A 56,866-nucleotide genomic window follows, 5' to 3' on the forward strand; every position below is an offset into this window, starting at 1 on the left:
CTGGTCTCCTGCTGCTCAACATAGCTGCAGGCTAGGGTTAGTGCGTGGGTCAGAATTAGATGGAAATCCTGGGGGTTAGTGGGTCACTTCTGTGTGGAAATCAACAAGCCTGGACGCCATCGTCGACCTGCTGATCCCCGAGCTGCAAAACCGGGGCATGTTCAAGACGCGCTATGCGGAAGGGACCTTGCGCGAAAAGCTGTTCCCGGCAGGGGGCCAGCTGCTGCCGGCCAGCCACCCGGGGGCTGCTTACCGGCGTTGATTTTTGCAGTGCAATGGGGCTTGGCACTTCAGCGCAGAAGCATGCGCCGAGGCGCAGCAAACACAACCATGGGTGCGCGAGAGACCACCATGGGGCAAAGATGGCACTCGGCATACGAGCTAAGAGCGTGCTGCCTTGGTATTGGCGTCGATGGCCGCAGCGATGTCTCTCGCTTTGGTTGTACTGATGATGCCCTGGTAGCCGCCCACCCGAGCCAGAAACATTGACGCCTCCTGCGCCACTCGGTCAATGGTGGTATCGACCTCGATGCTGCTCAACTGCGCCTCCGCCCCCAAACGCTGGAGATGCGAGCGCCTGATGGTCAAAGCTTCCCCCGCCACATCCATCTGGTGGTAGCCGTTAGGTCCCCTGTTGAAGGTGAGGTCGTACGCGGGTGAAAGCTTCCAGGTGCCGTCCTGGCGCATTCGATAGGAGAAATTCTTCCCGTGGTCGTCGCGGTTGTTAAAAATGACATTGAACACCGCACGCTCAAACGCCTTGTGGACCTCCCGCACATCCTTGGTGAAGATCCTTGTGGCCTGGATGAGCGCACTGTAGCCAATGCTTGCGGGTTGCCGAAAATCTGCCCCCACGAAGGCCGCGAGCGTATGAATGGGGACCTTATGACCCCCTTCCCTGTCAAATCGCTGGATGCCGAAGGCCGACAGGTCGCCGCCCAAGTCCATCCACAGGGTTTCAGGCACATCTATCCCACAGCGACGTGCTGACTTGCAGTACAGGTCCTCTATCGCGCAAACCTCGCTGGGCTCATGCATGGCGGGGAACTTGACCAGCCAGGGGCTGCCCTCTTGCATGGGTACGGTGCTTGCTCTTTGATGCTTCGTGTCGATGTACACCAGTGCCTTGGGTCGCGCTCCGTGGGGAGAGCCGCCCACCAGCGCAAGCTGCTTCAGAAGCGCTGTGTCCTTGTCCTCCAAGACAAGCTGCACTTCTCGCGCCAATTGCTCCAAGGGGATAGGTGCCGCCTCTGACGCATCCAGGCCGCTCGCCGGCTCGAAGGCCATTGCGCCCATGGCTGTGTTTCCGATGTAAGCCAGCCGGTCCAGAACCGACAGCTTAGAAGGCTCCAGCCCCCGCTGGCGGAAGAGCCTGTCCATCAGCAGCAAGCCCCAGCCATCTGGCAAGGAATCGTAGGCGGGCCCGGGCAGTCCCATTTGGTGCTGAAACAGCACTTTGGAGAAATCCCTCCCCCGCTGTAACGGCAGCAGATACGGAGATAGCTCAAGCCCGCGCTGAAAAGCCGCCTCGGTGTACTCGAAGATAACGGGACTGCGAAGGTCGGCGGCACCCAAGGTGGCCCAGTGGAAGCGCTCTCCCCAGCCTTCGTAGAACACATTAATCTTTTGCACCATAGGATCCTTTCGGATGTCGGACGCGAAGCGGCAGCGCGGCAGCTTTTTCAAGCTCGGCAATCGTCCGTGGTTGGTAGACGAACAGGTCCTCTAACTGTATGGCGAGGCCAAGCACTTGTACAACCGCGATGACCGTCTCAAAGGAAACGTTTTTTCCCGTCTCCAGGTTCAGCACGGTCGCTTTTGACACGCCTACCCGGCTGGCGAGCTCGGCTTGGGTGAAGCCCTGGGCAATGCGATGCTTGCGCAGGCGCCCTGCGAGTTCAGCAGCGATTTGTGCCGGAGCATAAAGCCCAAGATTCATTATTCTTCTCTTTAAGTACAATAATGACGTTTAAGACCTAATATTTTAAGTTTTATACCCAAACCAGTCAAACATCGACCCGGCCATGTTTCCAGTGGCCGAGGTTGGGCAGAACCGGGGGCGCTGCTGGGTCATCACAGGCTTTTGCAACCTGAACAAAGGCTGCTTCCACAGATAAAACAACCCCCATCGCCCGGCAAAGAGCGATGGGGGTTGCTACATCAGCGCACTAAGCCGCTTCAGGCTTCCGGCATCAGCGGCTCGCCCAGGTTCAGCATCAGGCGGTTGGCCCAGGCAAAGATGGCGTCCGAGTGCAGCAGGTCCAGCACCTCGCCGTCGTTCAGGCCCTCGGCCTTGAGCGCGTCGATGTCGGCGGCGTTGATGGCGGCGGGCTGCTCGGTGATCTTGATCGAGAACTGCACGATGGCCTTTTCACGCGCGGTGGTGCCGGCGGTGGCAGGCTGCTCGAACACCTGGGCAATGGTGTCGCTGCGCTTGGCCAGCTGCTCAAAGCGCTGCGCATGCACCGAGGCGCAGTAGACGCAGCCGTTGATGCGCGATACCACCGTGGAGCCCAGCTCGCGCTCGGCACGCGAGAGGCCGCCGGGCGCATACATGATGGCGTTGAAGGCCGTGGAGCGCTCGCGCAGGATCTGCGGCTGGTGCACCAGGAACAGGTAGTAGTCCGAGGTCTTGGCCTTGGGGTGGCTCTCCTCCAGCACGGCCATCTGGTCGGGCGTGGCCTGGTCGAGCTGGACCACATCGAGCCAGGCCTTCCATTCCAGCGATTCGTTGGTGAAGCCGTGGGCGCGGATGACCTGGGCGGGTTGGAATGCGGCGGGCGTGCTCATGCGGTGGCCTCCTCGGATGCTTTCATGGCTTGCAGGCCGGCGACAAGGCGGACCTGGTACGAGAGAAACGCGATCAGCTGCGACAGCGCCACGACGGCCGGGGTGCTGATGCCAGCGGCTGGCAAGGTTTCCAGCGCGGCCTTGTCGCCGTCGATCGGCTTCTCGATCAAGGTGCGGGTAAAGGCCAGCATGGCCGCCAGGCGCGGGTCTTGCGCATCCTGGGGCTGGCCGGTCTCTGCCACGGCGATCAGTGCGGCATCCACCGGCAGCTGCTGCAGGCGTTCGCGGTAATGGGCAACCAGCTCGGGGGCGGGGGTCAGGCGGCAGGCATAGAGCGCGACCAACAGGCGCTCGGCCAGGCTGATGCCCGGCAGCGCCGGGTCAAACAAGGCCTGGTAGCTGCCCTGGGTGGCGGCCACGACCTTTTCACGCTGGTGGCGGGCCGCGTAGGTGCGGCTGCCCGGTGCCAGACCGACCAGCCGGTCGATCAGGTCATCGCTGGGGGAAGTGGACATGCAAGACTCCTTGGTTATGTTTTTGCAGCGCCGGCATGGGCCGCCACCGCACGTTCTAGAAACTGCAGCACGCCCTGCCAGGACGCGGCATCGGCATGGGCGTTGTCGGCCGGGTTGCCGCCGCCGGTGCTGACCTTGCCCGAGACCGGGTGCGCATAGACCAGCTGCGTGGTCGGCACATAGGGGAACAGGATGGCGTGGCCGGCGCGCTCGAAGTCCAGCCACTGCACATCGTGCGGGTGCTGCACCTCGGCCAGCTTGTCGCGCACCATCTGCGAATACACGCTCGACGGCCAGGAGCCATCGTCGGTGGCCGACAGCAGCATCACCGGGCCCTGGATGCGCTCCACCGGGATGCGCGCACGCGCGACGGCCTCGGCATCGCGCAAGGCGGTGCGCATCGCGCGCTCATGGCGGTGGGGCGATGGGCCTTCGTCAAACGGGGCCCAGCTGGCAGTGCGGTTGTTTTCCCAGATGTGGGTCAGCGGCTGGCCGTCCAGCAGCCAGGTCGGGCCTTCGCGGCCTACCTGCGGGTCGCAGGCGTTCTGGCCGCTGTGCACAAACGCGCTGGGCACATAGCCCACCACCGCCGATACCTGCTGCGCAAAGGTTGCCCCGAGCAGCAGCACCAGTTCACCGCCGCGCGACTGGCCGCTGAGCGCGACAAAGTCATGCGCCGGTTGCACCGTGCGGCGCAGCCATTGCAGGCCTTTTTCAAAATACTCCAACGGGGTGTTGGAGATGTAGGGCGACAGCCCCGGCGCCTTGAAATACGCGAGCGCAAAGGCCGCATAGCCGCGCGATGCATAGAGCGCGGCGCGCGGCTCGTTGATGCCGCCGCCCGAGCCATTGACGATCATCACCGCCGGGTGCGGGCCGGGGCCGGCGGGCAGGTACAGGGTGCCGACCAGGCCGTCCTCGCGCACCTCGCGGCGGGTGACGCCGGGGGCTGCGAGCTGCTGGCTGAAGCGGGCCTGCGCCTGCGCAGTGCCGGAGCTGGCTTGCAAGCTCGTCACCAACGCCTCGGTCACCGGCTGGTTGAACAGCTCGCGGCTGGAGGATTGCACCGGGCTTTGCGACCAGACCAGGCCCATGCCATCGACACCGGCATAGCTGCCGGAGACGGGGGCATCGCGGTTTAGATCCACGGTCCCCTGCGCATCGGCGATGAAGCGCGCCTGCGCGCGCCACAGCACGCCGCTGCGCGGGGTCTCGGCACGGATCTCTACCGCCTCACCGGGCTGGGCGCCTTCGATACGGATGTGGCGTGCCACATCGATCAGCGCGTCCGCCTGGTCAACCGTGATGGACAGCTGGGCCATCAGGGTGCCACCTTGGTCACCATCGACGCGGTGGTGCGGTCGCTGCTGAACGGGGTGACCTTCAGGCCCTTCTTCGCGGCCCAGATATTGCGGTAGTGGAACAGCGGGATGATGCCCACATCATCGGACACCACCTTGGCCGACTGGCGCAGAATGCTCTCGCGCTTGGCCATGTCGAACTCTTCGGTGGATTCGGTCAGCGCCCTGTCCACCGCCGGGTTGCTGTAGTGGCCCCAGTTGGAGGCGCCCAGGCCCTTCTTCGCATCGACCGTGGCCAGCACGTTCACCAGCGCATAGCTGGCTTCACCGGTGCCATTGCCCCAGGCGAGCATGCTCATCGCATATTCGTTCTTGTTGGCGCGGCCCGAGTACACGGCCCATGGCACCACCTCCACCTGGGTCTTGACGCCAATGCGGGTCCAGAACTGGGCCACCACCTGGGCCGTCTCAGGGCCTTGCGGGTAGCGGTCGTTGGGCACATGCATGGTCAGCTTGAAGCCTTCGGGGAAACCGGCATCGGCCAGCAGCTTCTTGGCCTTGGCGGCATCAAAAGGAATGTTCTTGATGTCGGGGTTGTAGCCATAGGTGTTCTTGGGCATCCACTGGTTGGCCTCGGTGGCTGCGTCCTGCAGGATGCGGTCCACGATGGCGCCCCGGTTGATCGCCAGGTTCAGCGCCTCACGCACGCGCTGGTCCAGCAGCGGGTTCTTGGGCAACGGCTTGCCGGCGTTGTCGGTGATGAAGGCATTGGGCGCCGGGTTGAAGCTCGGTTGCAGCAGCATCACACGCAGGCCGTCGTAGGGGTAGACGGTGACGTTGGGCGCGTTCTTCAGCCGCGCCAGGTCGGAGACCGAGACCTTGTCGATCACGTCCACATCGCCTGCCAGCAGCGCGGCGGTGCGCGATGCGGCATTGTTGATGTAGCGGTAGTTGACCTTCTCCCAGATCGGCTTGTCACCCCAGTAGCCATCGTTGCGCTGCATCACCACGCGGTCGCCCGGCGTGTAGGACACCCATTTGTAGGGGCCCGAGCCGACCATGGCCTTGCCCGCGTTGTAGTCTTCGGTGGCCGATTTCTCGCCCACATGCTTGCTGACGATGTGCACCGAAGCCAGGTTCAGCGGCAGATCGGGGTTGGGGATATTGGTCTTGATGATCAGCGTGTGCGGGTCCTTGGCGGTCACCGATTCGACGGTGCGCAGGTAGCCGGCAAAGGTGGCCACGCTGCCGGGCACGGCGCGCGCGCGCTGGTAGGAGTAGATGACGTCTTCGGCGCTGAAGGCCTTGCCGTCCTGCCATTTCACATCGGTGCGCAGCTTGAACTCCCAGGTCTTGGGGTCCAGGTTCTTCCAGCTCGCAGCCAGGCCAGGCTGCAGCTTGTTGTAGTTGTTCTGGACCAGCAGGTCCCAGAAGTGCAGGTCCACCGAGCGGTCGCCGGCGTGGTTGTTGAGCTGGGGGTCCATCGACGAGACCGGGTCGGCAAAGCCGATGTTCAAGGTCTGCGCATGGGCAGCCAGGCCAGCGCCCATCAGGGCAGCGGTGAGGGAAGAGACGATGATGCGTTTCATGGCGAACTCCTGGTGAAACTGTGAAAACGGTGCAAAGAATGCGGATAAAAGGCGGCGCTCAGCTGAGCGTTCAGGCGTCGTTCAAATGGCAGGCGCTTTGGTGCTGGATGGCGATGCCCTTGAGCTGGGGCGCCTCCACCGTGCAGCGCGGCATCGCACGCGGACATCGCGGATGGAAGTGGCAGCCGCTGGGAGGGTTCAGCGGGCTGGGGATTTCGCCCTGGATGGCCGAGTAGGTCTTGTGGCGGGCATTCATGTTGGGCACCTCGGCCAGCAAGGCCTGGGTGTAGGGGTGGTTGGGCCGGGCAAACAGCTCTTCGACCGGCGCAGTCTCGATCACGCGGCCCAGGTACATCACCACCACCCGGTCGCAGATATGCTCGACGACGCCCAGGTCATGGCTGATGAACAGATAGGTCAGGTGCAGCTGCTCGCGCAGGTCCATGAACAGGTTCAGGATCTGCGCCTGGATCGACACATCGAGCGCGGCCACCGCCTCATCGCAGACCAGCATGTGCGGCTGCACCGCCAGTGCGCGGGCAATACCGATGCGCTGGCGCTGGCCGCCGCTGAACTGGTGCGGGTAGCGGCTGCGCAGCGCGGGGTCGAGCCCGGCGCGCTCCATCTGCGCGCAGACATAGTCGTCAAAACCGGCCTGGTCCACCAGGCCATGGATGCGGGCCGCCTCGCCAACGATCTCGTCCACGCGCAGGCGCGGGTTCAGGCTGGCGTACGGGTCCTGGAAGATCATCTGGATGCGCAGGCGCTCGGCATGGCGCTCGGCCGGCGTGAGCGCGGCCAGCGGTTTGCCGGAAAAGCGCACTTCGCCATCGGACGGTGGCAGCAACCCGGCCGCCATGCGGCCCAGGGTGGACTTGCCGCAACCGGATTCGCCCACCAGGCCCACCACCTCACCGGGGCGCACCAGCAGATCGACCTGGTCGACCGCACGGGTCACCGGGTGGGGCTTTTCCAGCCCCAGGCTTTGCAGCAGGCGGCCGCCCAAGCCGGGCTTTTGCTCGCCAAAGCGCTTGCTGACCTGGCGCAGCTCGACCACCGGGGTGTCTGCGGCGCTGCCCTCCGCTGTGGTATTCGTCATCTCGTTCATGGGCGGGCCTCCAGGCCTTGCGGCGCGGTGGCACCCAGGTTGCTGGGGGCGCTGGCGGCCAGCGCCGGGTGGAAGCAGCGCACCAGGCGGCCGGGCAGCGGCTCGGTCTGCTCGGGCTGGGCCTGGCAGGCAGCGGTGGCGCGGGCGCAGCGGGCGGCAAAGGCACAGCCCGGCGGCAGCTGCAGCATATTGGGCGTCATTCCGGGAATCTGCTGCAGGCGGCTGCCGCGCCGGTTGTTGGCCGGCAGGCTGCCGATGAGGCCGGCGGTATAGGGGTGCAGCGGGCTGTCCAGCACGGCATCGACGCCGCCTTGCTCGACGATGCGGCCGGCATACATCACCGCCACTTCGTCGGCCAGACCGGCCACCACCGACAGGTCGTGCGTGATCCAGATCAGCGAGGTGCCCTGCTGGCGCGCCAGCTTCTGCACCTCGGACAGGATCTGCGCCTGGATGGTCACATCCAGCGCCGTCGTGGGCTCGTCGGCAATGATCAGATCGGGCCGGTGCAGCATCGCCGTGGCAATGGCCACGCGCTGGCGCATGCCGCCCGACAGCTGGTGCGGGTAGGCCTGCAGGCGCTCGTCGGGGCTGGCAATGCCCATCATCGCCAGGGTCTCGCGGGCACGGTCCCGTGCCTGGGCCTTGCTGGCCGAGGTATGGGCGCGCACCGCTTCGATCATCTGCGTGTCCACGCGCAACACGGGGTTGAGCGTCATCATCGGGTCCTGGAAGATCATCGCGATGCGGTTGCCCTGCAGCTGGCGCAGCTCGCGCGGCTTGATCTTGGTGATGTCGCGGCCCTGGAACAGCACCTCACCGCCGGTCACGCGGCCCGGTGCATCGACCAGGCCCATGATGGAAAAACCGGTGACGGACTTGCCCGAGCCGGACTCGCCGACCAGGCCCAGGATGCGGCCACGCTCCAGGGTGAAGGACACATCATTGACCGCGCGCAGGGTGCCGGCGCGGGTCGCAAACTCGGTGCGCAGATGGCGCACCTGCAAGGTGGGCACGCTGCTCATCGGGTGTTCCTCGGGTTCAGGACATCGCGCAGGCGGTCGCCCACCAGGTTGATCGCCACGATGGTGACCAAGAGCGCAATGCCGGGGTAGAAGCTGATCCAGTACTGGCCCGAGAGCATGAACTGGTAGCCGTTGGAGATCAGCAGGCCCAGCGAAGGTTCGGTCACCGGCACGCCCAGGCCCAGAAAGCTCAAGGTGGCCTCCAAGGTGATGGCGCGGGCGATCTGCAGGGTGCCGATCACGATCAGCGGCGGCAGGCAGTTGGGCAGGATGTGGCGCACCATGATGCGCCAGTTGGGGATGTCCAGGCAGCGCGCCGCCTCGACATACTCGCGCCGGCGCTCGACCAGGGCCTGGCCGCGTGCGGTGCGGGCGTAGTAGGCCCATTCCAGGATCACCAGGGTCAGCACCACATTGCCCACGCCCTTGCCCAGGTAGGCAAGGATCATCATCGCAACCAGGATCGAGGGGAAGGACAGGATCAGATCGACCACGCGCATGATGATCGTGTCGGTCTTGCCACCGGCATAGGCGGCCAGCAGGCCCAGCAAGGTGCCGACAACGCCGGCCATCAACGCCGAGCCCACGCCCACCAGCAGGCTGATGCGCAGGCCGTAGAGAATCGCCGAGTACAGATCGCGGCCCTGGCCATCGGTGCCCAGCATGTAGTGGAAGCTGTCCATGCCATTGGCCGAGCCTGGCGGCAGGCGTGCATCGAGCACGTCGAGCTGCTGCAGGTCATAGGGGTTCTGCGGCGTGATCCAGGGAGCGACCAGCGCCGCCAGAATCAGCACCACGGCGACGATGAGGCCGAACAGCGCCAGGCGCGAGGCCATGAAATCCGCCACATGCGCGCGCCAGGGCGAAGGCTGGCGCAGCGCCGCTGCCGGGGCCGTGCCCACGGGGGTGTTCGCAGGGGTGTTGGTGCCGCTCATGCTGCGCCCTCCAGGCGCACGCGGGGGTCGAGCACCTTGTACAAGATATCCACGATCAGATTGAGCGTGACGAACAGGCAGACCACCACCACCAGGTAGGAGACGATGACGGGACGGTCCAGCGCATTGATGCTGTCCAGAATCAGCTTGCCGGCGCCCGGCCAGGAGAAGATGCTCTCGGTCACCACCGCAAAGGCGATGGTCGAGCCCAGCTCCAGGCCCAGCACGGTGACCAGCGGAATCATCGTATTGCGCAGCACGTGCAGGCCCACCACGCGCAGCGGCGACAGGCCCTTGGCGCGGGCGAACTTCACATAGTCCAGCGGCAGCACTTCACGCACACCGGCGCGCGTGAGGCGGATCACCAGCGAGATCTTGAACAGCGACAGGTTGATCGCCGGCAGCAGCATGTGGCGCAGGCCGTCAGCCGTCAGAAACGACCACTGCGCGCCGAGAAACTCCACCGTCTGGCCGCGCCCGCTCGACGGCAGCATGCCCAGCGAGACGCTGAAGGTCATGATCAGCATCAGGCCGACCCAGAACGTGGGCAGCGAAAAGCCCACGATGCTGCCGGCCATGATGGATTTGGAAAACCAGCTCTCGGGGTAGAGGCCGGCCAGCAGGCCCAGCGGCACGCCCAGCACCACAGCGATGACCAGCGCGGCAATCGCCAGCTCCAGGGTCGCCGGCAGGCGCTGCAAAATCAGCTCGATCGCCGGCACGTTGTAGACAAAGCTCACACCCAGGTTGCCCTGCAGCGCGCCGCCGACAAAGCCCAGGTACTGGCGCCACAGCGGCTGGTCAAAGCCCAGCTGGGCGATGATGCGCGCACGCTCGACCTGGTCCACGTCCTGGCCGATGAGGATATCGACCGGGTTGCCGATGGCATGCAGGCCGACGAAGACGATCACCGTCATCAAGAGCACCACCACCAGCGCCTGCGCAAGGCGGCGCAACAGCCAGCCGATCATGGTGCGTCCGCCTTGTCCAGCAACGCGGCGGTCTGGCCGGGGGGGTCGGCCGGCGTCCACTCATCGCCAAACACTTCGGGGTCGCTGAAGGCCTGCAGCTTCTCGAAATGCCACTGCACATCTTCGGCATACAGGCGGCTGCTGATGCCCTGGGCCAGGCGCTCGGCGCCCACGCTGATCGCAGGAATATCGCCGGACACCGTGCCATGCGTCAGCGCCGCCGGGTACGAGAACGCATGGATGCGCTCCAGCCCCGGGCAGGCGCCGGGAATCTTTGGCTGCAACTCGAAGGCCGGGCCCAGGTCGGGCGAGTCGGACAGCTCCTGGTCGTCCTCGCCCTCGGGGTGGCGGAAGCGGTCGCCCCAGTTGCGCACATGGGCGGCAAAGGGGGCAAATTCGCTGCGCGCATTCCAGTCGATGCGAAAGCCGGTGGAGAACACGACAAAGTCCAGATGGAACACGCCCTTGGAGGTGTGCACGCGGATCTCGTCGCCGGTCCACTCCATGCGCTCGATCGCGCAGCCCAGGTTGAAGCGGGCATTGGCATGGCGCGAGACGCGCAAGGTGCTGCCCCGGGGTGGCGGTACCTGCTGCACATTGATGTAGTGGCGGATCTTCCACTTCCAGTCGTCGGGCAGGTGCAGATGGCCATGGGTCAGGCCCGGGCTGCCGGCGCCCTTGCCCTTGTTGACGCGCGGAATATCGCTGCGGCGGATCAGCAGATCAACGCTGGCAGCGCCGCTCTCCAGCGCCGTGGCAGCACTGTCCATCGCCGAGGCACCGGCGCCCACCACGCCGATGCGCTTGCCGGCCAGCTGGGCGTAATCGGTGCTGTCCGACGAATGGGCCCAGCGGTCACGCGGCAGGCTGCGCGCCATCTCGGGCACATAGGCGCCGCCCAGGCCGTCGCGGCCGGTGGCCAGCACCACATGCCGCGCCAGCACCTTGCGTGCGCCGTCGGGGGTCTCCAGATCGAGCTGCACCACGCCATCGGCGCCGCGCGGGCGCACGGCCAGCACCTTGTGGCCGTTGTGCACCGGCAGCGCCAGCACCTGGCGGTACCAGCGCAGGTAGTCCATCCACTGCAGGCGCGGGATCTTGTCGAGCGCCTCCCAGGCCTCCAGGCCGAACTGCGACTCGAACCAGGCGCGGAAGGTCAGCGCCGGTTTGCCCAGCGCCGGGCCGGTGAGCTGCTTGGGCGAGCGCAGGGTTTCCATGCGCGCCGTCGTCGCCCAGGGGCCTTCAAAGCCGGCGGGCGACTGGTCAAAAATCTGGGCCGGCACGCCCATGAAGCGCAGCGCAGCGCACGCGGCCAGACCCGACATGCCGCCGCCGATGATGGCAACGGGCAGTACCGGTTCGCCCTCGAGCGCGGTTTCGGGCACCCAGTCCTTGGCGGGCAGGTCCAGCCAGGCCAGGTCCTGGCGCACCCGTGCTTCGAGTGCAGCCAGCCCGGCGGGCGGCAATTGGCGGTCGTCGTTCATGCGTGGTTCTCTCAAGGTTCTTGCGCGCCAGCAGCGGGCCGCTGGCCCTCTGGCAGCATTTCTTCCAGCAGCGCGGCGTGCTCTCGCGCGTCATGCAGTACAAAGCCGGGCAGCAGCGCCTGCGCCACCTCGGTCAAGGCCTGGCACAGCGCATCCATCGCCGGCGTGCAAGGCGTGGCCTGCTGGCTGACCACGCCAAACAAAAAGGGGATGTCGGTATCGAGCGGGCGCACCACCACGCCTTGCAGCGGCAGGCCCAGCGCCGTCACCGGCTCCAGCACCGAGACACCCAGGCCCGCGCGCACCGCAGCCATCGCGTTCACCGAGGCATTGGTTTCCATGAACTGGGTCTGCCCGGGTTGCGCGCCCGGGCGGGCGGCGGCAAAGGCCTCATCGAGGCGGCCGCGCAAGCGGTAGGGGTTGGCCATGGTGATGATGCGGCGCTCGGCCAGCGCGGCGAGGGGTATCACGTCCAGTGCGGCCAGCGGGTCGCCCTCGGGCAGCACCGCCACGCAGGCAGCGCGGCCAATCCAGTGCACCTGCAGGCCCCGGTGCTCCAGCGGCAGGCTGCTCACGCCCAGCTGGGCGGCACCGGTCAGCACACCCTGGGCCACCTGCTCGGGCGAGGCGCTGCGCAGCTGGATGTGCGAAATACTCTGCGCCATCGCGCCTTCCAGCCGCGCCAGCGCCGCAGGCACCAGGCCCGCGGCCAGCGCCGGCGTGGCCAGCAGGTTCAGCGGGCGTTGGCTGCCGCCTGCAATCTCGCGGGCGCGCTGGCGGATCTGCTGCAGGCTGTGCAGCGCATGGGCCACATCCTCGTACAGCAGAAAGCCTTGCTCATTCGGGGTGATGCGCGGTCCGTTGCGGCTGAACAGCGCATAGCCAATCTCCTGCTCCAGCTCCTGCACCAGGCGGCTGATCGCGGGCTGCGAACGGCCCAGCATGCGGCCGGCGGCCGTCACGCTGCCGGTCGAGATCACGGCCGCGAAGGCCTCAAGCTGGCGAAGTTCCATGGGTATTGAATGCGAAAACCGCATTCTGAGCTATTGAGTATGCAATCTACAAATACTAAATAGACATATCCAAATAGCAGAAGCGTATTTACCCGGGTACCGGGGCGGCGGCAGCCCGCCGGCAGCGCAATGCGGACGCAAAAAAAGGGAGCTTGCGCTCCCTTTGGCTGGCTTTCGGCCTGGGTGGACGCTGTGCCCGCTCAGAGCCCCAGCTTCCTGGCTACGTAGTCGGCGTCCTTGTCGCCCCGGCCCGAGAGGTTGACGAGGATGTTCACCTCCTTGTCCAGCTGGGGCGCGATGCGCATGGCCCATGCGACGGCATGGGCGCTTTCCAGCGCCGGGATGATGCCCTCGACCCGCGACAGGGTCATGAAGGCATCGAGGCAGGCCTGGTCGTCCACTGCCTGGTAGTCGACCCGGCCCAGGTCCTTGAGGTAGCTGTGCTGCGGGCCCACACCGGGGTAGTCCAGGCCCGAGGCGATGGAATGCACGGCCGCAGGGCTGCCATCGGCGTTCTCCAGCACATAGCATTTCATGCCATGGATGGCACCGGGCTTGCCCACCGACAAGGTCGCGGCATGCTTGCCCGGCTGGTCCACGCCCTCGCCCGCCGGCTCCACACCGACCAGCTTGACACCGGCATCGGCCAGGAAGGCGCTGAAGATGCCCATCGCATTGGAGCCGCCGCCCACGCAGGCCGCGACATAGTCGGGCAGCTTGCCATGGCGGGTCTGGAACTGCTCGCGCGCCTCGCGCCCGACGATGGACTGGAAGTCACGCACCATCTTCGGAAACGGGTGCGGGCCCACCACCGAGCCGATCGCATAGAGGTAGTTCGTCGGGTCCTTGAGGTATTCCTCAAACGCGCTGTCGACGGCCTCCTTCAACGTTGCCTGGCCAAAGGTCACCGGCACCAGCTTGCAGCCCAGGATGCGCATCTTGGTGACGTTGGGGTGCTCCTTCTCGATATCGACCTGGCCCATGTGGATCTCGCAGGGGATGCCCACCAGCGCGCAGGCCGTTGCCAAGGCCACGCCATGCTGGCCGGCGCCGGTCTCGGCGATCACCTTGGTCTTGCCCATGAACTTGGCCAGCAGCGCCTCGCCCAGGCAGTGGTTGATCTTGTGTGCGCCGGTGTGGTTGAGGTCTTCGCGCTTGAGGTGGATCTGCGCGCCGCCCAGCTGCTGCGACAGGCGCCGGGCATGGAAGATGGGGCTGGGGCGGCCCACATAGTCCTGGAACAGGTGCTGGAGCTCGTCCTGAAAATCCTGGCGCTGCACGATCTGCTCGTAGGCCTCGGCGATATCGTCCATCGCCTTTTTCAGATGCGGGGGCACCAGCTGGCCGCCGTAGTCACCAAAGAAACCGTTGGCATCGGGCATGTCGGCAAAGTTCATCATTGTTGTCATCTGTGGTGTCTCTGTGAACGCAAAGCTTCGTTGATACCACAGCGTCCCCGGCTACAGCTTGCAGGTTTTCCCGGTGCCACAATAGCTGCCATGAAAGCTGACGCCGTTCGTGACATCGCCCTGGCCCATGCCATCGAAACCTCGCCGCCCCATGAGGCCCTGCCCAGCGCTGCGCGCTGCGAGGCCATCACGCAGGAGGTGCTGCACACCTTGGGCAAGCCCGCCTTGGGTGGCAAGGCCGGCCAGGCCGCCTTTGCCCAGTTTTTGCAGCTGCGCGCCCAGCGCATCATCCAGGCCAGCCAGTTGCCCGCCGATGTGCGCCAGCTCTGGCAGCATGCCCCGGGCCTGGCGCGCTGGACGCCGCTGGCCATCGGCCTGCTGGCGCTGTGCCTGGGCTTTGCCAGCCACCGCATCACCGATCCGCACCGGGTCGATCTGCTGTCGCTGTCGCTGATGGGCATCGTGCTGTGGAACCTGCTGATGTATGCGGTGCTGCTGGTACGCAGCATGGTGGGCCTGGCGCGGCGCCAGCCCGCCCGGGTGGCGCTCTGGGAGCCGGCCCAGCTGCCCGCTGGCGGCCAAGACACACCCACCGCAGACGAACACCCCGGCTGGCTGGCACGCCTGCGCGGCAAGGCCATGCCTGCGCTGCGCGGCAGCGGCCTGCGCAAGATGGCGCTGCGCTTTGAACGCAACTGGTGGCAGGCCAGCGAAAGCGTGCGCAACGCCCAGTGGCTGCAGTGGCTGCACCTGGGCGCGGCGCTGGTGGCAGCCGGTGCACTGGCCTCGCTGTGGCTTACCGGCCTGACCAAGGAATACCAGGTCGGCTGGGAGAGCACCTTCCTGTCGGCCGCGCAGGTGCAGCACTGGCTCAACATCCTGTTTGCCCCCACCCAGTGGCTGCAGTGGACAACACCGTGGAGCCTGGCCGACATCCAGGCGCTGCAAGGCTGGGTGACCAGCAGCATGCCGGCGCAGTACCAATCGGCAGCGGCCCAGGCGCCGCAGCCCGGTGTGCTCAGCGCGCCGGTCACCTATGTGGGCGAGCGCTGGGTCTGGGCCTATACCGCCTTGCTGGGCGCCACCGTGGTGCTGCCGCGTTTGCTGCTGGCCCTGTGGCAGGGGCTGCGCGCACGCTGGCGCCGCCAGCACCTACAGCTGCCGCTGAACCAGGCCTACTTTGCCCGCCTGCAGCGCGACTTTGGCGGCCTGGCCACGCGCCTGGTGCTGCTGCCTTTCAGCATCGATGTGACGCCCGAGCGCCGCGCGGCGATCGGCCACCATGCGATCAGCCTCTATGGCGCAGGCGCTCATGTCGACTGGCTGCCCACCCTGGCCTATGGCGCGGCGCTGCCCGGCATCGATGTGCCCGCAGGCGCGCAGGCGGTGGTGCTGGTCAGCCTGTCGGCCACGCCCGAGGCCGAGGTACATGGCGAGCTGCTCACCCAGCTGCACAACCGCCACGGCGCCAACGGCCAGCTCTGGCTCTGGGGCAGCGATTTTGCCGCCCGCAATGCCGGCGCCCCCCGCCGCCTGCAGGAGCGCGAAGCGCTGTGGCAGGAGTTTGCCCGCCAGCATGGCATCCATGCCCAGCTGATCACCACCGGCACCTGACGAGACCCGCACGATGACCGAGACCACGAACGACCTCCAGCATTCCGCCGCACTGGCACCCGATGCCGCCGGTGCCGGCGACCAGTCGATTGCCTGGTGCCTGCTGTCGCACACCAATATCGGCAAGACCACCCTGGCCCGCACCCTGGTGGCCGAGGACATTGGCGAAGTGCAGGATGCCGCCCATGTCACTAGCCAATCGCAGCGCTATCTGCTGCAGCGCACCGAGCAAGGCGACGAACTATGGCTCTGGGACACGCCGGGCTTTGGCGATTCGGTACGGCTCTACAACCGCCTGAAGCAGCAGGGCAACCCGCTGGGCTGGTTTCTGTCGAACGTCTGGGACCGCTGGCGCGACAAGCCCTTCTACATGAGCCAGCGCGCGTTGCAGGCTGCACGCGACCATGCCGATGTGATGCTCTACCTGGTCAATGCCGCCGAAGACCCGGCCGACGCCGGTTACTGGGCCAGCGAGATGCGCATCCTGCAGTGGATGGACAAGCCCGTGCTGGTGCTGCTCAACCAGATTGGCAGCGACACCAGCGCCGCGCAGACCACCGCCGACCTGCAGCGCTGGCGCACCGCGACGGCCGAGTTTGCCGGCACCGTCCGCTCGGTGCAGGTGCTCGACGCCTTTACCCGCAGCTGGTGGCATGAAAAGCAGGTGATGCAGTCCATCGCACCGCTGCTGCCCGATGCCAAGCAGCCGGCCTACCAGCGCCTGCTGCAGACCCGCGCCGCGCGCCAGCAGCAGCGCGAAGCGGCCAGCTTGAAGGCCCTGGCCGAGCAATTGCTGCTGGCGGCCACCGCGCAGGAGACCGTGCAGGCCAGTGACAACAAGCTCTGGCAGCGCGCCTGGAACAAGGTCAGCGGCTCGGTCGCGCAGGCGATCCGGGGCAGCGGTGCTGAGGGCGCCGAACTCAGCCCCGAGCAGACCGCCGCGATGCAGCGCCTGACCCAGTCACTGCAGCAGGCCGACCTCGCCAGCACCCAGGCGCTGCTGGAGCTGCACCAGCTCGATGGCCAGGCGGCCAGCCAGCTCCAGCAGCAGCTCAAGGACCACCTGAAAACCAGCACACCGCTGGACCCGCAGACGGCCAGCCTCTGGGGTGCGCTGACAGCCGGCGCAGCCACGGGCTTGGGGGCCGACATGGTCGCCGGCGGCATGACGCTGGGCGCCGGTGCGCTGGTGGGTGCACTCGTGGGCGCCGTCACCTTTGCCGGTGCCGCCTGGAGCGCGAACAAGATGTTCGACCAGCAAGCCCAGCGCTTTCACCTGTCCCCCGAGTACCTGAGCGCCCTGACCGGGCAGTTGCTGCTCAAGTACCTGGTGATCTCGCACTTTGGCCGGGGACGCGGGCGCTACACCAGCCCCAGCGCGCCGGTGCAGTGGAGCGAGGCGGTGCAGGCTGCCGTGCAGCACCGCGCCACACAGTGGCAGCAGCTATGGAAGGCGCTGGGCAGCCGGGCGCCCGACGCCGCCTTGAGCGACGAGGCGCGCGCCGCCCACTTGCAGGCGCTGCAGCTGCAGTTGGGTGAATGCCTGCACGAGGCGCTGGACCGCCTCTACCCCGGCATGGATCGATCAGCAGCCAGTGCTGATACAAATATTCAATAAAAACAAGCAATTACAAAATAATCAGCGATAAGGAACATCAATTCGCATTGACCCGGTTGTTTTTTCTGGATGCCCGCCGCAGCATGGAACTGCCATGGCCCCGCAGGCCTGGCACCCGACCAACATAAAGACAGGAGAGTTTTATGCGCAACACCTGGAAAGCCTGGATCAGCGGTATCGCGCTTTGCGGCACGGCGGCCGTCTTTGCCCAAACACCGGCAGCAGGCACGGCTCCGGCCGCCAAACCGGCGCCAGCGGCCAAAACCACCGCAGCGGCGCCTGCTGCTGCACCGGCCGCTGCAGCCGACAAAGCCAAGGCCAAGACCCCCGCCCCAGGCGGCGGCGCCGGCAAGGTCTGGGCCAATACCAATTCCAAGATCTACCACTGCCAAGGCGACCGCTACTACGGCACCACCAAGCAAGGCGAGTACATGACCCTGGCAGATGCCAAGGCCAAGGGCATCCAGCCCGCCAAGGGCAGCAAGGCCTGCAATAGCTGATCAGGCCCGCTCCAACACACTCCACCCCGCACACCTTGGCGGGGTTTTTCAGGCTCCGCGCCGCTGCAGCAGCCACTGCCACCAGCGCTTGCCGTAACCGGCAATGCCCTGCGGGAACAGCAAGACCAGCAACAGAATCACCGCGCCCAGGGTGGCACGCCAGTAGTCGGTGTTACGCGCCACGGCATCGTGCAGCCAGGTAAAGCTGAAGGCGCCCAGAATCGGGCCCACCAAGGTCTGCACACCGCCGAGCAGCACCATGACCAGGCCATCGACCGACTTGGCCACCGACATGGTCTCCGGCGAGATGCTGCCCTTGGAGAACGCGAACAAGGCACCCGCCAGTCCGGCCACCGACGCGGCCAGCACAAAGCCCATCCACTGCACTTTGGCCACCGCAATGCCGATGGCCTCGGCGCGCAGCGGCGCATCGCGGCTGGCGCGCAGCGCATAGCCCAGCGGGGCATACAGCACCCGCCACAGCGCCAGCACGCCGGCGGTGGCCAGCAGCAGGGTCAGCAGGTAGAACCAGCGCTTGTCCTCCAGCCATGCCGCTGGCCAGACCCCGGTCAGGCCATTGCTGCCGCCGGTGACCGAATCCCACTGGAAGGTGGTGGCCCAGATGATCTGCGCAAAGGCCAGGGTCAGCATCGAGAAATACACGCCTGTCAGCCGCACCGCAAACCAGCCGGTCAGCACGCCGCCCAAGGCCGCCAGCAGCGGTGCCAGCAACAGCGCCCACAGCATCGGCAGGCCGGCCGCGTTCAGCAGCAGCGCCGCGCCATAGGCGCCCAGGCCAAAGAAGGCCGCATGGCCAAAGGAGTGCAGGCCGGCCGGCCCCATCAGAAAATGCAGGCTGGCGGCAAACAGCGCGGCAATGACCAGGTCCACCACCAGCACCAGGGTGTAGGACTGCGCATCCACCGCCCAGGGCAGCGCCAGCAAGGCCAGCAGCACGGCGGCACCCACGGCCTTCAAAGCGGGCGGCGGCGCACGCAGCGGTTGCTCGCGCAGGCCTTGGCTGCGGCTGGCCGCCTGCGGTTGGCCCAGCAGGCCCCAGGGGCGCAGCACCAGCACCACGGCCATCACCAGAAAATCAGCAACCAGGGTGAGCTGCGGAAACGCAATGTCGATGCCGGCGATCTGCACCACGCCGAGCCAGATGCACAGCGCCTTGACGGTGGACACCAGCAGTGCCGCGACAAAGGCGCCGGTGAGCGATCCCATGCCGCCGACGACCACGACGACAAAGGCCGAGCCGATAGTCTGCAGATCGAGCTCCAACGTGGCGGGCTCGCGCGGCAGTTGCAGCGCGCCGCCCAGCCCGGCCAAGCCGGCGCCAAGCGCAAATACGGCCGTGAACAGCCAGGCCTGGCGCACGCCCAGCGCGCCGACCATCTCGCGGTCCTGCGTGGCGGCGCGCACCAGCATGCCAAAGCGGCTGCGGTGCAGCAGCAGCCAGGTGGCGCCCAGCACCAGCGGGCCGACCGCGATCAGGAACAGGTCATAGCTCGGAAAGGCGCGGCCCAGGATATCGACCGCACCGCCCAGCCCCGGCGCGCGCGGGCCCAGCAGTTCATCGGGCCCGCACAGCCAGAGCACCGCATCCTTGATCACCAGCACCAGCGCAAAAGTGGCGAGCAGCTGGAACAGCTCGGGCGCCTTGTAGATGCGGCGCAGCAGCAGCACCTCGACCAGGCCACCCAGCAGCCCGACGGCGATGGCCGACAGCGGCAGCGACAGCCAGAAACCCCAGCCACCGCCCAGCGGCGCCATGGCCTCGGCCAGCGCATAGGCCGCATACAGGCCCACCATGTAGAAGGAGCCATGCGCAAAGTTGACGATGCGGCAGACGCCAAAAATCAGCGACAAGCCGGCGGCCACCAGGAACAGCGACGAGGCGCCGGCCAGACCGTTGAGCAGTTGCACCAGCAGACCGGAAAAACTCATGCGAGGTCCTGCGCTTGTGGCCAAGCCTGGCCGTCATGCCACCCCAGCCAGACGGGCAATCGTGCCCGCAGGCTGGCGGTGCGTGCTGGGGCCGGGCAGCGTTCCATCACCTTATTGCGGGCGCATCTTGCGCACTTCTTCGTCGCTGGGCAGGTAGTCCTTGCCATCGCGGTAGACATAGTCCACCAGCTCGCCCTTGCCACCCACGTTCTTGAGCTTGCCCACATAGGCACCCATGGTGGACTGGTGGTCCTGCGCGCGCCAGGTGATCGGGCCAAAGGGCGACACCACCTGCAGGCCTTCAAAGGCCTTGATCAGCGCCTCGGTATCGGTGCTGCCGGCCTTCCTGATGCCCTCGGCCAGCGACTTGATGCCGGCATAGCCGACGACCGAGCCCTGGCGCGGGTAGTCCTTGTACTTCGCCTGGTAGGCGTCAAAAAAGGCCTTGTGCTCGGGCGTCTTCAGGCTGTGCACCGGGTAGCCGGTGACGATCCAGCCATTGGGCGTTTCGGCCTTCAAGGTATCGAGGTACTCGGGCTCGCCGCTCAGTACGCTGACGACATCCCGCCCCTTGAACAGGCCGCGCGTATTGCCTTCGCGCACAAACTTGGTCAGGTCGGTGGCAAACAGCACGTTGAAGATCGCATCGGGCTTGGCATCGGCCAGCGCCTGCACAACGCTGCCGGCATCGACCTTGCCCAGCACCGTGGCCTGCTCGGTGACGAACTCCACATCCGGCTGCGCTGCCTTCATCTTGGCCTTGAAGGTGGCAACCGAGGACTGGCCGTATTCGTAGTTGGGGTAGACGAGGGCCCAGCGCTTTTTCTTGAGCTTGAGTGCCTCTTCGACCAGCATCGACACCTGCATGTAGGTGGAGGGGCGCAGGCGGAAGGTGTAGGCATTGCCATTGCTCCAGACCATCTTGTCCGTCAGCGGCTCGGTGGCCAGGTAGAAGAACTTGCGCTGCTTGGCAAAGTCGGTCAGCGCCATGCCGGTGTTCGACAGAAAACCGCCGGCCAGCACATCGACCTTTTCACGCGCAATCAGCTCCTCGGCCACACGCACCGTATCGCCCGGGTTGGCGTTGTCGTCGCGGGTGATCAGCGCGAGCTTCTTGCCATTCACGCCGCCCGCGCGGTTGACCTCGTCCACCGCCAGCTCCATACCCCGCTTGTAGGGCTCCAGAAACGCGGGCTGGTTCTTGTAGCTGTTGATCTCACCGATCTTGATCACACCGGCCGCCTGGGCAGCCGAGGCCCCCAGACCAGCGAGCACCAAGGCGCTGGCAGTGCGCGACAACAAAGGGGTGCGGGCAGAAATACGCATGCAAAAGTCTCCAGGTGAGACCGGCCTCGCAGCGGAGGCAGGCGCTGATATTCAGGCCGCTATTGTGACGGCTTCCGCGCACTGCCAGCGCCCTGGGTGGCAAAGGGCAGACAGCATGCGGATGCCAGGGCGGTTTTGACCGCTTGGTGTGACAGGTTTTGGGGGCGGCTGTGCAGCTCCCAGGCATCCAACAGCGGCCGATACCTTACAGCGACAGCAAATACATGTTTAGCGTCCATAGATCCCGCCCGCCGCCTGCCATCAGCGCTTGGTTATTGATTTAAAAACACAAATCATTATTAAGTTATTTATTGCTATTAACTATTGTTTAACTATCATCGATTCGGTTTTTCATCCAGAGCTGGGTCAAGCATATGGTTAACCGCACGTTTATCGCGCACAGCCCCTTGGGCGAGGAGTTGCAGTTTCGTTTGCTGGAGGGCAGCGAGCAGATCTCCCGCTTGTTCGAGTACCGGGTTCGGCTGATCAGCGAATCGCAAAGCATCTCGGCCAAAAGCCTGCTGGGCAAGGACATGAGCATCGAGATCGATCTCACGACCAAGCTCCACGGCAGCGCTAAGCGCTTTCTCTCCGGGCAAATCACCCAGTTCAGCTTCAGCGGCAAAGATGGTGCGTTCTACGCCTATGAAGCGGTACTGCGCCCCTGGTTGTGGCACGCCACGCGCCGCACCGATTTCAAGATCTTCCAGTTCAAAACCGTGCCCGAGATCGTTCAGGAAGTGCTGGCGCCCTATGGCTTTGTGATCGACCAAAAGCTCATCGGCAACTACCGCAGCTGGAAGTACCTGGTGCAGTACGGCGAGAGCGATTTCAACTTTGTCTCGCGCCTGTTGGAGATGGAAGGCGCCTACTTTTTCTTTGAACACCACAACGGCAGCCATACCTTGGTACTGGCCGATGACATTGGCAGCCATACCCCTTTGCCCCAGGGCACCAGCACCCACCCCTACTACCCAGGGGACCGCGCCGCCCAAGTGCGCGACGAAGATTTTGTCGACAGCTGGGCCTTTGCCGAAGACATTGCATCGGGCCACTTTGCTGCCGACGATTACGACTTCGAGCGGCCCCGTGCTATTTTGGACACCCGCCAGCAGCAGCCTGCCGGCCATAGCGAGGACAGCCGTGAGCGCTTTGACTGGCCCGGCGGCTACACCGATGTGACCGACGGCGAGAACTATGCCCGCGTGCGCATCGAACAGCAGCAGGCCCAGCGGGAGATGGTGCAGGGCGATGGCAATGCCCGCAACATCGCCCCCGGCTATCTGTTCACCTTCAGCAAATATCCGCGCAGCGATCAGAACAAGGAATACCTGATCGAGTCGGCCTCCTACCGTTTTGCCGAGAACGTGCACCGCAGCGACGGTGGTGGCGCAGACCATGGCGCCAGCTACCGCATCCGCTTTTCTGCCGTGCCCAAAAGCACCGCCTACCGCAGCCAGCGCAGCACCCCCAAGCCCAGCACCACCGGCCCCCAAACCGCCGTGGTGACCGGCCCACCCAACGAAGAGATCTATACCGACAAATTCGGCCGCGTCAAAGTGCAGTTCCACTGGGACCGATATGGCACAAAAGACGAAAACTCCAGCTGTTGGATCCGCGTCTCCCAAACCTGGGCCGGCAGCAGCTACGGCAGCATGCATATTCCGCGCATCGGGCAAGAGGTGATCGTCGATTTTCTCAACGGCGACCCCGACTACCCCATCATCACCGGCCGCGTCTACAACGCCATGCAGATGCCGCCCTCGGACTTGCCGGCCAACAAAACGCAGTCGGGCATCAAGACCCGATCCAGCAAGGGCGGCGCCCCTGGCGCTGGCGAAAAAGACGGTGCTGGCGATGCCAACGCCATCCGCTTTGAGGACAAAAAAGGCCAGGAGCAGCTGTGGCTGCACGCGCAAAAGGACCAGCTCACCGAAGTCGAGAACGATGAAGACAAATGGGTGGGCAATGACCGGCGCAAGGTCATCGACCGCGATGAGTTCAACACCATCCACCGTGACCGCACCGAAGTGGTAGACCGCAACGAGAAGATCAATGTGCACGGCTGGCGCACCGAGGAGGTGGACCTGGATGAAACCCTGACCGTCCACCAGAACCGCCAACGCCGCTTCGATCTGAAAGAGTCGGTGGACATCGGCATCAACCGGGACAAAACCGTAGGCCGCAATGAGACCGACGACATCGGCAACAACTGGACCATCAACGTCGGCGTGCTCAAAGCCCAGACCATCGGCATGGCCTACCTGCAGAACGTTGGCGCCATGAAGATGATGAACATCGGCGTGAACTACATGCAGAACATTGGCATGTTCATGCAAACCCATGTAGGGCTGAACCAAAGCCTGAATGTGGGCGAGAACCAAAGCACCAAGGTCGGCAGCAAACAGACCACACAGGTGGGCGAGCAGTATTCGCTCACCGTCGGTGGCGGTGGCGGCGGCGGTTCGGGGAGTGGCGCTGAAGGCGCTTCCATGCACATCGTCAGCCCCGGCGGTGAAGAAGGTGGCGGCGGAGGTGGCAAAGCCTCCAACCTCCGCATGACGGGCCAGAACGTCACCGTCACCGCCGCCAATATCCGCCTGGAAGCCCAGCAAGAAATCATCTTCAGCTGCGGCGACAGCACCCTCAAGATCACGCCCGGCCGCATCGAAATTCTCTCGCCCGAAGACCGCTTGAACTGCTAAGGCGGTCACAGCGGCCCCCTACCCCGACTTCGCTATCCAACCAACGCCAGGAGACCCCTCTCATGAGTGGCCAACCCGCAGCCCGCAAGGGCGATCGCGTCGCCAAAGGCAAGATCGTCCAAGGCTCACGCACCGTACTCATCGGCAGCCAAGGCGGTATCGCCTGCTCTGAATGCCCCGGCGGCATCACCGTCAGCTCGCCCGTCAATCCACAAATCGGCGCCAAGGTGTTGCTGGGTGAGGAAGATCTGGACTTTGCGCTGCCAGGCGCGCTGCCCGTCGTCTGGCAGCGCCGCTACAGCAGCTATGTCAACGCCAGCCACGGGGCAGCCTGCGGATTGCTGGGCTACGGCTGGCATCTGTGGCTGGAGCTGAGCGTTGCGCTGCAAGAAGAAGCTACCTTGCTGTTTGACGCCAATGGCCGGGTAATCACCTTTGACGACCCCCTGCCGCCGGGCGGCCAGCTCTACAGCGCCAGCGAAGGGCTGTGGCTGCTGCGTGGTGGTGGTGGCAGTGACAGAGAAGGCACCGCCCCTTGGGCCAGCGATGCACGCTGGCGCCATATTGCGCCCACGCTGGCGCGCAGCGCGGACACCATCCTGGCGACCAGCGGCAATGGCGATACCTGCTGGCACCTGGCCATGGTGCCCAGCCAACGCAGCGCAGACGGCGCGGCAGACCGCTGGCGCCTGGTGGCGGTGACGGACCGGCTCGGGCGCAGCCAGCACTACCAGTACAGCGATGGCAGCCAGCGTGACACGGATCTCCGCCCCCTGCCGCTGGGCATGCTGGTAGGGCTGAGCGATGGCACCGGTCGCCGCTACCGGCTGCAACACCAGCGCATCCACAAAGGCAAGAAGGCCCGGGACCGCCATGCACTCTGGGGAGCCGATGACGGCTTGCGCCTGGCCACCGTGGAGCTTGTTGAAGACCCTATCGCACCCCTGCGCGGCACCATTGCACTGGCACACTACGGCTACAGCGACGACGGTGACCTGCTGACCGTCCACAACCGCGCCAAGGTGCTGGTGCGCAGTTTTGAGTGGGACTACCACCGCATCAGTGCCCACCGCATTGCCCAAGGCCCCTGGCACGGTTACCGCTACGAAACCTCCGCGCCTGGCGCCCGCGTGATCGAACACTACAACCAGGACGGCCTGCAGTACCGCTTTGACTACCAGGTGCTGCCGGACAGCCCGCAGGGCCTGCCCCGGGCCAGCACCCGCGTCAGCGACAGCCTGGGCCGCGTGGAGACCTACCACTTTGAGGGCGCGCCGGGCCTGTCGCGCCTGGTGGCCCACAACAAGGCAGACGGCAGCCGCTGGCTGCAGGCCTACGATGCCCTTGGGCGGTTGACCTGCAGCACCGATCCATTAGGACGCAGCACCTACCTGCGCCGCGACGGCCTGGGCCGCATCACCGGCACGCAACTGCCCGGTGGCAGCAGCACCCAGCAGCACTATGACGAGGCAAGCGGCCGGCTGCTGCACAGCACCGATGCAGCCGGCGCCTGCACCCGCTACCAGTACGACGCCTGGGGCCGGTTGACGCAAACCACCTGGGCCGATGGCAGCCATGAGCGCTACCACTACCCCAGCCCCACGGAGTCGCCCCTCATCGCCGACAAGCCCCTGCGTATCGAAGACGCCCACGGCGCCACCAAGCACCTGGACTGGGACGGAGCAGGCCAATTGCTTTCATACACCGATTGCTCCGGCCGAACCACCCGCTACAACTACGACCGCTATGGCGCGCTGGAAGAAACCACCAATGCCAGCGGAGAGTGGGAACGCTACCAGCGCGATAGCCAGGGCCGGCTGGTGGCCACCGAGCGGGTAGGCCCCTCGGTAGAGCGCTACCACTACAACGATGCCGGCCACCTGGTGCGCATTGAGCCCGCATGGGATGCCTCAAGCCGCCCAGGCCCTGGCCAAACGGACCTGACAGCGCACCACATCCATCTGAGCTACGACCTGTGGGGCCGCCTGCTGCAACGCAGCCAGGGAGGCCGGAGCATCAGCCTGGAGTACGACAGCGCAGGGCGCCTGACCCGGCTGGTGAACGAGAACGGCGCCCAAAGCTGCTTTGCCTGGGACACGCAAGACCGCCTGGTGCAGGAAGAAGGTTTTGACCAGCGGCTGCAGCGCTATCGCTGGGATGCCGCCGGCCAGCTGCTGACCAGCACCGATGGCAATGCCAAGTACCAGCACACCACCCGCTATGCCTGGGACAGCAGCGGCCGGCTAAGCCAGCGCCACATTCCAGCCAGCGCGCATGCCCCCGCACAAACCCACCACTACCAGTGGAACGCGGCCGGGCAACTGGTCGGTGCCAGCGTGTGGCTACACCCCGCATCCGCTGCAGACGCGGCCCAAGCCCTGCCCGCTCAATTGCAAAGCCAGATCAGCCTGCAACGCGACGCGCTGGGCCGCATCACTGGCGAAGTACAAAAGCTCTACGCCACGGGCGGCAGCGACGCCGATCCAGCCTCGGCCACGCCAGAGTTTGAACACCACATCAGCCATGGGCTGGACGCCTTGGGCAACCGCCTGCACAGTGAACTGCAAGGGCTGGGCACCATCGCCTGGCAACTGTATGGCGCAGGCCATGTGCACGGGCTGCAGCACAACGGCCACACCCTGGTCGATATAGAGCGCGATGCGCAGCACCGAGAAACCCGGCGCAGCCTGGGCAGCCTCGGCCCTGCAGACAAGCCAGCAAATAGCCCAAGTCCCCTCCAGATCCTGCGCAAATGGGACGACCTGGGCCGCGTCTTCTCCACCGCCACCCAAGGCCTGCAGTTACCCCCTGCAGCCAACCCCGCCGCACCGCCCTTGGCTTTGCAGCTGGTGGGCCAGATCGCCCACCGGCGCTACCGCTATGATGCGCTGGGCCAGATCACCACTATCGAGCAAGGGGTGGGCGAGCAGCCCAGCCAGGTGCTGCGCTATGCCTACGACGCCGCAGGCCGCCTGCTTGCATCTGCAGAAGGGCTGCGCCCTACCAACCTCCAGGAGTGGCGCACCGACCCCGCTGGCAACCGCTTGCCCGGCCCCACCCCCACAGCGGCCAACCCCGGCAGCGATGCCCAGCAATGGACCGCCCAGGTACACGCGCACTGGCGGGAAGAAAGCTTTAACCTGCTCGGCCTGGACCACCGGGGCGCCTACCAGCGTGGCCCCGTCAAACAATGGGACGACAACCGCATCGGCTACAGCACCGACTGCGTATGGCGCTATGACGAATTCGGCAGGCGCATCGAGCAGCTGCAATCGCTGGCCCCCAACGCACAAGGCCAGCCCCAGCGCAGCCGCCAAGAACTGCGCTACGACGGCGACCACCAACTGCTCGAAGTCCACTGCACCTACAGCGACGGCCGGCCCGAACAGCACCTGCGCTACACCTACGACGCGCTGGGCCGCCGTCTGTGCAAAAAGAGCAGCACCGCCGCAGGCGAGCACACCAGCTACTACGGCTGGGACGGCGAGCGGCTCATCCACACCGAGCACCTGCGCCCCGGCGCCGATGGTCAGCCTTGCCGGCATATAGAACACACCATCTACGAAAGCGGCAGCTTTACCCCACTGGTGCGGCTGAGCACCACCGCCCAGCTGAGCGAACACCAACAGCCGCCGCTGCTGCTGCGCGCGCTGCAGGCGGGGATGGCCGAAGCGGACAGCAGTGCTGAGACCGACGACAGCAATACCCAAGGGCTGGCCCTGATGCAAACCATGCTCAGCGCCATGCCCGCCAGCATGCAAGCGCAAGCGGAGCAAAACATGCAGCAGGCCCTGCACAGCAGCACCGCCATGCCTGCCGCATCCGCCTTGATGGGGGACACCGCCCAACGCGGCGCACAGCTGCTGCAAGGCATGCGTGACCAGCTCCTGCAGCAGCAACAGCAAGCCCATAACCGCATCACCACCCACTACTACCACTGCGACCACCTGGGCACCCCGCTGGCCTTGACCGATGCGAATGGCCAGATCGCCTGGGCCGCCAGTCTGGACCCCTGGGGCAATGTGTTGGATGAGTACGACCCGCACGGGATCGGGCAGCCCATTCGTTTACCGGGGCAGATCCATGACTGGGAGACGGGGCTTTATTACAACCGGCATCGGTATTACGACCCGGCGATTGGGGGGTATATCACGCAGGATCCGATTGGGTTGGCGGGGGGATCAAATACCTACATGTATGCGATTTGCAATCCGAATGCTTTTAGCGATGCGCTAGGACTCGACCCGGAGCGCGGGAGACTTAAGGACACTGCAGAAAAAATAAAGTCAGCGAAAGAAGGAGTGGAAGGGGCCCAGCAAGTGCATAAAGGTGCAAATAAAATAAAGACCGAAAAAATCAAACAACGTGATATTGGAGCATGCGTTCTAGATAGCACGCTTTGCAACTTAACAGGTGACCAAATGCAGGATATTCATGACAGATCCAAGAGAGTGGAGCAAAGCGGACTTAAAGATATTGCCAACGGATCAGTAAACATTTATAAAAACACCCCTGGAACCATTGGCAATGGCGCACCAAGCATTAAATAATATGTCAAAACTCTTTACATTCGCACTTGCTTTTGCTTTACATCAAAGTTGTATTGCGCAAAATACATATTTTGAAATCGAAAATGTAAGAATCAACTTACCACACGAATGCGAAGTTTTAGATGCCTCGAAACACACTTTACTTTGCAAAAGAGAGCGCGACTGGGAAGATTACTATATAGCAGTCCGCGACGGAAACACATATGAGTCTAATATTTTAAAATCTGAACGCAAAAAAGATATTTATAAAATAGACGAAAATTATTTCGCAAAAATCATAGTCAATGGCGAGGATTATTATTTTTTATATCTTAAAAAATGCAACATTGCAATTCACGGTCAAAACCCAGGCTTCATTTTCTCAATGATGACAGATATTAAGATAGACAATGCATCATGTAGATAATTAAAATTAACGCAGTATACATTCATCAAATTGCACTCAATGATCCAAAGATTTAAATCACAACCCTAATATTCTAAATAAACACTATAAAAATCATTGACCAACTACAAAACATTTTCATTACATGACTTCTGCAGAAATCAAGGAAGTTATATGTCAAAATTTTTCATCTCTATACTTTATTTATTTATCGCTTCGACATCGGTGGCCACTGAGGTAATTACGATTGGCAATGTAGAGATAAAAATACCAAATGAATGCGATGTTTCCAGAAATATTCAAAACAATCTTAATTGCAAAAATAATCCCCAAGACCAAGAGTTCTACATCGCCCTAAGAAAAGGAGACACCTTTGAATCTCACGTTTTAAACAGCACTCGTGAGAAAACGATTTTCAAAATTGAAAATGATTACTTTGCAAGAGTAATTGTAGACAAGCGACCGTTTTATTTTATGTACATAAAAAACTGCAATATTATTATTCATGGTGGCGACGTCAGCTTTATTTTTTCCATGGCCATTGATATTAAACATGACAATAAGTCATGCAGATAATGAGCCTGTTTAGCAAGTATATCCAGCGCCAACGCTGCGCCCAGCCACTGCAAGGTATACGTAACCAGCTGCAGTTACATCAAGCCGATGCATGATGGAGCCTATTGCTATGAAGATGTGGTTTCGTAAGTACATCAGACTGCTTGCATTTTTGATAGTGACTACCGTCGCTGTCACGGCATACTACTTTGCTCCAAGCAAGGGAGAAAGGCAGGCGATGAAATTGGAGGCATGTAAGAAAAAGTGCGCACCCCGTGCAGGAGTAATGGAGGGGCAGCGTGGTTTACCCAATGCGTCACCGACGGAAAGGCGAAATCATCTTCGATTTGCGAAGTGCGCCTGTCGTTGAGGTATGTAAGGAAGGCGCCAGCAGCAACAACAACAAGCCCATGCCCGCATCACCACCCACTACTACCACTGCGACCACCTGGGCACCCCGCTGGCCTTGACCGATGCGAATGGCCAGATCGTTTGGGCGGCCAGTCTGGACCCCTGGGGCAATGTGTTGGATGAGTACGACCCGCACGGGATCGGGCAGCCGATTCGTTTACCGGGGCAGATCCATGACCGGGAGACAGGGCTTTATTACAACCGGCATCGGTATTACGACCCGCAGATGGGGGGGTATATCACGCAGGATCCGATTGGGTTAGAGGGGGGATCAAATACCTACATGTATGCGATTTGCAACCCTAACACCTTTACCGACGCATTAGGGTTAAACCCAGATCTTGAAAGGCTTGGCGATACTGCAGACAAACTAAATACCGCCAAAGACGTCGTTAAGGGAGCTCAACAGATAAATAGAGGCAAAAATAAACTTAAAAGCCGTTCAGAAACGGAAGGAGACATTTATGCATGCTTGAATCAAGTAACAACGTGCTCCACCACAGGGGATCAAATGCAAGAAAACTTTGAAAAATCAAGAAGAACGGCCCTAGAGGGATACAAGGATATTGCCAATGGATCGGTAAATATTTATCAAAATACTCCCGGCACTATAGGAAACGGCCCTCCAAGCATAAAGTAGAAATCAAATGTTTAAATTCCTTATATTAGTCTCAATTTTAATTTTACCCAAAATAGCGATGGCAACAGAATATGCATTTACCATCAATCAAGTGAAAATCAGAATACCGCCCACATGTGTGATAGAGAACGCGGAGCGACTCATATTAACGTGCAAAATACACTCTAAGGGAAGCGAGTCCTATTTAGGATTCCATGAAAACAAAGATTTCTACAATAATGTCATTAATAATAATAGAAAAAAAAGCGTTCAAAAAATTGGCGATGATTATTTTGCACAGTTCATTATTGGAAACCATCCATTTAATCTTCTCTCCATACAAAAATGCGATCTCGCTATAGCAGGAAGTGACGCAAATCTATTATTTTCAGCAATGGCCGACATAAAAATAGAGAACGAAATATGCAGATAGATTCATTTAAATCTATTTTATTAATTTCAACATGTGTTATCGGATTTTTTATAGGAATCACAAAAAATAAAGCCGATATTAAAAAACACATGCAACAACAAACAATTGGCTTTACAGCATCCAGGGCTAAAGATGGAATTATAGAATCCAGCAAGATGAAGTATCAAATATTCAAAAATATACCCATAAAAGAAGAAATTAAAAAATCAACATATTTACCCAAAAGAGGAATAATGAATTGTGAAAAAAATACACTATGTGCAAAAAAATTCAAAGAAGATCATTTCAACGAAATCATGATTCGCATTAAAGACCTTCAAGAATAAATTAACAACTTCAAGCAAAATGAAAATATTTTTATGCGTGATATTAATGATTTCTTGTTTTTTTGCAAGCTACAAAGGCGGAATGAGCATAAATCAAAACAAGACACTATTGGACGCGCAGGCAGAAATGGATAAAGTCTTGGCAATAAAGGCAATAAGCAGGATTAATGCACTTCAGGAAATTAAAGCAAACATCAACGAGAAGAACAAGTTAATTTGTACACTAAAAAATGAAGTTCACCGACTCGCAGCAGATTGGCAATACTGCAAATCTGACGCCACCTGCATCAAAGAGTGGCAAGGAGGGCTTTACGATAAATTAGATGATGTTATTGAAGAATTCGAACATGAGGTTTGCGAACTAAGCACTGATGAGTCCAAACATAAATTAATATAACCCCACATTTAAAATAAACTTTGAAAAAATTCAGTTAGCAACTGCGCTAGAAAGCCCATACCCGCATCACCACCATTACTACCACTGCGACCACCTGGGCACCCCGCTGGCCTTGACCGATGCGAATGGACAGATCGTTTGGGCGGCCAGTCTGGACCCCTGGGGCAATGTGCTCGATGAGTCGACCCGCACGGGATTGGGCAGCCGATTCGTTTACCGGGGCAGATCCATGACCTGGAGACAGGGCTTTATTACAACCGGCATCGGTATTACGACCCGCAGATGGGGGGGGTATATCACGCAGGATCCGATTGGGTTGGAGGGGGGAGCAAATACTTATATGTATGCGATTAGCAATCCTAATGCTTTCATCGATGCGTTTGGTTTATTCCCAGAACGTGAAAAATTGAAGGACACTGCTGAAAAAATAACTTCGGCAAAGGAAACTGTGGAGGGAGCTCAACAAATTGTGAAAGGCACCTCCAACCTTAAAACCCATCAGGAGAAAAAAGATGAAATTTACGACTGTTTACGTGAAACCAAAACCTGCGCCGTACCAGGAGAAAAAATGCAACAAGATCTAGATAATTCCAGAAGAACAGCCCTCGAAGGATATAAAGACATCGCCAATGGCTCGGTGAATATATACAAAAACACCCCCGGCACCCTAGGAAACGGACCTCCAAGCGTGAAGTAACACCAAATGTCAAAATTTACCCTTTTATTAGCCTCCCTTCTTTACTCCAATGCTGCAATCACCGCCCAGGATAAATTTACTTTAGAAAATATAACAATAAAAATTCCTCCCTTTTGTACGATACTAGATTCCAAGAAACACACACTGACATGCAAATTAGATGTATTGAGAGATGATATTGATTTGAGATTTCATCTCGACCGAAATTTTCACGACAATGTTATCGATAGCAATAGAAAAAAGATAGTTCAAAAAATCGGAGAGAACGATTTTGTGCAATTCATGATTGGTGATTACCCATTCAATTTTCTATTTTTAAAAAAATGCTATCTAGTTATAGCAGGGAACGATGCAAATTTTTTATTCTCTACAATGACCGATATAAAAATAGGCAACGAAATATGCAGATAAATTCATTTAAATCCACTTATCTAAATTTTAATTATTTAGAAACAAACACAAAAGGATGAGCCATTACTTTAACACTGACACTTGAATGCTCGAGTAGAAGGCTTCAAATCAGAACATCAACGACCAATGTAAGATTACCAAGCACGAAAGAAGCAATGGCTCCACATTAGCTTTTGGAGTGCGGTTTAATAATAATTGAAAACTTCAAAATGGGCTTTCACAAATTTCTCTACTTTTGTTTATGCGCTATCGCGGCCATACTCCCAATATTTTCTATCTGGTGTTTGATGTGGGTCATTTCCTCTTTCAGCATGGCTTTTGCAGAATGTGGAAATGCATTTAACCTGTTTGTATCTAACCCGCGCTGTAGGCAACCGGCGATTGCAAGTTTTTTAGCTATCGCAGGAATTCTTGGCACTGCACTAGCGATTTTTTTAGCTGGAAGACTTTCTAAGAGGCGGCAAAGGTAAAAGTTATGAACCTTCCATCAACTCTTAAAGCAGGTATTCTTAGCCTCACTCTGATCTACTCCCAAGCAAGCCATGCAGACCACAATCGCCTAGTCATCGACGACGTCACCGTAACAACCCATGCTGAATGCCTGATGAATGAAGTATCAGATAACTGGGACACAGCAGAAAACTGGATGAGTTGTGGAATGAACCATCACGGAGTTCCGGACTACATGTTTTTTAGAAAATCAGATAGATTCATAGAAAATGTAGTTCATGGAAACAGGAAAAGGGAAGTTCATCAGCTAGGCGATGACTATTTTGTGAGAGTTATTTTTGTGACAAGCCATATGAGCTTTCTATACATCCAGAAATGCAATTTAGTGATTATTGGAGAAAATGCTCGCCTAATGTTCTCTATGATGGTCGACATAAAAATCGACAATGAGATCTGCAGATAATTGCTTTCCCCCCCCCCACAATGCCCCGCGCAGGCATTCAATCACCGTTGAAGAATCAGTCAGTCCCCACACACTAATAGCGACATCTGCCTCAGGTTCCACCAATCCAACCTGCTCGCGCAAATGCAAGGCTCTCTCACCTTTGGCAGGACGGTGACGAGCGGCAGCATCGCGTCTCCAGCCCCTTACAGACCATAGCCCACCACAGCGCTAAAAGTCACAGATGGCGCAAGCGGCCTCCCGCTTAGCAGCACATCGCTGAAACCGCATCCCCTCTCCCACTGTCCGACCTCGGCAAAGCATGCCTGCTAAGCTGCGCATGCATCAATCGCATTGCAATCACATGTATTCGTATTTCATCTAATACTAATCTTATTAAGAATTAGCCATCATCGAGTCCTCTCTCCAGACTTTGGACCCGTGGGCATATGGCATTGATTCAGACCTTCATCGCGTTGCTTGGTGATAGCGCAGTTCTCCGCAGCCAGCAGGACCTGGCCGGCCATGTGACCGACTGGCGCGGGCGCTACCAGGGCCAGGCCCAGTGCGTTGTGTTTCCGTCGACGACGGCGCAGGTCGCAGAGGTGGTCAAGCTCTGCCATGCCGCGCAGGTGCCGGTGGTGGCCCAGGGTGGCAATACCAGCCTCTGCGAAGGCGCGATTCCGCGCGCGGACCTGCCCGAGACCGTGGTCATCAACCTGGGCCGCATGCGCCAGGTGCGTGCGGTCGATCCGGCCAACAATTCCATGGTGGTCGATGCGGGCTGCGTGCTGCAGACCGTGCAGGAGACCGCCCGCAGCCATGGCCGCCTCTACCCGGTGAGCCTGGGCGCTGAAGGCTCCTGCCAGATCGGCGGCAACATTGCGACCAATGCCGGCGGCACGGGCGTGCTGCGATATGGCAATACCCGCGAGAACGTGCTGGGCCTCGAAGTGGTGCTGCCCGATGGCCGCATCTGGGAAGGGCTCTACGGCCTGCGCAAGAACAACACCGGTTTCGATCTCAAGCATTTGTTCATCGGCTCCGAAGGCAGCCTGGGCATCATCACCGGCGCGACGCTGAAGCTGCACCCGCTGCCCACGGCGCGGGCGATGGCCTGGCTGGCGGTGGAATCGCCCCAGGCGGCCATAGCCATGCTGGCCCGCTTCCAGAGCCGCTGCAGCGCCTCGCTGTCGGCCTTTGAGATGCTCAACGATGTGCAGCTGAACATTGTGCTGAACCATGTGGCCGACCGCCGCGCGCCGCTGAGCCCCAGCTACCCCTGGCATGTGCTGGTGGAGCTGACCGACACCTGCGACGAGACCCTGCTGGCCGCCGCGCTGGAAGAGACCCTGTCGGCCGCCGCCGAAGAGGGCATGCTGCTGGATGCGGCCATCGCCACCAACGGCAAGCAGCAGGCCGACTGGTGGGAGGTGCGCCACAGCGTCTCCGAAGGCAACAAGAAGGCCGGCATCGGCATCAACACCGACCCGGCCGTGCCGCTGTCGGCCATCCCCGCGTTCATCAGCCAGGCCACGGCTGCCGCGCACCGCATCGTGCCGGACGCGCCCATCATCATCGTCGCCCACCTGGGCGACGGCAATGTGCACTTCATCCCGCAGATGCAGTTTGCGCAGTGGCAGGCGCTCACGCCCGCCGAGCAGGACCAGCTCTCGCACCGCGTCAAGCAGGCCGTCAACGAAGTGGCCTGCGCGCTGGCAGGCACTTTCAGCGCCGAGCATGGCATCGGCCAGGTGCTGACCGACGAGATGGCGCTGTTCAAGCCCGCCGTCGAGTTGGACTTGATGCATGCCATCAAGCGCGCCATCGATCCGCAGCAGCGCTTCAACCCCGGGCGCCTGCTGCCACCCGCTCCCTGACCCCCTCCCTCCCTTGACTTCTCCTGCCTCTTCCTTCGAAAGGACACTTTATGACTGAGATCACTACCTCCCGTCGCACCGCACTGAAGGCGGCTGTGGCTGGCGCAGGCCTGATTGCTGCACCTGCCGTACTGCGCTATGCCCGTGCCACGTCCAAGCGTATCGTGGTGCGTGATGACGGCGGTATCTACACCAAGGCCTATGGCGCGGTGTACTACAAGCCATTCACGCAGAAGACCGGCATCGAAGTGGTGGGGGTGCAGGCAACGGCCGAGCCCGTGGCGCAGATCCGCAGCATGGTCGAGACCAAGAACTACACCTGGGACATGGCCAAGATCAGCCAGCCCGCGATCCTGCTGCTGACCGAAGGCGGCAAGGTGCTGCTGGAAAAGCATGGCCTGGAGAACGATCCCTTCGTCAAGACCATCCCGGCCCAGTACATGTCGCCCTACGGCGTGGGCACCAATGTCTACAGCACCGTGCTGGCCTACCGTGAAGAGGCCTTCAAGGGCCGCGCCGCGCCCAAGTCCTGGGCCGATTTCTGGAACGTCAAGGACTTCCCCGGCCGCCGTGGCATCCGCAAGCACCCGTTCGACACGCTGGAGCAGGCCGCGATGGCCTCGGGCGTGCCGGCCGCGCAGCTGTATCCGCTGGATCTGGACCGCGCCTTCAAGGCCCTCGATGCGATCAAGCCCAAGATCGACGTCTGGTGGAACTCCGGTGCCCAGGTCGAGCAGATGCTCAAGTCCGGCGAAGTGGACATGATCGCCACCTGGGTGTCGCGCCCGCAGTCGGCCAATGCCGATGGCGCCAAGATCGGCATCGTCTGGAACCAGAACATCTGGGGCGTGGACAGCTGGTCGATCCTGGCGGGCACGCCCAATGCAGACGCCTGCCGCGAGTTCATCAAGTTCGCGTCCGAGCCCCAGCGCATGGGCTCGCTCAGCCAGTACTTTGCCGCTGGCGTGACCCAGCCCGAGGCCTTCAAGTACATCAAGCCCGAGCTGGCCAAGGACTCGCCCACCTATCCCGACAACATCAAGAACGGCGTGCAGATCGATGCCAAGTACTGGGTGGCCAACCAGGCTGCGGTGATCGAGAAGTTCAACGGATGGGTGCTGAAGTAAGCACGGCCCGCCACTGATGACGAACCCTGCGGAGCGGCGGCACAACACGCCAGCCTCCGCACAGGCACCCCCAGGTTCATTCGTTGCACCGCGGTGCAATGGAGTCCATTGAAATGAAGAACATAAAACTGTCGATTGCGGGTCTGACCAAGCGCTACGGCTCCTTTGTCGCGCTGCACCCCACCAACCTGGAAGTGCCTGAGGGCGAGTTCCTGACCCTGCTGGGCCCTTCGGGCTCGGGCAAAACCACCTTGCTGAGCATGATCGCCGGCCTGTCCGTGCCCGATGGCGGCCAGCTGCTGATCAACGGCAAGGACGTGACCTATGGCGCGCCCTATGAGCGCGACATCGGCATGGTGTTCCAGAACTATGCGCTGTTCCCGCACATGACGATTGCCGAGAACATCGCCTTTCCGCTGAAGATGCGCAAGCTGGACCGCGCCACCGCGATGAAGCGCGCACTGGAGGCGCTGGAGCTGGTGCACCTGCCCCATGTGGCGCAGCGTTTTCCGAAGGAACTCTCGGGCGGCCAGCAGCAGCGCATTGCGCTGGCGCGCTGCCTGGTCTACAAGCCGTCCATCGTGCTGATGGACGAGCCCCTGGGCGCGCTGGACAAGAAGCTGCGCGAGCACATGCAGCTGGAGATCAAGCGCATCCACCGCGAGGCCGGCACCACCATCGTCTATGTGACCCACGACCAGGAAGAGGCGATGACCATGTCGGACCGCATCTGCCTGATGAACGGCGGCCGCATCGAGCAGCTGGGCTCGCCGGCGGACCTGTACTTCCGCCCGCGCACACCGTTTGTGGCCGATTTTCTGGGTGAGAGCAATCTGTTCAAGGGCACCGTGGTGTCCAGCCAGGGCGGCCAGGCCCGCGTGGCCTTGAACGGCACCAACACCGAACTGCTGGCATCGGCCGACCAGCCGCTGACCACCGGCGCCAAGGTCTGCGTGATGGTGCGCCCGCAAAACATGGCGGCCGCTGCAGCGGCCCAGGGCGCCAGCGAACGCTTCAGCGGCCAGCTGCTCGACACGATGATCACCGGCAGCCTCACCAAGCTCTACCTGAAGGCGCCTGCCCTCAGCAGCGAGCCGGTGGTGCTGTCCTTCCCGACCTCCATCGCCAAGCATGACCATGCGCTGGGCAGCACCGTGGACTTTGGCTGGTCCAGCAGCGATGCCGTCGCCGTTCCGGAGCCCGCATGAACAGCGCCGCCACCCCCCGCGCGGCCTGGGTAAGGCCGCTGATGATGGCCGCACCGCTGGTCATGCTGTTTCTGGTGCTGCTGGTCTACCCGGTCGGCCAGTTGCTGCTGCTGAGCATCTACAGCGATGGCAGCTTCAAGTGGAACAACTACAGCCAGCTGTTCAGCTCCTCGGTCTACCTGGACACGATGTGGATCACGTTGAAGATCTCGCTGGTCACGGCGCTGCTGTCCATCATCGGCGGCTACCCGATTGCCTACCTGGTCTCGTCCTTGCAAAAGGACAAGAAGAGCCGCTGGGTGTTCTGGATTCTGCTGTCCTTCTGGACCAGCTTTCTGGTGCGCGCCTTTGCCTGGATCGTGGTGCTGGGCCGCAATGGCCTGGCCAACCAGCTGCTGCTGGCGCTGGGCCTGCAGGATGCGCCCTCCAACATGCTCTACAGCTTTGGCGCCGTGCTGGTGGGCATGGTCCATGCGCTGATGCCGCTGGCCGTGCTGACCATGCTGTCGGTGATGGAGAACATCGACCGCAATCTGCCGCGCGCGGCGCTCACCCTGGGTGCGCGCCCGGGCACCGCGTTCTGGCGCGTGTACTTTCCGCTGTCCATGCCCGGTGTGGCAGCGGGCGCCATCATGGTCTTTGTCACCGCCGTGGGCTTCTTCATCGTGCCCCAGCTGCTGGGTGGCCGCAAGGAGACCATGATCACCCAGCTCATCATCGAGCAGGTGATGCAGGTGATGAACTGGGGCTTTGCCGGCGCCATCTCGGTGCTGCTGCTGATCGTGGTGCTGATCGTGTTTGCGGTCTATGACAAGGTGCTGGGCCTGTCGACGATGACGGGCGCGCAGTCCGACAAGAGCAACCACAGCAGCGGCTTCATGCGCCAGCTGTCCGAGACGGTGCTGGGCCTGCTGGGCAGCATCAGCGACCGCCTGATTGCGCTGGTTCCCCGCTCGCGCAAACGCGATCTGCAGCAAGGCGATTCGTTCGTGCTGCGCGCCAGCGTGGTGGCGCTGCTGGTGTTCCTGAGCGTGCCTGCGCTGCTGATGATCCCGATCTCGTTTGCCGACAAATCGGGCCTGAACTGGCCGCCCCAGGGCTTCACCCTGCAGCACTACCAGGACATGCTGGCCTCGCCGCTGTGGATCAACGCCACGGTGCGCAGCTTTGTCGTGGGCTTTTTTGCCGCGCTGGCGGCGATGGCCGTGGGCACGCCGGTGGCCTTTCTGCTGGTGCGCAGCCAGATGCGCGGCAAGGCCTTGCTGCTGGCCTTTGTGCTGTCGCCGCTGATCATCCCCCGCATGATCATTGCCGTGGGCATGTTCTATTTCTTCTCCAAGGTGGGCCTGGTGGGCACCTCGCTGGGTCTGGTGCTGGGGCATACCGTCATCGCCATCCCCTATGTGGTGATGACCATGATGGCCGTGCTGCGCAACTACGACACGCGCCTGGACATGGCCGCCCAGAGCCTGGGCGCCCGCCCCTGGCAGACCCTGCGCTATGTGACCTTCCCGATTATTGCCGCCGGTCTGACCTCGTCCTTCCTGTTTGCCTTTGCCACCTCGTTTGACGAGCTGACCATCTCGCTGTTTGCCTCCGGTGGCCTGAGCTCCACCCTGCCCAAGCAGTTCTGGGATGAAGTGACCCTGCAGATCTCGCCGGTGATCGCCGCCGTCTCGACCTGCCTGTTCGCCTTCATCGGCATTTTGATCACCTGTGCGGACTGGCTGCGTCGCCGCTCCGCCGCTTCTTTGAATTGATGAACCATGACTACACGTATCACCTCTGAGCAACTCCGCGGCATCTTCCCTGCACTGGCCACGCCGGTGACCGCCGACGGCCAGATCGACACCCAGGCCGTGCGCGCGCTGCTGGACCACCTGCAAGGCAGCGGCATCAGCGGCACCGTGCCGCTGGGCGGCACTGGCGAATACGGCGCGCTGTCGCGCACCGAACGGGCCCGCATGGTGGCCACCGTGCGCGAGCACCAATCCGCTGACCTGCCGGTGCTGGCTGGCGTGCTCGACCCCGGCTACCACGACGCCATCGCCTCGGGCCAGGCGCTGGCCGATGCCGGCGCAGACGCGCTGATGGTGCTGACGCCCTACTACACCACGCCGTCGCAGCAAGGCATCCGCGACTACTTCCTGCGCTATGCGGATGCGTCGCCGCTGCCGGTGGTGATCTACGAGATCCCTTACCGCACCCGCATCTCCATCGCGCCCGAAGTGCTGCATGAGCTCTCGCGCCACGAGAACATCATCGGCATGAAGGCCTGCAACACCGACATGTACCACTTCCTCAAGGTGGTCAAGGGCGTGGATGCCAGCTTTGCCGTGCTGAGCGGCGAGGACACCATCTTCCCCGCGCAGATGCTCTGCGGCGCCCAGGGCGGCATCATCGTGACGGCCAACCTGCTGCCCAAGACGTGGACCCGCATGTACGCACTGCTGACCAGTGGCCAGACCCAGGAAGCGCTGGCCCTGCACCAGGAGCTGATCGGCCTGTTGGACCTGGCCTTTGCCGAGACCAACCCGGGCCCGATGAAGTCGGTCTGGGACCTGGTGGGCGTGCAGGCGCCGCACCTGCTGGCCCCGCTGGTCGATTGCAACCCCGAGCTGTCCGCCCGCCTGCGCCAGGTGCTGACGGCCCAGCTGCAGGCTGAGCACGCGCTGGCCTGAGCGAGCACCCGCCATGCTGCCTGCCATCAAAGACTACCGGGAGCTGGCGCGCCGGCGCCTGTCCCGCTTCGCTTTTGACTACCTCGAAGGCGGCGCGGAAGACGGCCGCAGCATGGCGCGCAACCTCGCCTCCTGGGGCGATGTCACCTTCTTGCCGCGCACGATGGTCGATGTCAGCCAGGTGGATACCAGCATCACCCTGTTTGGCCGCCAACAGGCGATGCCGGCCTTTGTCGGGCCCACCGGTCTGAACGGCCTGTACTGGCCCCAGGCCGAGCAGGTGCTGGCCCGCGCCGCGCATGCGGCTGGCCTGCCCTTTGTGATGTCGACGGCCTCCACATCCTTGCTGGAAGATGTGCGCGCCGCCAGCCCGGGCGATCTGTGGCTGCAGCTCTATGTGCAAAAGGACCGCCGCATCGCGCAGAGCATGATGGCCCGCGCGCAGGCAGCGGGCTTCAGCGCACTGATGCTGACGGTGGACACCATGGTGCATGGCAAGCGCGACCACGATGTGCGCAACGGCTTTCGCATGCCCGTGCCCTGGACGCCCCGGCTGCTGGCCGACCTGCTCAGCCACCCGCGCTGGTGCCTGCGCATGCTGCGCCAGGGCGGCTCGCCGCAGCTGGTCAACCTGGCACGCAGCGCCGGGGTCGAGAGCAATATCCAGAAGCAGGCCGCCGCGATGAGCCGCGAGATGGACATGGGCCTGCGCTGGGAAGACCTGGCCTGGGTGCGCCGCCACTGGAAGGGGCCCGTCATCGTCAAGGGCCTGCTCAGCGCCGATGATGCCCGGCGCGCGCTGCAGGCTGGCGCCGACGGCATCGTGGTCAGCAACCACGGCGGGCGGCAGCTGGAGTGCGCACCCGCACCGATGGCGCAATTGCCGCAGATTGCCGACGCGGTTCATGGCAAGATGCATATCTTTGTCGACGGCGGGGTGCGCCGCGGCAGCGACATCGCCAAAGCCCGGGCGCTGGGGGCCGATGCCGTCCTGCTGGGGCGTGCGCCGCTCTACGGACTGGCCGCACGCGGCCCCCAGGGCGTGGCCGAGGTTCTGGAGATACTGCGCACCGAGTTCGAGACGACCCTCAGACTGCTGGGCGCGCCGCAGGCCACAAGCCTGAACGCGACCTTCATGCAAGACCATTAGACAGTGACCCGAGACAGCCGCTTTTTACGATGCCTAAAAACACCCACAGCATTGCCGAGCCCGTAGCAAGCGTTGAACCCTCTGCCCGTGAATCCTCATTGTTCGTGGGCTCCCTGGCCAAGGCCTTCCAGGTGCTGGAAGCCTTTCGCGACACCCACCGCGAGATGTCGCTGGCCGAGATTGCCCGGGCCGCCCAGCTCGACCGCAGCGCCACCCAGCGCATTGTTTTCACATTGGAGAACCTGCGCTACATCCGCCGCCTGCCCGGCTCCAACCAGTACACACTCGCGCCCGAGGTGCTGCGCCTGTCGTACAACTACCTGCGCTCGCAACGCATCGTCGAGCGGGCCTATCCCTACCTGATCGAGATGACCCATACCCTGGGCGAGACCTCGAACCTGCAGGAGATGGATGGCAACGAGGTGGTCTTCATCGCCAAGGTGCCGGGCCGCTACATCTACAACTCGGAATTTGCCGTGGGCTCGCGCCTGCCTGCGGCCTATACCGCATCGGGCCGCGCGATGATGGCCAAGCTGCCGGTGGACGAGCGCCTGCGCCTGATCGGATCGACGCCGCTGGTCAAGATCACCGCCCAGACCATGACCGACCCCGAAGAGCTGCTGCGCCGCATCGAAGACGCCGAGCGCGACGGCTATGCGATCGTGCAGAACCAGACCGTGGTGGGCGATATCTCGGTGGCTGCCGCCATCACCGGCCGGGGCGGCGTGCCCATTGGCGCGATCACCATCTCGGCCCCCTCCACGCGCTGGGGCACGGCCAAGGCCGAGGCCGAGCTGCTGCCCCATGTGCTGCTGGCAGCGACCTCGATTTCCAACATCCTGGATAACTTCTAGGGATGCTCTGCAAAACCCTCGCCAAGCGGGATGGACGCAGATCGGGATGAGACGCAAGGCGTCTTTTGCAGTCAATAGCTGTAGCTATTGACAAGGAAGACAACGCAGCGGATCGCCCGAGCCCGCGTTCAGACCACGGCAGGGAGTTTTGCAGAGGGTCCCTACGCCATCTGCGTTATTGCGCTAGGTCGAAAATAGGCCCTGAAACGGTGAAAAACCCCGTTCACAACGCGCCGATATGTCCATATGACGTTTAAGTTGTATGAATAGTGAACAATAGCGTTTATAGATATACACAAGACTAACTGAGTACTGCACTGCTATGAGCGCCTTTCTCGAAGAACGTGTCCTGTCTGTTCACCACTGGACCGATCGTTTGTTCTCCTTCACGACCACCCGTGATCCCGCGCTGCGTTTCTCCAGCGGCCACTTCACGATGATCGGCCTGAAGGTCGACGGCAAGAACCTGCTGCGCGCCTATTCCATCGCCAGCCCCAACTACGAAGAACACCTGGAGTTCCTGTCGATCAAGGTCGATGACGGCCCGCTCACCAGCAAGCTCCAGCACATCCAGGTGGGTGACACCATCATCGTCGGCAAGAAGCCCACGGGCACCTTGCTGGTCGACTACCTGCTGCCTGGCAAGAACCTGTACCTGATCGGCACCGGCACCGGCCTGGCGCCGTGGCTGTCGGTGGCGCGCGACCCCGAGACCTATGACCACTTCGAGAAGGTCGTCGTCGTACACGGCGTGCGCCAGGTCCAGGAACTGGCCTACCAGAAGCTGCTGGAAGAAGAGCTGCCCAACCATGAGTTCCTCGGCGAAATCGTCAAGGACAAGCTGGTGTACTACCCCACGGTGACGCGCGAGCCTTTCCGCAACCAGGGCCGTATCTCCAACCAGATCACCGCCGGCACCTTCCCGCAGAACATCGGCCTGCCCGAACTGAACCCGGACACCGACCGCGTGATGCTCTGCGGCAGCCCCGCGATGCTCGCCGAACTCAAGGAACTGCTGGAGGCCAGGGGCTTCAAGGAAGGCAATACCTCGACGCCAGGCGACTTTGTGGTGGAACGCGCCTTCGTCGAGAAGTAAGCAGCGCCCCGCCCGCCCAATGAAAAACGACCCTCGGGTCGTTTTTTGTTGCCTGCAGCACGTGTGGCTTAGATCAGCTGCTCAGTGTAGAAATTGCCACCGTGGTAGAGCAGCGGCGGCACGCCCGCCACATGCTGGCAATGCGCCACCTCGCCGACGAGGATCACATGGTCGCCCGCATCATGGTGGGGGCCGTTGCGGCACTCAAAACTGGCAATGGCGCCGGCCAGCAGCGGCACGCCGGTAACGCCCATCTCAAACTCCACGCCCGCCCAGCGGTCAATGCCCTTGCGGCTGAACTGCAAGGCCAACGCCTTCTGGTGCGCGCCCATCACATTGATCGCGTAGTGGCTGGCGGTCTCGAACACCGGCATCGAGCTGGCCGTCTTCATCAGGCTCCACAGCACCAGCGGTGGCGTGAGCGATGCGGAATTGAAGGAGCTGATCGTCAACCCGACCTTGTTGCCATCGGGCGCCAGCGCTGTCACCACGGCCACCCCGGTGGCGAACTGGCCCAGCGCATTGCGAAACTCACGTTCGGAAAACGAGGCAGAAGCGGGTGATTGCAGGTGTTCAGGAGGCAGGGAGCGGTTCACGGGGCAGGCAGACGGCAGGGGCAGATGCCATGCCGTCAAAAGCATGGATAAGGGCCATTATCGGCCAGCAGGCGAGGCCCCTGCGGGCGTAGGTGCTTGAAAACAAGGCAGACGGGCCGCATCTGCGAGGGAAACACTCGGCGAGAAGCACACCTATGTCCCTGATTCCCAATTTTGCGATGCTTGGCAGCGGCCCGACGGTGCTGATGCTCCACGATGCCGACACCGACCATCTGGGCTTTGCCCCGCAGGTAGAGCTGCTCGCCAGCCAGGGCTATCGCGCCATCGCCTGGGACATGCCCGGCTACCATGCCAACCCACCGCCCTATGGCGGCTACAGCCTGAAGGCGCTGGCTGCCACGGCGGACGGCCTGCTGGAAGCGCTGAAGATTGGCCGCGCCCATATCGTCGGCCATGGCATGGGCGCCATGGTGGCCGCCGAGCTGGCTTTGCGCCACCCCACCCGCGTGCGCAGCCTGACCCTGGTGGCCGGCGGCCCGGCGCTGGAGGCCGACAGCCAGCAGCACTGGGTGCAGACGCGCCAGCAACTGCTGGCCCAGTGCCAGCAGCAGGCCAGCACCGAGCCGGTGCAGATGCAGCGTTTTGCCGAGCTACTGGTGCAGCTGCAATCGGGCCAGCAGGCCTTGCCCGAAGGCCTGCAGCTGGCGCGCCATGCGATCACCCAGATCCAGCCTCTGGCCTATGGCCGCATGCTGGAGATGCTGGCCGGCCCCAGCACCCTGGCCGAACGCCTGCCCCACCTGACCCAGCGCTGCCTGCTGGTGAGCGGCGGCCAGGATGTGTGCATGCCGCCCCAGCGCATGCAGGCGCTGGCAGACCTGCTGCCCCAGGCCCGGCACGAGAGCCTGGAAGGCGTTGGCCACTGGCCCCAGCTGGAGAGCCCGGATGCCTTCGAAGGCCTGCTGCTCGATTTTTTGGCGACCCAGCGTGCGACGGTTCACTAGGAAAAACCCGTAAGCTGGCCGCCTGCGATGGCCGTTTGCCTCTGCAGGTGGTTGACTCGCCATGCTGGCAATGCAGCCTGCTTGGCGCCACCGGCGCAAAAAACTGGCATGCTATGGGGTTTGGCGTGCAGCCCGTCACTTTGTCCTGGAGCCTCTCCAGGCTGGCGGACGGCCACCATGACCGGCAGCGGCTCCCCCACAGAACGCTGCTGTCCCTGTTGCCAACTGAAGGATTAGTCCCGTGTCCCCCTCTTCCCTGACCTTTGCCGTCACCCCATCGAGCCAGCCACGCAGCGCCCAAGAGCGCGCCAAGATTCTGGACAACCCGGGTTTTGGTCTGCACTTCACCGACCACATGGTCTCGGTGCACTGGGACAAAGAGGGTGGCTGGCGCGATGCGGCCGTGACCCCCTACGGCCCGATTGCGCTGGACCCCGCTGCAGCCGTGCTGCACTACGGCCAGGAAATCTTTGAAGGCATCAAGGCCTACCGCCATGCGGACGGCTCGGTCTGGACCTTCCGCCCCCAAGCCAATGCCGAGCGCCTGCAGCGCTCCGCCCGCCGCCTGGCCCTGCCCGAGCTGCCGGTCGACATTTTTGTGGAATCGCTCAAGCAGATCATCGCTGTGGACAAGGACTGGGTGCCCAGCGGCAACGAAGCCAGCCTGTACCTGCGCCCGTTCATGATCGGTGACGAAGTCTTCCTGGGCGTGCGCAGCGCCCACAAGGCCACCTACTACGTGATCGCCTGCCCCGCAGGCCCCTACTTTGCCAAGGGCGTGGCGCCCGTGGCGATCTGGCTGTCCACCGACTTTGCCCGCGCGGCCAAGGGCGGCACGGGTGCCGCCAAGTGCGGCGGCAACTATGCCGCCTCGCTGCTGCCCCAGCAGCAAGCCCAGGACAACGGCTGCTCGCAGGTGCTGTTCCTCGACCCTGCCGAGGGCAAGTACCTCGAGGAGCTGGGCGGCATGAACGTGTTCCTGGTCTACGGCAAGCAAAACAAGCTGGTCACGCCTGCGCTGTCGGGCAGCATTCTGGAAGGCATCACGCGCGACTCGCTGCTGCAACTGGCGCGCGACCGTGGCATGGTGGTCGAAGAGCGCAAGATCGCCGTTGACGAGTGGAAGCAAGGCGTGGCTTCCGGTGACATCACCGAAGTGTTTGCCTGCGGTACCGCGGCCGTCATCACCCCCATCGGCCAGCTCAAGGGCGAAGGCTTCTCGGTGGGCGACCTGTCGGCACCGGCTGGCGAAGTCACGATGGCGCTGCGCAAGGAGCTGACCGACATCCAGTACGGCCGCGCCCCGGACCGCCACGGCTGGCTGGTGCGTCTGGACGCCTGATCCCTTCCGATAAACGCCAAAAGGGCCGCACCGTGTGCGGCCCTTTTTCATGGAGCGGTAAGCCCGTCAGGCTGCAACAGCGGCCCGGCTCCTGGCTTCGCTTTCAAAGCCGTAGAAACCAAATTGCATGTCCGGCATGCGGCCGCTCACCAGCTCGGCCATGGCCTTGCCGCTGCCGGCACCATGGGTCCAACCCAGGGTGCCGTGGCCGGCATTGATCCAGAGCTTGCCGATCTTGGTGCGGCCAATGAACGGGATATTCGTGGGGGTGGCAGGACGCAGGCCGGTCCAGAACTGCGGGTTGCCGCCCTGCTCGGGCAGGCGGGTATCGCAGACGCCGGGCATCAGCTCCTCGATGCGGCGCGCCAGCATGTGGCAGCGGGCCTTGGCCAGCGGGCTGTCCAGCGAGCTGTCAAAACCGTTGAGCTCGATGGTGCCGGCCACGCGCAGCTGGTTGCCCAGCCGGCTCATCGCCAGCTTGTTGCCGTCGTCAATGCAGCTGACAAAGGGCGCAGCCTCGGGCTTGAGGATCGGCAAGGTGGCGCTGTAGCCCTTGCCGGGGTAGATGGCGACGTTCAGGCCCACGGTACGCAGCAGCGGCGCGGTGTAGCTGCCGCAGGCGACGATGACGGCATCGCCCTGCAAGGTGCGTGGGCTGCTGTCTGCACCCGCTGCAGTGGCGCGCACGGTGACCGAATCGATCGCGCCGCCCGCCACATTCAGCCGCTCGACCCGGTGGTTGTAGAGAAACTGCACACCGCCCTGGGCACAGAGCTGGGCGAGCTTTTGCGTGAACACGCGGGCGTCGCCGCTCTCATCGCTCTCGGTAAAGGTGCCGCCCTTGATCTGCGCGGCATAGGGCTTGAAGGCGGGCTCGATCTTCAGAAACTCTTCGGTGCTGACCATGCGGCGGTTCACACCGTACTGGCGCATCAGATCGACGGCCATCTGTGCATCCTGCACCGCTTCGTCGCTGGTGAAGAAGTGGGCAATGCCGCGTTCGAGCCGGTTGAACTCGATGCCGGTCTGCGCCACCACGGCCTTCAACGCGCTGTGGCTGTAGGCACCGAGCGCGACGATCTGCTGCACATTGCGAGCAAAGGAGCGGTCATTGCACTCGGCCAGAAACTGGGTGAGCCAGCGCCATTGCTGCGGATCGGCATGGGGGCGCAGCAGCAGCGGTGCCTCCTTGTCGAACATCCACTTGAGCGCCTTGAGCGGGGCATGCTTGTTCGCCCAGGGCTCGCAGTAGCTCACCGAGATCTGCGCGGCATTGGCAAAGCTGGTCTCCAGCGCCGCGTCCGGTTGGCGGTCCACGACGGTGACGTCGTGGCCGAGTTGCAGCAAATGCCAGGCAGTGCTGGTGCCGATGATGCCGGCGCCGAGGATGATGACTTTCATGGCTCTCAGTGTCTGGCATCTTGGCTGTAACATAAAGTGCAATTAAACTTCTTCAGGATTCATCAGTTCTACTAATACTGGAGCCCCATGAGCAACCTGGACCCGGTCGCGCTGGAATGCCTGGCCGCCGTGATTGAAGAAGGCGGTTTCGAGAAGGCCGCTTTGCGACTGAATGTGACGCAATCGGCGGTCTCGCAGCGGCTGCGCGCGCTGGAGGCACAGATCGGCTCGGTGCTGGTGGTGCGCAGCCGTCCGCTGCGCCCGACGGCGGCAGGGCAGTTGCTGCTCAAGCACACCCAGCAGCTGCGGCTGCTGCGCACCGACCTGGAGCAGGAGCTGCACAGCCTGCTGCCCCACACCCAGCGCCGCAACGCCCATGACGAGGCCATCTCGATCGCCATCAATGCCGACAGCATTGCCACCTGGGCGCTGGATGCGCTGCAGGACATCGCGCTGCAGCAGCTGCCGCTGGAGATCATCACCGACGACCAGGACCACACGTTGGAGCTGCTGCGCACCGGGGAGGTGCTGGGCTGTGTCACGACGATGCCCAGAGCCTTGCGCGGCTGCCGCGTGACGGCGCTGGGCGCGATGCACTACATCGCCGTGGCCTCGCCCGCCTTCGCCGAGCAGCATGTGCCGCAGGGCATCAACCGCAGCAACTTCAAGCACCTGCCGTTTCTCAGCTACAACCGCAAGGACGACATGCAGCGCGTGTTTGTTGCCCGCGCGATGGGGCTCAAGACCGTTGGCCTGCACCAGCTCTACGTCCCCAACTCCGAAGCCCAGGTGCGCGCCGTGGCCGCTGGCTGGGGCGTGGGCGTGGTGCCCGAATTGCTCGCCCGTCCCTACCTGGCCGATGGCCGCCTGGTCAATGTGGCCGAGGCCCAGCTGCTGCGCGTCGATCTGTTCTGGCATTGCTGGAACCTGCAATCCGCCTTGCTCAGCGCGCTGAGCGACGCGATGGTGCACAGCGCCAAGGGCAGCCTGGCGCCGCCCACCGCAGCCGCGCGCGCCACCGTCAAGGCATAAAAAAACTGCCTGCACCCCCTGGGGTGCAAGCAGTTTCCGGATGACCACCGGTATTCATTGCACCGGTGGTTCCACCCCTCCCTCATTGGTCAAATCTGTTGGTGGTGCAGTATCCACGCCAAGTATTGCTATATGGTGAATAGCAAATGACAGACTCGTTATCTGATCCTATCCATTTACCGAATCAACAATACCGGCAGCTTGCTCTCCGCCAGTACCTGGGTGGCCACCGAGCCCAGCACCAGCTTGGCCAGCGCGCCATGGCCCCGGGTGCCCATGATCAGCAGGTCATAGCCGCCGTTATCGGCCGTCTCCGCAATGGTCTGCGAAATGGGGCCCACAGCGCTCTCTGCCACGGCCTTCACCTGGTGGGCAGCCAGGAACTCCTGCACGGGCACCAGCACCTTTTGCGCTTCTTCCGAGTGGTAATCGTCCACCAGCGCCTTGCCCAGGGCCTTGGCGGCCCGGGGCGGCAGCAGCGGCTGCACCGTGAGTGCCGTGTAATGGTGGTTGGAGGTCAGCCACTCTGCGTGCGCTGCCAGGTAATCCAGCATTTTTTGGGTGTAAGGGCTGCCGTCAACGGCCAACAAAATACGCATGCCTTAACTCCTTCAACAAGGGGTGAGGGACCCAACACCGGTGCCACGACCAACGCTGGACTGTGAGCTGGCAAAACCCGCATGCCGGCACCGGCAACGCGCTTTACAGGCTTAAATCATGTGTATCAGCTTATAGATTCATCGTCAAACGCACATTGATGTGCATCAGGCTTGGCGAAAAATTTAAGTGAAAACCCTTGATTTTGATCGAAGATGCTAAGCACGCACCGGAGAAGAAAAGTCGACCGTAAACGTTTTGCTGCTGAAATGCGCCCAAATGACTGTTTTAGGGACGCGGTATGCAAAATGGAGATGAATAGGCGGGATATATGCGCCCGCTCAAGGCATAGCGGCGGCGCAGAGGCTAGTCAGCGCCAAGCACAAACCTTACCGTACCGATGTTGTGGAGCCGCGCGAGAAGTCGTGGCGCGCCGAGCAGTCCCTGAGAACCTGCCGCCTTACACCCGCACCAGGCAATGCGGGTTGAAGGTCTCCTGCTCGCCCTTGCGCGCATAGCCCAGCGGGTTGGCCACGACCCGGCATTGCCAGGGGCGGCCATCGCTGTGCTGGCCTTTGGCCAGATAGTCGCTCGGCGCATGCAGGTGGCCGTGGATCCAGAGGTCGGCATAGGGCAGCAGGTCATCCAGCACATTGCAAAAGCCGGCGGTGCCAGGGGTCAGCCCATAGCGCGGATCGGCGCTGCGCAGGCTGGGGGCGAAGTGGGTGATGACGACGGTCTTGCCGTCAAAGGGCTCGGCCAGTGCGGCGCGCAGCCATTGCTGGCAGCGCAGCGCTTCGTCGCGCATCTCGGCAGCCAGAAAGGGCTGGCCGTTGCGCACGGTCTGGGCCTTGGTCAGGTAGAAGTTGGCGGCCTTGAAGGCCTTCTCGCGCTGCTTCATCAGCGCGCCCAGCTCGGTCACGCCGTTGTGCAGCGCAATGGCGTCGTAGTCGGACCAGAGGGTGGTGCCGATGAAGCGCACGCCATCGATCACCAGGGTTTCGCAGTCCAGCATCGTGATGCCCAGCTTGTTGCAGCTGGCGCGCAAGCGTTGCCGGGCCATGTCGAAATCCTGGTTGTCGAACTCATGGTTGCCGGGCACCAGAATCACCGGCTCGGGCCAATGGCCTCCCGCCTGCTGCGGGCTAAACTGGCCCAGGCCAAAATCTGCATCGTCCAGCATCGATCCATTCTGGTAGGAGCCAATGTCGCCGGCCAGGATCAGCAGCTCGGCGCCGGGCGCGGGCTGGGCACGGAAATGGGGATGGGTCTCCAGGTGCAGGTCGGACAGGATTTGCAGGTGCATGGTCGCCAAGCCTACCATGGGCTTTGGCGGCTTGCAGCCCGCTACATCGGTAATTCCAGGTCAGGAAAAGCCGCCCGCGCCGAGCGCTCCAGCGCATGCAGCATCCATTCCAGCGCCGAGGGTGGAATATGCCCGCTGCGGCTGCGCCACAGCGCATCCACATGCACGGCTTCCACGCGCAGCGGCAGCGGTTGGAAGGCCAGCAGATCGGCAATGCCGGTGGCGGGCACAAAGTGGCGCGGCAGCACGGTCAGCAGATCGGTGCGCGCCACGACGCGGGCGGCAGTGAAGTACTGGTTCACCGTCAGCACCACGCGGCGCTTGCGGCCGATCGATGCCAGCGCCTCGTCCAGAAAGCCAAAGGGCTGGCCGGAAAAACTCACCAGCATATGGCGCGCATCGCAGTAGCGCTCCAAAGTCAGCAAGCCCTCACTCAACGGATGGTCCTTGCGCATCACGCAGAGGTATTCGCCGTCATACAGGCGCCGGCTCTCGAAATCCACCAGATCCCCCGATTGGGCGCGGGCCGTCATCTCGGCCAGCACGAAGGGGAAATAGCCCACGGCCAGGTCGGCAGTCTCAGCCTCCAGCTCCTCACGCGGATCACGTGTAGTGAGTGGTTGCACATGTACGGAGACGCCTGGCGCCTCGGTCTCCAGAATATGCATGAGGCTGGGCAGCAAGGTGGCGGCTGTGGCATCGGCCATCGCCACGACAAAGGCCTGGGTGGCGTGGGCCGGGTCAAAGCGCTCGGGGGCAAAGCTGGCCTGCAGCCGCGCCAGCGATTCACGCACCACCGGCCACAGCGCATTGGCCAGCGGCGTGGGCTCCACGCCCTGGCCGCTGCGCACCAACAGTTCGTCATTCAAGGCTTCGCGCAGGCGCCGCATCGCATTGCTGACTGCGGGTTGGGTGATGGACAGCTTATCGGCGGCCCGGGTCAGGCTGCGCTCATTCATCACCTCGTCGAATACACGCAACAGGTTCAGATCGAGATGCCGAAATTGATGGGGCAGCATTTTCAATCCTTTGCGGTGCTGAGCGGCCTGCAATACATCACTGGCATGAATGATACAGATTCAAAAGATAAATTTGAGATGGTCTAGGGTAAACCCTATACTTCGTGCATCGCTTCCAAGAAGCATTAATACCAAAGACATCCATCATGACCAACAGTTTTGTACACACTGACATGGCTACCGAGCACACGGGCGTTCTGCGTGTGGAACGTGCTGCTGAACATCTCAAGACCACCTTCGGCACCAAGGGCATCGGCGCTTCCTTGATGCTGGCAGCCCTCGTTGCTGCAGTGCTGGTCGTGGCTACCCGCCTGGTGGACTCCGTCGCTGGCGGCAGCCACTGGATCGCTGGCTGGGCCCTGCTGTGGGCCGTCGCCTTTGTCGCCATCGCCCTGCTGGCTGCCCCTGCCCGCAACCTGAGCAGCAGCCTGCGCGCCGCACGCCGCAGCTGGGACGAAGGCCACCGCCGCGCCATGGAAGACGACAAGACCTGGCAAGTGGCCCTGCAAGACAGCCGCGTGATGGCTGACCTGAACCGCGCCATGAGCGACGCAGCGGTTTCGTTCTACCACAAGAACTACTGATCAACGCCGGGGTTCCTCCAGAGCCCCAGCGCCGGCAGCCACGATCTGCCTTTCTAAAGCCACGGCATGCCGTGGCTTTTTTGTCGTTGGCGACCGCAGTCCCTCCAAAGCGGATGCGCGGCTTGGCGTGGCAGCACAGCTCTACCCGCACAAGCCGCAGCACTTGAACAACGGTTGGCAAGCGGTTTACCGCCCAGCAAGCTGCTGGCTGTATGCCACAAACCACAGTTCCATCCCTGCACTGACACGGAGCCCAGGCAGGTCTACCGCAGCTCCGCATCCAAAACAAAACCCCGCATGCCTGAAACATGCGGGGTTTTGCGGTGCGTCGTTGGCTGCGTCACTGGCAGCGGAGCTACCAGCGCGCGGGCGAGCGGCCGGTCAAGCAGCGGTCAGGCGCTTTTCAAGATCGGCCTTGATATCCAGCAGCGCTTGGGGCAGGCGCTGGGCCAGGTGGTCGAAATGGGCCTGGTGCGACGCCAGCTCTTCGGTCCAGACGGCGGTGTCGATGTTGGTGACGGTCTTGAACTGCTCGGCATTGAAGTCCAGGCCGGTCCAGTTGATCTCGGCGTACTGTGGGGCCACGCCAAAGGCGGTCTGCGTACCCTGCACCTGGCCTTCGAGGCGGTCCAGCATCCACTTGAGCACGCGCATGTTCTCACCGTAGCCGGGCCAGACGAACTTGCCAGCGGCATCCTTGCGGAACCAGTTGGTGGTGTAGATCTTGGGCAGCTGCGCGCCAGCGGCTTCGAGCTTGTCGCCCAGGTTCAGCCAGTGGGAGAAGTAGTCGCTCATGTTGTAGCCCATAAAAGGCAGCATCGCGAACGGATCACGGCGCACCACGCCTTGCGCGCCAAACGCGGCAGCGGTGGTTTCGGAGCCCATGGTCGCGGCCATGTAGACGCCTTCCTTCCAGTTGCGTGCTTCGGTCACCAGCGGCACGGTCGTCGAGCGGCGGCCACCAAAGATGAAGGCATCGATCTTCACGCCCTTGGGGTCGTCCCAGGCTTCGTCGAGGGCCGGGTTGTTGGTGGCAGCCACGGTGAAGCGGGCATTCGGATGGGCGGCCTTGGCGCCGGTTTCCTTCGCAATCTGCGGGGTCCAGTCCTTGCCTTGCCAGTCGATCAGGTGGTCCGGCAGCTGGCCGCTGTCCTTTTCCATGCCTTCCCACCACACATCGCCGTCGTCGGTCAGCGCGACGTTGGTGAAGATCACGTTCTTGTCCAGGCTGGCCATGCAGTTGGGGTTGGTGTGGTAGTTGGTACCCGGGGCCACGCCAAAGTAGCCCGCTTCGGGGTTGATCGCGCGCAGCGAGCCGTCGGCCTGCGGCTTGATCCAGGCGATGTCGTCACCGATGGTGGTGACTTTCCAGCCTTCAAAGCCGGTGGGCGGCACCAGCATCGAGAAATTGGTCTTGCCGCAGGCGCTGGGGAAGGCGGCTGCCACATGGTACTTTTTGCCCTGGGGGTTTTGCACGCCCAGAATCAGCATGTGCTCGGCCAGCCAGCCCTGGTCGCGGCCCATGGTCGAGGCGATGCGCAGCGCAAAGCATTTCTTGCCCAGCAGCGCATTGCCGCCGTAGCCCGAACCGTAGGACCAGATTTCGCGCGTCTCGGGGTAGTGCACGATGTACTTGGTCTTGTTGCAAGGCCAGCTGGTGGTGTCCTTTTCGCCGGCTTGCAGGGGCGCGCCGATGGTGTGCACGCAGGGCACGAAGTCGCCATCGCTGCCGATCACGTCATACACGGCACGGCCCATGCGGGTCATGATCTTCATGTTGACTGCAACATAGGCGCTGTCGGACAGCTCAATGCCGACGTGGGCGATCGGCGAGCCCAGCGGGCCCATCGAGAACGGCACCACATACATCGTGCGGCCCTTCATACAACCGTCAAACAGCGGCTGTAGAGTCGAACGCATCTCGGCAGGTTCCATCCAGTTGTTGGTGGGGCCGGCATCCTCTTTCTTGGCCGAGCAGATGTAGGTGCGGTCTTCGACACGTGCCACGTCCGAGGGATCGGACCAGGCCAGAAAGCTGCCTGGGCGCTTGGCGGGGTTGAGCTTCTTGAAGGTGCCGGCATCGACCAGTTGCTGGCAGAGGCGGTCGTATTCTTCCTGGCTGCCGTCGCACCAGTAGACGGAATCAGGCTTGCACAGTGCGGCCATATCGGCCACCCAGGCAATGAGCTTGGGGTTCTTGACATAGTCGGGCGCCTGAATGGCCACACCGGCTTGGACGTTTGCGTTCATCGGAAGCTTTCAAAGTTGTAAACGGTTCATCAAAAACCGCTGCGGCCCGCTCCCTGGCCGGCAACCCATTTTTGAAAAACCGTCTCCATTGCGTCGGACAGGGCGCCATGCCTGTGCGCAAAAATGCCTACGCTGGACTCGCGATTTTAGCAGTCGGACCCCAAAACGGTGATTTTCGGTCACCACATCTATGCATTTGATGCATGACAAAATGCATAATTGTATTGATACCGGTTTCTTTGGCCAGCCGCCTGTCGCGGAGGTGGCGCGGCCCTGCAGTGGCCAAGGCGCGTATGCCGCGCGGGGCCGCGCCAGCCATCATCGGCCAGCGGCAGGCGATAAAAAACCCGCCAGCGGCGGGTTCAGCAACAGGCCCTCGGGCGCGGATCGCGCGGCGCTCAGGCCATGTAGACGGCAATGAAGGCCAGCAGGAACATCATCAGCGCGCCCACCACGGGGAGCACCACCGGCATCAGCGGAACAATGGCTTCCACGGTATCCACCGGAGGGTGTTCGGTATCGGCGTCGGTGTGCGGGCTGGACATGGGCTCTCTCCAATGCAAAGGCTGAGGACCATTGTAGCCATCGGGCCCCAGCGTGCATGCTGGGCAGAAACCCTGATCCTGGCGGAGTGACGCGCCCCAGCGATCAGCCCTCCAGCACCGGATACAGCGACAGCACCAGCAGTGCCGCCATGCACCAGTTGAAGCGCTGCAGTGCCCGGGGCGTGCGCAGTGCGCGGCCCACCGCACTGCCAAACAAGGTCCAGACGCTGACGCTGGGGTAGTTCACCACTCCCAGCACCAGCGCGGCGAGCAGCAGGTTGGCGGTATATCCATCGCGCGGGGTATAGGTCGCCACGATGCCGATGGCCATGACCCAGGCCTTGGGGTTGACCCACTGGAACGCAGCGGCCTGCCAAAAGCCAAAGGGCTGCGCACCGGCCTGCCCGGCGCCGGCCTGGCCGGAGCGGGCAATCTTCCAGGCCAGCCACAGCAGGTAAGCGGCACCCAGGTACTTGAGCCAGGTGTAGAGACGCGGCTCCCGCTCAAAGGCCACGCCCAGCCCCAGGCCCACCAGCAGCAGCATGGCCACCACCCCCAGGCTGATGCCCAGCATGTGCGGCACCGTGCGGCGGTAGCCAAAAGTGGCGCCCGAGGCCGTCAGCATCACATTGTTGGGGCCCGGGGTGACCGAGCTGACAAAGGCGAACAGGGCCAGGGGCAACACAAAAGCGGAGGTTTGGGGCAGAACGGACATGGCAGCGTGCGAACAAGGAAGAAAAGAAAAGCTGTTGCCATGCTACCGCCAGGATGCAGTACAGTACCGGTACACTTTAACTGGCCACTTGCAGAATTGGCCTGCTCTTATGACCCAGACACTTTCGCCGCCCCCCGAGACCGCAGCCGACACCGCTGCGCCCGGCTCACGTGCCCGCCCGCTGGCAGCGGCCGCCTGGGGCTGGCAACCAGTGCGCACCGGCAGCGCCTCCCTGGTCGAGCAGCTGGTGGCGCATTTCAGCGACCGCATCCGCCACCACGGGCTGCGCACGGGCATGCGCCTGCCATCGGTGCGGGCACTGGCCGACCAGGCGGGCGTAAGCCGCGACACGGTGGTGCAGGCCTATGACCGGCTGGCCGCACAAGGCCTGGTGCAATCCCGCCGGGGAGCGGGCTTTTTTGTCTGTGCCCAACGCGCGCTGGCCGTAGCGGCCGCTGCCCCTGCGGCCAGCCTGGCCCAGGGTGCTGCGTTTGACACCGCCTACCTGCTGCGCGGCATCTTCCGCGAGGATGCCGATGGCTCCGGCCACACCGGCAGTGCCGGCTGCCTGCCCGCCAGCTGGATGGACGAAGGCCTGATCAGCGGCGCGATGCGCGCCATTCTGAAGCAGGGCGTGCGGGCCGAACGCAGCCTGCTGGGCTATGGCCTGCCCCAGGGTCTGGCGCCGCTGCGCCGCCAAATTGCATCCACGTTGCAGGCACAGGAAGTACCCGCTCACCCCGAGACCCAGCTGATGACGGTGAGCGGCGTCACCCACGGGCTGGACCTGATCGTGCGCTGCTTTCTGCAGCCGGGCGACACCGTGCTGGTCGAGGACCCGGGCTGGTTCCTGATCTTTGGCCGCCTCAACACGATGGGGGTGAATGTGGTGGGCGTGCCGCGCCTGCCTGGCGGCCCCGATGTGCAGGCGCTGCAGGCCCTGGCCGCGCAGCACCAGCCCAAGCTTTTCATCCTGAACACCGCCGTGC

Annotated in this window: 50 protein-coding genes (1 of these 50 cut by a window edge); 27 read left to right on the plus strand and 23 right to left on the minus strand. The window is 62.5% G+C overall.

Translation table 11 applies throughout. The features are described 5' to 3' along the window. The first annotated feature begins 91 nt into the window (after positions 1-91). A complete protein-coding gene (locus tag ACHWUQ_RS08860) occupies positions 92-262 on the plus strand; it encodes a hypothetical protein (protein WP_394680920.1) in 171 nt (56 codons plus the stop codon). 119 nt (positions 263-381) lie between these two features. On the opposite strand, the gene ACHWUQ_RS08865 is transcribed toward ACHWUQ_RS08860, so the two are convergent. The 13 genes from ACHWUQ_RS08865 to trpB form a co-directional block, all read right to left on the minus strand. Next, positions 382-1,635: a type II toxin-antitoxin system HipA family toxin gene (locus tag ACHWUQ_RS08865; protein WP_373449365.1), complete on the minus strand. Its 1,254-nt coding sequence runs from the start codon at positions 1,633-1,635 to the stop codon at positions 382-384. Then, a complete protein-coding gene (locus tag ACHWUQ_RS08870; RefSeq protein ID WP_394680921.1) occupies positions 1,619-1,939 on the minus strand; it encodes a helix-turn-helix transcriptional regulator in 321 nt (106 codons plus the stop codon). The genes ACHWUQ_RS08865 and ACHWUQ_RS08870 overlap by 17 nt, the downstream gene beginning before the upstream one ends. Positions 1,940-2,178: 239 nt before the next feature. Further along, positions 2,179-2,790 (minus strand): peroxidase-related enzyme, encoded by a 612-nt coding sequence (locus ACHWUQ_RS08875; protein ID WP_239810191.1) that lies wholly within the window; start codon positions 2,788-2,790, stop codon positions 2,179-2,181. Continuing rightward, positions 2,787-3,305 (minus strand): CMD domain protein, encoded by a 519-nt coding sequence (locus ACHWUQ_RS08880; RefSeq protein WP_312526050.1) that lies wholly within the window; start codon positions 3,303-3,305, stop codon positions 2,787-2,789. Before ACHWUQ_RS08880 ends, ACHWUQ_RS08875 begins: the two co-directional genes overlap by 4 nt. Positions 3,306-3,319: 14 nt before the next feature. Further along, positions 3,320-4,627 (minus strand): acyl-CoA thioester hydrolase/BAAT C-terminal domain-containing protein, encoded by a 1,308-nt coding sequence (locus ACHWUQ_RS08885; RefSeq protein WP_394680922.1) that lies wholly within the window; start codon positions 4,625-4,627, stop codon positions 3,320-3,322. Then, positions 4,627-6,195, minus strand: a complete 1,569-nt coding sequence (locus ACHWUQ_RS08890) for an ABC transporter substrate-binding protein (protein WP_394680923.1) — start codon at positions 6,193-6,195, stop codon at positions 4,627-4,629. Before ACHWUQ_RS08890 ends, ACHWUQ_RS08885 begins: the two co-directional genes overlap by 1 nt. Before the next feature lie 70 nt (positions 6,196-6,265). After that, complete coding sequence (locus ACHWUQ_RS08895; RefSeq protein WP_394680948.1) at positions 6,266-7,294, minus strand: ABC transporter ATP-binding protein; 1,029 nt, start codon at positions 7,292-7,294, stop codon at positions 6,266-6,268. 5 nt (positions 7,295-7,299) lie between these two features. Continuing rightward, complete coding sequence (locus ACHWUQ_RS08900) at positions 7,300-8,328, minus strand: ABC transporter ATP-binding protein (RefSeq protein WP_239810187.1); 1,029 nt, start codon at positions 8,326-8,328, stop codon at positions 7,300-7,302. Continuing rightward, positions 8,325-9,263, minus strand: coding sequence for an ABC transporter permease (locus tag ACHWUQ_RS08905; protein ID WP_394680924.1), 939 nt, complete (start codon positions 9,261-9,263; stop codon positions 8,325-8,327). The genes ACHWUQ_RS08900 and ACHWUQ_RS08905 overlap by 4 nt, the downstream gene beginning before the upstream one ends. Next, the gene (locus ACHWUQ_RS08910) at positions 9,260-10,234 is read right to left on the minus strand and encodes an ABC transporter permease (protein ID WP_239810185.1); all 975 of its coding nucleotides are present in this window, start codon (positions 10,232-10,234) and stop codon (positions 9,260-9,262) included. Before ACHWUQ_RS08910 ends, ACHWUQ_RS08905 begins: the two co-directional genes overlap by 4 nt. Then, on the minus strand, positions 10,231-11,718 hold the full coding sequence (locus ACHWUQ_RS08915) for a SidA/IucD/PvdA family monooxygenase (RefSeq protein WP_239810184.1): 1,488 nt from the start codon (positions 11,716-11,718) through the stop codon (positions 10,231-10,233). Before ACHWUQ_RS08915 ends, ACHWUQ_RS08910 begins: the two co-directional genes overlap by 4 nt. An 11-nt stretch (positions 11,719-11,729) precedes the next feature. Next, complete coding sequence (locus ACHWUQ_RS08920) at positions 11,730-12,731, minus strand: LysR family transcriptional regulator (RefSeq protein WP_394680925.1); 1,002 nt, start codon at positions 12,729-12,731, stop codon at positions 11,730-11,732. Between the two features lie 200 nt (positions 12,732-12,931). Continuing rightward, positions 12,932-14,131: a tryptophan synthase subunit beta gene (gene trpB, locus ACHWUQ_RS08925; protein WP_394680926.1), complete on the minus strand. Its 1,200-nt coding sequence runs from the start codon at positions 14,129-14,131 to the stop codon at positions 12,932-12,934. Between the two features lie 99 nt (positions 14,132-14,230). On the opposite strand from trpB, the gene ACHWUQ_RS08930 reads away from it, so the two are divergent. The 3 genes from ACHWUQ_RS08930 (at position 14,231) to ACHWUQ_RS08940 (ending at position 17,872) form a co-directional block, all read left to right on the plus strand. Continuing rightward, a complete protein-coding gene (locus tag ACHWUQ_RS08930) occupies positions 14,231-15,754 on the plus strand; it encodes a DUF2868 domain-containing protein (protein WP_394680927.1) in 1,524 nt (507 codons plus the stop codon). A gap of 13 nt (positions 15,755-15,767) precedes the next feature. Further along, positions 15,768-17,372 carry a DUF3482 domain-containing protein gene (locus tag ACHWUQ_RS08935; protein WP_394680928.1) on the plus strand — a complete coding sequence of 535 codons (1,605 nt, stop codon included), beginning with the start codon at positions 15,768-15,770 and terminating at the stop codon, positions 17,370-17,372. A 143-nt stretch (positions 17,373-17,515) separates the two neighbouring features. Then, a complete protein-coding gene (locus ACHWUQ_RS08940) occupies positions 17,516-17,872 on the plus strand; it encodes a signal protein (RefSeq protein ID WP_312414120.1) in 357 nt (118 codons plus the stop codon). Positions 17,873-17,920: 48 nt separating this feature from the next. Here ACHWUQ_RS08940 and ACHWUQ_RS08945 read toward each other — a convergent pair whose 3' ends face one another. Both ACHWUQ_RS08945 and ACHWUQ_RS08950 read right to left on the minus strand, forming a co-directional pair. Next, the gene (locus tag ACHWUQ_RS08945) at positions 17,921-19,822 is read right to left on the minus strand and encodes an ABC transporter permease (protein WP_394680929.1); all 1,902 of its coding nucleotides are present in this window, start codon (positions 19,820-19,822) and stop codon (positions 17,921-17,923) included. 111 nt (positions 19,823-19,933) lie between these two features. Continuing rightward, positions 19,934-21,148 carry an ABC transporter substrate-binding protein gene (locus tag ACHWUQ_RS08950; RefSeq protein ID WP_394680930.1) on the minus strand — a complete coding sequence of 405 codons (1,215 nt, stop codon included), beginning with the start codon at positions 21,146-21,148 and terminating at the stop codon, positions 19,934-19,936. 374 nt (positions 21,149-21,522) lie between these two features. On the opposite strand from ACHWUQ_RS08950, the gene tssI reads away from it, so the two are divergent. The 18 genes from tssI (at position 21,523) to ACHWUQ_RS09040 (ending at position 43,525) form a co-directional block, all read left to right on the plus strand. Further along, the gene (gene tssI, locus ACHWUQ_RS08955; protein ID WP_394680931.1) at positions 21,523-23,853 is read left to right on the plus strand and encodes a type VI secretion system tip protein TssI/VgrG; all 2,331 of its coding nucleotides are present in this window, start codon (positions 21,523-21,525) and stop codon (positions 23,851-23,853) included. 62 nt (positions 23,854-23,915) lie between these two features. Then, positions 23,916-28,403 (plus strand): RHS repeat-associated core domain-containing protein, encoded by a 4,488-nt coding sequence (locus tag ACHWUQ_RS08960; RefSeq protein WP_394680932.1) that lies wholly within the window; start codon positions 23,916-23,918, stop codon positions 28,401-28,403. Position 28,404: 1 nt separating this feature from the next. Continuing rightward, positions 28,405-28,809, plus strand: coding sequence for a hypothetical protein (locus ACHWUQ_RS08965; RefSeq protein WP_394680933.1), 405 nt, complete (start codon positions 28,405-28,407; stop codon positions 28,807-28,809). Positions 28,810-28,962: 153 nt separating this feature from the next. Beyond that, complete coding sequence (locus ACHWUQ_RS08970; protein WP_394680934.1) at positions 28,963-29,364, plus strand: hypothetical protein; 402 nt, start codon at positions 28,963-28,965, stop codon at positions 29,362-29,364. A gap of 445 nt (positions 29,365-29,809) precedes the next feature. Then, positions 29,810-30,394 carry an RHS repeat-associated core domain-containing protein gene (locus ACHWUQ_RS08975; RefSeq protein WP_394680935.1) on the plus strand — a complete coding sequence of 195 codons (585 nt, stop codon included), beginning with the start codon at positions 29,810-29,812 and terminating at the stop codon, positions 30,392-30,394. Positions 30,395-30,796: 402 nt separating this feature from the next. Beyond that, positions 30,797-31,132: a hypothetical protein gene (locus ACHWUQ_RS08980; protein WP_312836078.1), complete on the plus strand. Its 336-nt coding sequence runs from the start codon at positions 30,797-30,799 to the stop codon at positions 31,130-31,132. Positions 31,133-31,151: 19 nt separating this feature from the next. Further along, entirely contained in the window at positions 31,152-31,529 is a 378-nt protein-coding gene (locus ACHWUQ_RS08985; RefSeq protein ID WP_394680936.1) for a hypothetical protein, read from the plus strand. 28 nt (positions 31,530-31,557) lie between these two features. Continuing rightward, positions 31,558-32,226, plus strand: a complete 669-nt coding sequence (locus tag ACHWUQ_RS08990; protein ID WP_394680949.1) for an RHS domain-containing protein — start codon at positions 31,558-31,560, stop codon at positions 32,224-32,226. 6 nt (positions 32,227-32,232) lie between these two features. Further along, the gene (locus ACHWUQ_RS08995; RefSeq protein ID WP_394680937.1) at positions 32,233-32,637 is read left to right on the plus strand and encodes a hypothetical protein; all 405 of its coding nucleotides are present in this window, start codon (positions 32,233-32,235) and stop codon (positions 32,635-32,637) included. A gap of 475 nt (positions 32,638-33,112) precedes the next feature. Next, positions 33,113-33,550: a hypothetical protein gene (locus ACHWUQ_RS09000; protein WP_394680938.1), complete on the plus strand. Its 438-nt coding sequence runs from the start codon at positions 33,113-33,115 to the stop codon at positions 33,548-33,550. Between the two features lie 428 nt (positions 33,551-33,978). After that, a complete protein-coding gene (locus tag ACHWUQ_RS09005) occupies positions 33,979-35,409 on the plus strand; it encodes an FAD-binding oxidoreductase (protein WP_394680939.1) in 1,431 nt (476 codons plus the stop codon). Between the two features lie 50 nt (positions 35,410-35,459). Further along, complete coding sequence (locus tag ACHWUQ_RS09010) at positions 35,460-36,536, plus strand: ABC transporter substrate-binding protein (protein WP_239810176.1); 1,077 nt, start codon at positions 35,460-35,462, stop codon at positions 36,534-36,536. A 113-nt stretch (positions 36,537-36,649) separates the two neighbouring features. After that, positions 36,650-37,744, plus strand: a complete 1,095-nt coding sequence (locus ACHWUQ_RS09015) for an ABC transporter ATP-binding protein (RefSeq protein ID WP_312414134.1) — start codon at positions 36,650-36,652, stop codon at positions 37,742-37,744. Beyond that, a complete protein-coding gene (locus tag ACHWUQ_RS09020; RefSeq protein WP_239810174.1) occupies positions 37,741-39,504 on the plus strand; it encodes an ABC transporter permease subunit in 1,764 nt (587 codons plus the stop codon). Before ACHWUQ_RS09015 ends, ACHWUQ_RS09020 begins: the two co-directional genes overlap by 4 nt. Positions 39,505-39,510: 6 nt before the next feature. Further along, positions 39,511-40,425, plus strand: a complete 915-nt coding sequence (dapA, locus tag ACHWUQ_RS09025; protein ID WP_312526099.1) for a 4-hydroxy-tetrahydrodipicolinate synthase — start codon at positions 39,511-39,513, stop codon at positions 40,423-40,425. A gap of 13 nt (positions 40,426-40,438) precedes the next feature. Continuing rightward, complete coding sequence (locus ACHWUQ_RS09030; protein ID WP_239810172.1) at positions 40,439-41,575, plus strand: alpha-hydroxy acid oxidase; 1,137 nt, start codon at positions 40,439-40,441, stop codon at positions 41,573-41,575. Positions 41,576-41,604: 29 nt separating this feature from the next. Beyond that, complete coding sequence (locus ACHWUQ_RS09035; protein WP_312526101.1) at positions 41,605-42,429, plus strand: IclR family transcriptional regulator; 825 nt, start codon at positions 41,605-41,607, stop codon at positions 42,427-42,429. 322 nt (positions 42,430-42,751) lie between these two features. Continuing rightward, positions 42,752-43,525, plus strand: coding sequence for a ferredoxin--NADP reductase (locus tag ACHWUQ_RS09040; RefSeq protein ID WP_239810170.1), 774 nt, complete (start codon positions 42,752-42,754; stop codon positions 43,523-43,525). A gap of 68 nt (positions 43,526-43,593) precedes the next feature. On the opposite strand, the gene ACHWUQ_RS09045 is transcribed toward ACHWUQ_RS09040, so the two are convergent. Further along, a complete protein-coding gene (locus tag ACHWUQ_RS09045; protein WP_312526104.1) occupies positions 43,594-44,121 on the minus strand; it encodes a flavin reductase family protein in 528 nt (175 codons plus the stop codon). Between the two features lie 155 nt (positions 44,122-44,276). On the opposite strand from ACHWUQ_RS09045, the gene ACHWUQ_RS09050 reads away from it, so the two are divergent. Beyond that, positions 44,277-45,086 carry an alpha/beta fold hydrolase gene (locus ACHWUQ_RS09050; RefSeq protein WP_394680940.1) on the plus strand — a complete coding sequence of 270 codons (810 nt, stop codon included), beginning with the start codon at positions 44,277-44,279 and terminating at the stop codon, positions 45,084-45,086. A 241-nt stretch (positions 45,087-45,327) separates the two neighbouring features. Further along, a complete protein-coding gene (locus tag ACHWUQ_RS09055) occupies positions 45,328-46,428 on the plus strand; it encodes a branched-chain amino acid aminotransferase (RefSeq protein ID WP_312836092.1) in 1,101 nt (366 codons plus the stop codon). Positions 46,429-46,494: 66 nt separating this feature from the next. Here ACHWUQ_RS09055 and ACHWUQ_RS09060 read toward each other — a convergent pair whose 3' ends face one another. Next, positions 46,495-47,862: a D-amino acid dehydrogenase gene (locus tag ACHWUQ_RS09060; protein WP_394680941.1), complete on the minus strand. Its 1,368-nt coding sequence runs from the start codon at positions 47,860-47,862 to the stop codon at positions 46,495-46,497. A 54-nt stretch (positions 47,863-47,916) separates the two neighbouring features. Here ACHWUQ_RS09060 and ACHWUQ_RS09065 point away from each other — a divergent pair, with 54 nt between their 5' ends. Further along, a complete protein-coding gene (locus tag ACHWUQ_RS09065; RefSeq protein ID WP_394680942.1) occupies positions 47,917-48,861 on the plus strand; it encodes a LysR family transcriptional regulator ArgP in 945 nt (314 codons plus the stop codon). A gap of 176 nt (positions 48,862-49,037) precedes the next feature. Here ACHWUQ_RS09065 and ACHWUQ_RS09070 read toward each other — a convergent pair whose 3' ends face one another. The 3 genes from ACHWUQ_RS09070 to ACHWUQ_RS09080 all read right to left on the minus strand — a co-directional run bounded on the left by ACHWUQ_RS09070 (position 49,038) and on the right by ACHWUQ_RS09080 (position 51,783). After that, complete coding sequence (locus ACHWUQ_RS09070; RefSeq protein ID WP_394680943.1) at positions 49,038-49,460, minus strand: universal stress protein; 423 nt, start codon at positions 49,458-49,460, stop codon at positions 49,038-49,040. 458 nt (positions 49,461-49,918) lie between these two features. Beyond that, positions 49,919-50,764 carry a metallophosphoesterase gene (locus ACHWUQ_RS09075; protein ID WP_394680944.1) on the minus strand — a complete coding sequence of 282 codons (846 nt, stop codon included), beginning with the start codon at positions 50,762-50,764 and terminating at the stop codon, positions 49,919-49,921. Between the two features lie 41 nt (positions 50,765-50,805). Beyond that, entirely contained in the window at positions 50,806-51,783 is a 978-nt protein-coding gene (locus tag ACHWUQ_RS09080; RefSeq protein WP_239810163.1) for a LysR family transcriptional regulator, read from the minus strand. A gap of 173 nt (positions 51,784-51,956) precedes the next feature. Here ACHWUQ_RS09080 and ACHWUQ_RS09085 point away from each other — a divergent pair, with 173 nt between their 5' ends. Then, on the plus strand, positions 51,957-52,367 hold the full coding sequence (locus ACHWUQ_RS09085) for a hypothetical protein (RefSeq protein ID WP_239810162.1): 411 nt from the start codon (positions 51,957-51,959) through the stop codon (positions 52,365-52,367). 381 nt (positions 52,368-52,748) lie between these two features. On the opposite strand, the gene ACHWUQ_RS09090 is transcribed toward ACHWUQ_RS09085, so the two are convergent. The 3 genes from ACHWUQ_RS09090 to ACHWUQ_RS09100 form a co-directional block, all read right to left on the minus strand. Beyond that, on the minus strand, positions 52,749-54,617 hold the full coding sequence (locus tag ACHWUQ_RS09090; RefSeq protein WP_312836096.1) for a phosphoenolpyruvate carboxykinase (GTP): 1,869 nt from the start codon (positions 54,615-54,617) through the stop codon (positions 52,749-52,751). Positions 54,618-55,015: 398 nt separating this feature from the next. Further along, positions 55,016-55,162, minus strand: a complete 147-nt coding sequence (locus tag ACHWUQ_RS09095; RefSeq protein ID WP_230773683.1) for a hypothetical protein — start codon at positions 55,160-55,162, stop codon at positions 55,016-55,018. Positions 55,163-55,265: 103 nt separating this feature from the next. Next, on the minus strand, positions 55,266-55,877 hold the full coding sequence (locus ACHWUQ_RS09100; RefSeq protein ID WP_239810160.1) for a LysE family translocator: 612 nt from the start codon (positions 55,875-55,877) through the stop codon (positions 55,266-55,268). A 109-nt stretch (positions 55,878-55,986) separates the two neighbouring features. Between ACHWUQ_RS09100 and ACHWUQ_RS09105 the strand changes: the two genes are divergently transcribed. Then, a protein-coding gene (locus ACHWUQ_RS09105) for a PLP-dependent aminotransferase family protein (RefSeq protein ID WP_394680945.1) crosses the window boundary here: on the plus strand, positions 55,987-56,866 show its 5' portion. 641 nt of this gene lie beyond the right edge of the window; only the first 880 of its 1,521 coding nucleotides appear in the window; it begins with the start codon at positions 55,987-55,989; the stop codon falls past the right edge of the window.

Origin of the sequence: uncultured Comamonas sp. (genome assembly GCF_964277875.1) — a bacterium.
In the GTDB taxonomy this organism is placed as follows: Bacteria; Pseudomonadota; Gammaproteobacteria; order Burkholderiales; family Burkholderiaceae_C; genus Comamonas; species Comamonas sediminis.

Excerpts from the sequence above, each read along its gene's own strand:
- ACHWUQ_RS08995 (WP_394680937.1), top strand. The coding sequence starts at position 32,233 with ATGTCAAAATTTACCCTTTTATTAGCCTCCCTTCTTTACTCCAATGCT.
- ACHWUQ_RS08965 (WP_394680933.1), top strand. The coding sequence starts at position 28,405 with ATGTCAAAACTCTTTACATTCGCACTTGCTTTTGCTTTACATCAAAGT.
- ACHWUQ_RS09030 (WP_239810172.1), top strand. The coding sequence starts at position 40,439 with ATGCTGCCTGCCATCAAAGACTACCGGGAGCTGGCGCGCCGGCGCCTG.
- ACHWUQ_RS08980 (WP_312836078.1), top strand. The coding sequence starts at position 30,797 with ATGCAGATAGATTCATTTAAATCTATTTTATTAATTTCAACATGTGTT.
- ACHWUQ_RS09090 (WP_312836096.1), bottom strand. The coding sequence starts at position 54,617 with ATGAACGCAAACGTCCAAGCCGGTGTGGCCATTCAGGCGCCCGACTAT.
- ACHWUQ_RS08875 (WP_239810191.1), bottom strand. The coding sequence starts at position 2,790 with ATGAGCACGCCCGCCGCATTCCAACCCGCCCAGGTCATCCGCGCCCAC.
- ACHWUQ_RS08900 (WP_239810187.1), bottom strand. The coding sequence starts at position 8,328 with ATGAGCAGCGTGCCCACCTTGCAGGTGCGCCATCTGCGCACCGAGTTT.
- ACHWUQ_RS08950 (WP_394680930.1), bottom strand. The coding sequence starts at position 21,148 with ATGCGTATTTCTGCCCGCACCCCTTTGTTGTCGCGCACTGCCAGCGCC.
- ACHWUQ_RS08945 (WP_394680929.1), bottom strand. The coding sequence starts at position 19,822 with ATGAGTTTTTCCGGTCTGCTGGTGCAACTGCTCAACGGTCTGGCCGGC.
- ACHWUQ_RS08985 (WP_394680936.1), top strand. The coding sequence starts at position 31,152 with ATGAAAATATTTTTATGCGTGATATTAATGATTTCTTGTTTTTTTGCA.
- ACHWUQ_RS08915 (WP_239810184.1), bottom strand. The coding sequence starts at position 11,718 with ATGAACGACGACCGCCAATTGCCGCCCGCCGGGCTGGCTGCACTCGAA.
- ACHWUQ_RS08910 (WP_239810185.1), bottom strand. The coding sequence starts at position 10,234 with ATGATCGGCTGGCTGTTGCGCCGCCTTGCGCAGGCGCTGGTGGTGGTG.
- ACHWUQ_RS09040 (WP_239810170.1), top strand. The coding sequence starts at position 42,752 with ATGAGCGCCTTTCTCGAAGAACGTGTCCTGTCTGTTCACCACTGGACC.
- ACHWUQ_RS08940 (WP_312414120.1), top strand. The coding sequence starts at position 17,516 with ATGCGCAACACCTGGAAAGCCTGGATCAGCGGTATCGCGCTTTGCGGC.
- ACHWUQ_RS08880 (WP_312526050.1), bottom strand. The coding sequence starts at position 3,305 with ATGTCCACTTCCCCCAGCGATGACCTGATCGACCGGCTGGTCGGTCTG.
- ACHWUQ_RS09085 (WP_239810162.1), top strand. The coding sequence starts at position 51,957 with ATGGCTACCGAGCACACGGGCGTTCTGCGTGTGGAACGTGCTGCTGAA.
- ACHWUQ_RS09060 (WP_394680941.1), bottom strand. The coding sequence starts at position 47,862 with ATGTTACAGCCAAGATGCCAGACACTGAGAGCCATGAAAGTCATCATC.
- ACHWUQ_RS08920 (WP_394680925.1), bottom strand. The coding sequence starts at position 12,731 with ATGGAACTTCGCCAGCTTGAGGCCTTCGCGGCCGTGATCTCGACCGGC.
- ACHWUQ_RS09100 (WP_239810160.1), bottom strand. The coding sequence starts at position 55,877 with ATGTCCGTTCTGCCCCAAACCTCCGCTTTTGTGTTGCCCCTGGCCCTG.
- ACHWUQ_RS09075 (WP_394680944.1), bottom strand. The coding sequence starts at position 50,764 with ATGCACCTGCAAATCCTGTCCGACCTGCACCTGGAGACCCATCCCCAT.
- ACHWUQ_RS09050 (WP_394680940.1), top strand. The coding sequence starts at position 44,277 with ATGTCCCTGATTCCCAATTTTGCGATGCTTGGCAGCGGCCCGACGGTG.
- ACHWUQ_RS09035 (WP_312526101.1), top strand. The coding sequence starts at position 41,605 with ATGCCTAAAAACACCCACAGCATTGCCGAGCCCGTAGCAAGCGTTGAA.
- ACHWUQ_RS09010 (WP_239810176.1), top strand. The coding sequence starts at position 35,460 with ATGACTGAGATCACTACCTCCCGTCGCACCGCACTGAAGGCGGCTGTG.
- trpB (WP_394680926.1), bottom strand. The coding sequence starts at position 14,131 with ATGATGAACTTTGCCGACATGCCCGATGCCAACGGTTTCTTTGGTGAC.
- ACHWUQ_RS08930 (WP_394680927.1), top strand. The coding sequence starts at position 14,231 with ATGAAAGCTGACGCCGTTCGTGACATCGCCCTGGCCCATGCCATCGAA.
- ACHWUQ_RS08865 (WP_373449365.1), bottom strand. The coding sequence starts at position 1,635 with ATGGTGCAAAAGATTAATGTGTTCTACGAAGGCTGGGGAGAGCGCTTC.
- ACHWUQ_RS09095 (WP_230773683.1), bottom strand. The coding sequence starts at position 55,162 with ATGTCCAGCCCGCACACCGACGCCGATACCGAACACCCTCCGGTGGAT.
- ACHWUQ_RS09070 (WP_394680943.1), bottom strand. The coding sequence starts at position 49,460 with ATGCGTATTTTGTTGGCCGTTGACGGCAGCCCTTACACCCAAAAAATG.
- ACHWUQ_RS08885 (WP_394680922.1), bottom strand. The coding sequence starts at position 4,627 with ATGGCCCAGCTGTCCATCACGGTTGACCAGGCGGACGCGCTGATCGAT.
- ACHWUQ_RS09015 (WP_312414134.1), top strand. The coding sequence starts at position 36,650 with ATGAAGAACATAAAACTGTCGATTGCGGGTCTGACCAAGCGCTACGGC.
- ACHWUQ_RS08890 (WP_394680923.1), bottom strand. The coding sequence starts at position 6,195 with ATGAAACGCATCATCGTCTCTTCCCTCACCGCTGCCCTGATGGGCGCT.
- ACHWUQ_RS08935 (WP_394680928.1), top strand. The coding sequence starts at position 15,768 with ATGACCGAGACCACGAACGACCTCCAGCATTCCGCCGCACTGGCACCC.
- ACHWUQ_RS08895 (WP_394680948.1), bottom strand. The coding sequence starts at position 7,294 with ATGACGAATACCACAGCGGAGGGCAGCGCCGCAGACACCCCGGTGGTC.
- ACHWUQ_RS08960 (WP_394680932.1), top strand. The coding sequence starts at position 23,916 with ATGAGTGGCCAACCCGCAGCCCGCAAGGGCGATCGCGTCGCCAAAGGC.
- ACHWUQ_RS08870 (WP_394680921.1), bottom strand. The coding sequence starts at position 1,939 with ATGAATCTTGGGCTTTATGCTCCGGCACAAATCGCTGCTGAACTCGCA.
- ACHWUQ_RS08905 (WP_394680924.1), bottom strand. The coding sequence starts at position 9,263 with ATGAGCGGCACCAACACCCCTGCGAACACCCCCGTGGGCACGGCCCCG.
- ACHWUQ_RS09065 (WP_394680942.1), top strand. The coding sequence starts at position 47,917 with ATGAGCAACCTGGACCCGGTCGCGCTGGAATGCCTGGCCGCCGTGATT.
- ACHWUQ_RS09020 (WP_239810174.1), top strand. The coding sequence starts at position 37,741 with ATGAACAGCGCCGCCACCCCCCGCGCGGCCTGGGTAAGGCCGCTGATG.
- ACHWUQ_RS09000 (WP_394680938.1), top strand. The coding sequence starts at position 33,113 with ATGAACCTTCCATCAACTCTTAAAGCAGGTATTCTTAGCCTCACTCTG.
- ACHWUQ_RS09080 (WP_239810163.1), bottom strand. The coding sequence starts at position 51,783 with ATGCTGCCCCATCAATTTCGGCATCTCGATCTGAACCTGTTGCGTGTA.
- dapA (WP_312526099.1), top strand. The coding sequence starts at position 39,511 with ATGACTACACGTATCACCTCTGAGCAACTCCGCGGCATCTTCCCTGCA.
- ACHWUQ_RS08970 (WP_394680934.1), top strand. The coding sequence starts at position 28,963 with ATGTCAAAATTTTTCATCTCTATACTTTATTTATTTATCGCTTCGACA.
- ACHWUQ_RS09005 (WP_394680939.1), top strand. The coding sequence starts at position 33,979 with ATGGCATTGATTCAGACCTTCATCGCGTTGCTTGGTGATAGCGCAGTT.
- tssI (WP_394680931.1), top strand. The coding sequence starts at position 21,523 with ATGGTTAACCGCACGTTTATCGCGCACAGCCCCTTGGGCGAGGAGTTG.